Source organism: Flavobacterium xizangense, from assembly GCF_054075145.1.
Window position 1 is genome coordinate 230,687 of the sequence record NZ_JBSIPG010000004.1, and the last position, 56,915, is coordinate 287,601.

The 56,915-nt window shown below is 33.9% G+C and carries 67 protein-coding genes (2 of these 67 running past the window's edge); 51 read left to right on the top strand and 16 right to left on the bottom strand.

The window, feature by feature from the left end; genetic code table 11:
• The 10 genes from dnaB to ACWA1B_RS12735 all read left to right on the top strand — a co-directional run.
• On the top strand, window positions 1-1,141 hold the 3' portion of the coding sequence (gene dnaB, locus ACWA1B_RS12690; protein WP_456907408.1) for a replicative DNA helicase. 416 nt of this gene lie to the left of the window's left edge; only the last 1,141 of its 1,557 coding nucleotides appear in the window; its start codon lies off the left edge, out of view; it ends in the stop codon at window positions 1,139-1,141.
• 2 nt (window positions 1,142-1,143) lie between these two features.
• The gene (locus tag ACWA1B_RS12695) at window positions 1,144-1,449 is read left to right on the top strand and encodes an HNH endonuclease signature motif containing protein (RefSeq protein ID WP_456907410.1); all 306 of its coding nucleotides are present in this window, start codon (window positions 1,144-1,146) and stop codon (window positions 1,447-1,449) included.
• A 99-nt stretch (window positions 1,450-1,548) separates the two neighbouring features.
• A complete protein-coding gene (locus ACWA1B_RS12700; RefSeq protein WP_035647369.1) occupies window positions 1,549-1,992 on the top strand; it encodes a P27 family phage terminase small subunit in 444 nt (147 codons plus the stop codon).
• Between the two features lie 15 nt (window positions 1,993-2,007).
• Window positions 2,008-2,166, top strand: coding sequence for a hypothetical protein (locus ACWA1B_RS12705; RefSeq protein ID WP_193745218.1), 159 nt, complete (start codon window positions 2,008-2,010; stop codon window positions 2,164-2,166).
• Window positions 2,163-2,402 carry a hypothetical protein gene (locus ACWA1B_RS12710; RefSeq protein ID WP_456907413.1) on the top strand — a complete coding sequence of 80 codons (240 nt, stop codon included), beginning with the start codon at window positions 2,163-2,165 and terminating at the stop codon, window positions 2,400-2,402. The genes ACWA1B_RS12705 and ACWA1B_RS12710 overlap by 4 nt, the downstream gene beginning before the upstream one ends.
• Before the next feature lies 1 nt (window position 2,403).
• Complete coding sequence (locus ACWA1B_RS12715) at window positions 2,404-2,613, top strand: hypothetical protein (RefSeq protein ID WP_456907415.1); 210 nt, start codon at window positions 2,404-2,406, stop codon at window positions 2,611-2,613.
• A complete protein-coding gene (locus ACWA1B_RS12720) occupies window positions 2,610-3,128 on the top strand; it encodes a hypothetical protein (protein WP_456907417.1) in 519 nt (172 codons plus the stop codon). The genes ACWA1B_RS12715 and ACWA1B_RS12720 overlap by 4 nt, the downstream gene beginning before the upstream one ends.
• A gap of 5 nt (window positions 3,129-3,133) precedes the next feature.
• A complete protein-coding gene (locus tag ACWA1B_RS12725) occupies window positions 3,134-3,436 on the top strand; it encodes a hypothetical protein (RefSeq protein WP_456907419.1) in 303 nt (100 codons plus the stop codon).
• A 16-nt stretch (window positions 3,437-3,452) separates the two neighbouring features.
• A complete protein-coding gene (locus ACWA1B_RS12730; RefSeq protein ID WP_456907421.1) occupies window positions 3,453-3,698 on the top strand; it encodes a hypothetical protein in 246 nt (81 codons plus the stop codon).
• Window positions 3,699-3,758: 60 nt separating this feature from the next.
• Window positions 3,759-4,100 (top strand): hypothetical protein, encoded by a 342-nt coding sequence (locus tag ACWA1B_RS12735; RefSeq protein ID WP_456907423.1) that lies wholly within the window; start codon window positions 3,759-3,761, stop codon window positions 4,098-4,100.
• Here the strand turns inward: ACWA1B_RS12735 and ACWA1B_RS12740 are convergent.
• Window positions 4,093-4,350 carry a helix-turn-helix domain-containing protein gene (locus ACWA1B_RS12740; RefSeq protein WP_456907425.1) on the bottom strand — a complete coding sequence of 86 codons (258 nt, stop codon included), beginning with the start codon at window positions 4,348-4,350 and terminating at the stop codon, window positions 4,093-4,095. The genes ACWA1B_RS12735 and ACWA1B_RS12740 overlap by 8 nt on opposite strands.
• 70 nt (window positions 4,351-4,420) lie before the next feature.
• Here ACWA1B_RS12740 and ACWA1B_RS12745 point away from each other — a divergent pair, with 70 nt between their 5' ends.
• The 27 genes from ACWA1B_RS12745 (at window position 4,421) to ACWA1B_RS12875 (ending at window position 25,646) form a co-directional block, all read left to right on the top strand.
• Entirely contained in the window at window positions 4,421-6,154 is a 1,734-nt protein-coding gene (locus ACWA1B_RS12745; RefSeq protein ID WP_456907427.1) for a terminase large subunit, read from the top strand.
• Window positions 6,155-6,172: 18 nt separating this feature from the next.
• Window positions 6,173-6,424: a hypothetical protein gene (locus ACWA1B_RS12750; protein ID WP_456907429.1), complete on the top strand. Its 252-nt coding sequence runs from the start codon at window positions 6,173-6,175 to the stop codon at window positions 6,422-6,424.
• 182 nt (window positions 6,425-6,606) lie between these two features.
• Entirely contained in the window at window positions 6,607-6,759 is a 153-nt protein-coding gene (locus ACWA1B_RS12755) for a hypothetical protein (protein WP_456907430.1), read from the top strand.
• Window positions 6,760-6,867: 108 nt separating this feature from the next.
• A complete protein-coding gene (locus ACWA1B_RS12760) occupies window positions 6,868-8,100 on the top strand; it encodes a phage portal protein (RefSeq protein WP_456907432.1) in 1,233 nt (410 codons plus the stop codon).
• Entirely contained in the window at window positions 8,090-8,737 is a 648-nt protein-coding gene (locus tag ACWA1B_RS12765; protein ID WP_456907434.1) for an HK97 family phage prohead protease, read from the top strand. Before ACWA1B_RS12760 ends, ACWA1B_RS12765 begins: the two co-directional genes overlap by 11 nt.
• 2 nt (window positions 8,738-8,739) lie before the next feature.
• Window positions 8,740-10,050, top strand: coding sequence for a phage major capsid protein (locus ACWA1B_RS12770; RefSeq protein WP_456907436.1), 1,311 nt, complete (start codon window positions 8,740-8,742; stop codon window positions 10,048-10,050).
• A gap of 13 nt (window positions 10,051-10,063) precedes the next feature.
• Window positions 10,064-10,552, top strand: a complete 489-nt coding sequence (locus tag ACWA1B_RS12775; protein WP_456907438.1) for a hypothetical protein — start codon at window positions 10,064-10,066, stop codon at window positions 10,550-10,552.
• A gap of 20 nt (window positions 10,553-10,572) precedes the next feature.
• Entirely contained in the window at window positions 10,573-11,133 is a 561-nt protein-coding gene (locus ACWA1B_RS12780; protein ID WP_456907440.1) for a head-tail connector protein, read from the top strand.
• Window positions 11,134-11,137: 4 nt separating this feature from the next.
• The gene (locus ACWA1B_RS12785; RefSeq protein ID WP_152561011.1) at window positions 11,138-11,473 is read left to right on the top strand and encodes a phage head completion protein; all 336 of its coding nucleotides are present in this window, start codon (window positions 11,138-11,140) and stop codon (window positions 11,471-11,473) included.
• Entirely contained in the window at window positions 11,466-11,975 is a 510-nt protein-coding gene (locus ACWA1B_RS12790; protein ID WP_456907442.1) for an HK97-gp10 family putative phage morphogenesis protein, read from the top strand. The genes ACWA1B_RS12785 and ACWA1B_RS12790 overlap by 8 nt, the downstream gene beginning before the upstream one ends.
• A complete protein-coding gene (locus ACWA1B_RS12795; RefSeq protein ID WP_456907444.1) occupies window positions 11,975-12,343 on the top strand; it encodes a hypothetical protein in 369 nt (122 codons plus the stop codon). The genes ACWA1B_RS12790 and ACWA1B_RS12795 overlap by 1 nt, the downstream gene beginning before the upstream one ends.
• A 14-nt stretch (window positions 12,344-12,357) precedes the next feature.
• The gene (locus tag ACWA1B_RS12800; protein WP_456907446.1) at window positions 12,358-12,777 is read left to right on the top strand and encodes a hypothetical protein; all 420 of its coding nucleotides are present in this window, start codon (window positions 12,358-12,360) and stop codon (window positions 12,775-12,777) included.
• The gene (locus ACWA1B_RS12805) at window positions 12,777-13,142 is read left to right on the top strand and encodes a hypothetical protein (protein ID WP_456907448.1); all 366 of its coding nucleotides are present in this window, start codon (window positions 12,777-12,779) and stop codon (window positions 13,140-13,142) included. The genes ACWA1B_RS12800 and ACWA1B_RS12805 overlap by 1 nt, the downstream gene beginning before the upstream one ends.
• 32 nt (window positions 13,143-13,174) lie before the next feature.
• Complete coding sequence (locus ACWA1B_RS12810; protein WP_456907450.1) at window positions 13,175-13,513, top strand: hypothetical protein; 339 nt, start codon at window positions 13,175-13,177, stop codon at window positions 13,511-13,513.
• A 131-nt stretch (window positions 13,514-13,644) separates the two neighbouring features.
• The gene (locus tag ACWA1B_RS12815; protein ID WP_456907452.1) at window positions 13,645-16,269 is read left to right on the top strand and encodes a hypothetical protein; all 2,625 of its coding nucleotides are present in this window, start codon (window positions 13,645-13,647) and stop codon (window positions 16,267-16,269) included.
• Entirely contained in the window at window positions 16,269-19,049 is a 2,781-nt protein-coding gene (locus ACWA1B_RS12820) for a PKD domain-containing protein (RefSeq protein WP_456907454.1), read from the top strand. Before ACWA1B_RS12815 ends, ACWA1B_RS12820 begins: the two co-directional genes overlap by 1 nt.
• A gap of 4 nt (window positions 19,050-19,053) precedes the next feature.
• Entirely contained in the window at window positions 19,054-19,272 is a 219-nt protein-coding gene (locus ACWA1B_RS12825; protein ID WP_456907456.1) for a hypothetical protein, read from the top strand.
• Between the two features lie 7 nt (window positions 19,273-19,279).
• Entirely contained in the window at window positions 19,280-19,795 is a 516-nt protein-coding gene (locus ACWA1B_RS12830; protein ID WP_456907458.1) for a hypothetical protein, read from the top strand.
• Window positions 19,796-19,801: 6 nt separating this feature from the next.
• Window positions 19,802-21,151: a hypothetical protein gene (locus ACWA1B_RS12835; RefSeq protein WP_456907460.1), complete on the top strand. Its 1,350-nt coding sequence runs from the start codon at window positions 19,802-19,804 to the stop codon at window positions 21,149-21,151.
• Window positions 21,152-21,153: 2 nt separating this feature from the next.
• Window positions 21,154-22,074, top strand: coding sequence for a fibronectin type III domain-containing protein (locus ACWA1B_RS12840; RefSeq protein ID WP_456907462.1), 921 nt, complete (start codon window positions 21,154-21,156; stop codon window positions 22,072-22,074).
• A 30-nt stretch (window positions 22,075-22,104) separates the two neighbouring features.
• Complete coding sequence (locus ACWA1B_RS12845) at window positions 22,105-22,476, top strand: hypothetical protein (RefSeq protein ID WP_456907464.1); 372 nt, start codon at window positions 22,105-22,107, stop codon at window positions 22,474-22,476.
• The gene (locus ACWA1B_RS12850; protein WP_456907466.1) at window positions 22,461-22,793 is read left to right on the top strand and encodes a hypothetical protein; all 333 of its coding nucleotides are present in this window, start codon (window positions 22,461-22,463) and stop codon (window positions 22,791-22,793) included. The genes ACWA1B_RS12845 and ACWA1B_RS12850 overlap by 16 nt, the downstream gene beginning before the upstream one ends.
• The gene (locus ACWA1B_RS12855) at window positions 22,790-23,356 is read left to right on the top strand and encodes a hypothetical protein (RefSeq protein ID WP_456907468.1); all 567 of its coding nucleotides are present in this window, start codon (window positions 22,790-22,792) and stop codon (window positions 23,354-23,356) included. The genes ACWA1B_RS12850 and ACWA1B_RS12855 overlap by 4 nt, the downstream gene beginning before the upstream one ends.
• Before the next feature lie 5 nt (window positions 23,357-23,361).
• On the top strand, window positions 23,362-23,910 hold the full coding sequence (locus ACWA1B_RS12860) for an N-acetylmuramoyl-L-alanine amidase (protein ID WP_456907470.1): 549 nt from the start codon (window positions 23,362-23,364) through the stop codon (window positions 23,908-23,910).
• Complete coding sequence (locus tag ACWA1B_RS12865; RefSeq protein WP_456907472.1) at window positions 23,907-24,527, top strand: hypothetical protein; 621 nt, start codon at window positions 23,907-23,909, stop codon at window positions 24,525-24,527. The genes ACWA1B_RS12860 and ACWA1B_RS12865 overlap by 4 nt, the downstream gene beginning before the upstream one ends.
• A 141-nt stretch (window positions 24,528-24,668) precedes the next feature.
• Window positions 24,669-24,989: a hypothetical protein gene (locus ACWA1B_RS12870; RefSeq protein ID WP_456907474.1), complete on the top strand. Its 321-nt coding sequence runs from the start codon at window positions 24,669-24,671 to the stop codon at window positions 24,987-24,989.
• A 30-nt stretch (window positions 24,990-25,019) separates the two neighbouring features.
• Entirely contained in the window at window positions 25,020-25,646 is a 627-nt protein-coding gene (locus ACWA1B_RS12875; protein ID WP_456907476.1) for an SOS response-associated peptidase, read from the top strand.
• 3 nt (window positions 25,647-25,649) lie between these two features.
• On the opposite strand, the gene ACWA1B_RS12880 is transcribed toward ACWA1B_RS12875, so the two are convergent.
• Together ACWA1B_RS12880 and ACWA1B_RS12885 are read right to left on the bottom strand one after the other, a co-directional pair.
• Window positions 25,650-25,940, bottom strand: coding sequence for a hypothetical protein (locus ACWA1B_RS12880; RefSeq protein WP_456907478.1), 291 nt, complete (start codon window positions 25,938-25,940; stop codon window positions 25,650-25,652).
• On the bottom strand, window positions 25,937-26,269 hold the full coding sequence (locus ACWA1B_RS12885; RefSeq protein WP_456907480.1) for a hypothetical protein: 333 nt from the start codon (window positions 26,267-26,269) through the stop codon (window positions 25,937-25,939). Before ACWA1B_RS12885 ends, ACWA1B_RS12880 begins: the two co-directional genes overlap by 4 nt.
• Before the next feature lie 502 nt (window positions 26,270-26,771).
• Between ACWA1B_RS12885 and ACWA1B_RS12890 the strand changes: the two genes are divergently transcribed.
• The 7 genes from ACWA1B_RS12890 to ACWA1B_RS12920 all read left to right on the top strand — a co-directional run bounded on the left by ACWA1B_RS12890 (window position 26,772) and on the right by ACWA1B_RS12920 (window position 33,210).
• A complete protein-coding gene (locus tag ACWA1B_RS12890; RefSeq protein ID WP_456907482.1) occupies window positions 26,772-27,542 on the top strand; it encodes an alpha/beta fold hydrolase in 771 nt (256 codons plus the stop codon).
• A gap of 38 nt (window positions 27,543-27,580) precedes the next feature.
• Window positions 27,581-28,396 (top strand): alpha/beta fold hydrolase, encoded by an 816-nt coding sequence (locus tag ACWA1B_RS12895; RefSeq protein WP_456907484.1) that lies wholly within the window; start codon window positions 27,581-27,583, stop codon window positions 28,394-28,396.
• A 26-nt stretch (window positions 28,397-28,422) separates the two neighbouring features.
• A complete protein-coding gene (locus ACWA1B_RS12900; RefSeq protein WP_456907486.1) occupies window positions 28,423-29,220 on the top strand; it encodes an alpha/beta fold hydrolase in 798 nt (265 codons plus the stop codon).
• A 121-nt stretch (window positions 29,221-29,341) separates the two neighbouring features.
• A complete protein-coding gene (locus ACWA1B_RS12905) occupies window positions 29,342-30,205 on the top strand; it encodes an alpha/beta fold hydrolase (RefSeq protein ID WP_456907488.1) in 864 nt (287 codons plus the stop codon).
• 262 nt (window positions 30,206-30,467) lie between these two features.
• Window positions 30,468-30,923, top strand: a complete 456-nt coding sequence (locus ACWA1B_RS12910; RefSeq protein ID WP_456907490.1) for a helix-turn-helix transcriptional regulator — start codon at window positions 30,468-30,470, stop codon at window positions 30,921-30,923.
• Window positions 30,924-31,072: 149 nt separating this feature from the next.
• Window positions 31,073-31,654: a Crp/Fnr family transcriptional regulator gene (locus ACWA1B_RS12915; RefSeq protein WP_456907492.1), complete on the top strand. Its 582-nt coding sequence runs from the start codon at window positions 31,073-31,075 to the stop codon at window positions 31,652-31,654.
• Window positions 31,655-31,689: 35 nt separating this feature from the next.
• The gene (locus ACWA1B_RS12920; protein ID WP_456907494.1) at window positions 31,690-33,210 is read left to right on the top strand and encodes a S10 family peptidase; all 1,521 of its coding nucleotides are present in this window, start codon (window positions 31,690-31,692) and stop codon (window positions 33,208-33,210) included.
• Between the two features lie 19 nt (window positions 33,211-33,229).
• Here ACWA1B_RS12920 and ACWA1B_RS12925 read toward each other — a convergent pair whose 3' ends face one another.
• A complete protein-coding gene (locus tag ACWA1B_RS12925) occupies window positions 33,230-34,003 on the bottom strand; it encodes a ThuA domain-containing protein (RefSeq protein WP_456907496.1) in 774 nt (257 codons plus the stop codon).
• 30 nt (window positions 34,004-34,033) lie between these two features.
• Entirely contained in the window at window positions 34,034-35,794 is a 1,761-nt protein-coding gene (locus tag ACWA1B_RS12930; protein ID WP_456907498.1) for a glycoside hydrolase family 9 protein, read from the bottom strand.
• A 305-nt stretch (window positions 35,795-36,099) separates the two neighbouring features.
• On the opposite strand from ACWA1B_RS12930, the gene ACWA1B_RS12935 reads away from it, so the two are divergent.
• Window positions 36,100-37,203, top strand: a complete 1,104-nt coding sequence (locus ACWA1B_RS12935; RefSeq protein WP_456907500.1) for a fatty acid desaturase family protein — start codon at window positions 36,100-36,102, stop codon at window positions 37,201-37,203.
• 126 nt (window positions 37,204-37,329) lie between these two features.
• Here ACWA1B_RS12935 and ACWA1B_RS12940 read toward each other — a convergent pair whose 3' ends face one another.
• Window positions 37,330-37,848, bottom strand: a complete 519-nt coding sequence (locus ACWA1B_RS12940; protein ID WP_456907502.1) for a hypothetical protein — start codon at window positions 37,846-37,848, stop codon at window positions 37,330-37,332.
• A gap of 172 nt (window positions 37,849-38,020) precedes the next feature.
• Here ACWA1B_RS12940 and ACWA1B_RS12945 point away from each other — a divergent pair, with 172 nt between their 5' ends.
• The gene (locus ACWA1B_RS12945; RefSeq protein ID WP_456907504.1) at window positions 38,021-38,674 is read left to right on the top strand and encodes a M15 family metallopeptidase; all 654 of its coding nucleotides are present in this window, start codon (window positions 38,021-38,023) and stop codon (window positions 38,672-38,674) included.
• Here the strand turns inward: ACWA1B_RS12945 and ACWA1B_RS12950 are convergent, their stop codons facing one another.
• From ACWA1B_RS12950 to tsaD, 8 genes are all read right to left on the bottom strand, one after another.
• On the bottom strand, window positions 38,675-39,238 hold the full coding sequence (locus ACWA1B_RS12950) for a hypothetical protein (RefSeq protein ID WP_456907506.1): 564 nt from the start codon (window positions 39,236-39,238) through the stop codon (window positions 38,675-38,677). It lies immediately after the preceding gene.
• Between the two features lie 3 nt (window positions 39,239-39,241).
• Complete coding sequence (locus tag ACWA1B_RS12955; RefSeq protein WP_456907508.1) at window positions 39,242-40,429, bottom strand: THUMP-like domain-containing protein; 1,188 nt, start codon at window positions 40,427-40,429, stop codon at window positions 39,242-39,244.
• Between the two features lie 2 nt (window positions 40,430-40,431).
• Window positions 40,432-41,523: an AI-2E family transporter gene (locus ACWA1B_RS12960; RefSeq protein WP_035646989.1), complete on the bottom strand. Its 1,092-nt coding sequence runs from the start codon at window positions 41,521-41,523 to the stop codon at window positions 40,432-40,434.
• Between the two features lie 113 nt (window positions 41,524-41,636).
• The gene (locus ACWA1B_RS12965; protein ID WP_456907510.1) at window positions 41,637-42,596 is read right to left on the bottom strand and encodes a zinc metalloprotease; all 960 of its coding nucleotides are present in this window, start codon (window positions 42,594-42,596) and stop codon (window positions 41,637-41,639) included.
• Window positions 42,597-42,876: 280 nt separating this feature from the next.
• Window positions 42,877-43,374, bottom strand: a complete 498-nt coding sequence (locus tag ACWA1B_RS12970; RefSeq protein WP_456907512.1) for a TrmH family RNA methyltransferase — start codon at window positions 43,372-43,374, stop codon at window positions 42,877-42,879.
• Window positions 43,375-43,385: 11 nt separating this feature from the next.
• Entirely contained in the window at window positions 43,386-44,024 is a 639-nt protein-coding gene (locus ACWA1B_RS12975) for a DUF4159 domain-containing protein (protein WP_456907514.1), read from the bottom strand.
• Window positions 44,025-44,041: 17 nt separating this feature from the next.
• Window positions 44,042-44,755, bottom strand: coding sequence for a 16S rRNA (uracil(1498)-N(3))-methyltransferase (locus ACWA1B_RS12980; protein WP_456907516.1), 714 nt, complete (start codon window positions 44,753-44,755; stop codon window positions 44,042-44,044).
• 3 nt (window positions 44,756-44,758) lie between these two features.
• Window positions 44,759-45,781 (bottom strand): tRNA (adenosine(37)-N6)-threonylcarbamoyltransferase complex transferase subunit TsaD, encoded by a 1,023-nt coding sequence (gene tsaD / locus ACWA1B_RS12985; RefSeq protein ID WP_456907518.1) that lies wholly within the window; start codon window positions 45,779-45,781, stop codon window positions 44,759-44,761.
• Between the two features lie 193 nt (window positions 45,782-45,974).
• Here tsaD and ACWA1B_RS12990 point away from each other — a divergent pair, with 193 nt between their 5' ends.
• The 5 genes from ACWA1B_RS12990 (at window position 45,975) to ACWA1B_RS13010 (ending at window position 54,227) form a co-directional block, all read left to right on the top strand.
• The gene (locus tag ACWA1B_RS12990; protein WP_456907520.1) at window positions 45,975-50,474 is read left to right on the top strand and encodes a translocation/assembly module TamB domain-containing protein; all 4,500 of its coding nucleotides are present in this window, start codon (window positions 45,975-45,977) and stop codon (window positions 50,472-50,474) included.
• 297 nt (window positions 50,475-50,771) lie between these two features.
• Window positions 50,772-51,758, top strand: a complete 987-nt coding sequence (gene pfkA, locus ACWA1B_RS12995; protein ID WP_456907522.1) for a 6-phosphofructokinase — start codon at window positions 50,772-50,774, stop codon at window positions 51,756-51,758.
• A 93-nt stretch (window positions 51,759-51,851) separates the two neighbouring features.
• Window positions 51,852-52,856, top strand: a complete 1,005-nt coding sequence (gene gap / locus ACWA1B_RS13000; protein WP_026730156.1) for a type I glyceraldehyde-3-phosphate dehydrogenase — start codon at window positions 51,852-51,854, stop codon at window positions 52,854-52,856.
• Window positions 52,857-52,990: 134 nt separating this feature from the next.
• Entirely contained in the window at window positions 52,991-53,842 is an 852-nt protein-coding gene (locus tag ACWA1B_RS13005) for an N-acetylglucosamine kinase (RefSeq protein ID WP_456907525.1), read from the top strand.
• A 10-nt stretch (window positions 53,843-53,852) separates the two neighbouring features.
• Window positions 53,853-54,227, top strand: a complete 375-nt coding sequence (locus tag ACWA1B_RS13010; RefSeq protein ID WP_111379227.1) for a methylglyoxal synthase — start codon at window positions 53,853-53,855, stop codon at window positions 54,225-54,227.
• Here ACWA1B_RS13010 and ACWA1B_RS13015 read toward each other — a convergent pair.
• Both ACWA1B_RS13015 and ACWA1B_RS13020 read right to left on the bottom strand, forming a co-directional pair.
• Complete coding sequence (locus tag ACWA1B_RS13015; RefSeq protein WP_056202992.1) at window positions 54,208-54,588, bottom strand: RidA family protein; 381 nt, start codon at window positions 54,586-54,588, stop codon at window positions 54,208-54,210. The two genes, ACWA1B_RS13010 and ACWA1B_RS13015, sit on opposite strands and share 20 nt — an antisense overlap.
• 28 nt (window positions 54,589-54,616) lie before the next feature.
• Window positions 54,617-56,915, bottom strand: the 3' portion of a protein-coding gene (locus tag ACWA1B_RS13020) for a putative LPS assembly protein LptD (protein ID WP_456907527.1). 446 nt of this gene lie beyond the right edge of the window; only the last 2,299 of its 2,745 coding nucleotides appear in the window; its start codon lies beyond the right edge, outside the window; its stop codon occupies window positions 54,617-54,619.

Below are 56,915 nucleotides of genomic sequence, written 5' to 3' on the forward strand. Positions count from 1 at the left end.
GAGTACAATTATAGCTTTAGCTTACAATGACACAACTGATATTTTTGAATTGATGCAACGTTGGCAATCAGAGTTTGATAAAGTTCAGGATTTTATTTCTACCGGTCGTGAAACAATGTCATTGCCAACTGCTTTACAAAGTCTTAAGCAATCTATTGAGCTTTTAACTGCTAATAAGGAAGAGGTTAAAATGGTTGGTATTCCAACTGGTTACAGGCGAATTGATAAGTACACAGCTGGTTATCGTGAACAAGATTTAGTGATTATAGCAGCTCGTCCTGGAATGGGTAAGACGGCTTATGTTTTGAAAACGGCAATTGAAAACTGTAAGGTTGGTAATCCGGTTGGAATGATTTCTTTGGAAATGTCTATGATGCAGTTGACGGCTAGAGTTGTAGCGATTGATACTCAATTTCACATGAATCAATTATTGAAAAAAGGATTTGATAAACCTGAGTATTTTATTACTTACAACGGGCATCAAGACAGGATTAAGAACTATCCTTTTTATGCTGATGATTCAGGAAAAACTGATATAAGTGATATTGTAATTCAGGCTAAAACATGGAAGCGTAAGTACGGAATTAAGTTGCTTGTGATTGATTATTTGCAGCTTATGACTGACAGATCAATTAAGGGAAATAATCGTGAGAATGAGATTTCTTCTATATCAAGAAGATTGAAGAGGCTGGCTAAAGAATTGGATATTCCTGTCATTGCTCTTTCTCAATTGTCTAGAGCTGTAGAAACTCGTGGATCTAGCAAACGACCGATGTTATCTGACTTACGTGAGAGTGGCGCGATTGAACAAGATGCGGATATTGTACAGTTCTTATACCGTCCGGCTTATTATAAAATTGATGTTGATGCGAGTGATTATGATGATTCAATGAGAGCGGTTATTGAAGCTGGCGCAGATTCTGAAGTGATCTTTGCAAAGTATCGAGGCGGTGCGACAAACATGACAATGCTTAAATGGGTTGGTGATAAGACAAAATATGTTGATGTTGAATGTCCTGAAGATATGAAAGATGATGGAATTGATAATGAAGAACCTAAAGCATTGCCTGTTGTTTCGCCTAACGAAGCGTTTGATGTGGCTAGTGATTCGGTCTCGGATGATAAAGATACACCGTTTTAATCATGGCAAGATCTGCAAAAAAAGTAAATCGTAGCTGGGTGAAGCCTAGTGTTGCGTTTGGTAGAGAAGATAAAGACGATGAATTTTATAACTCTCGACGTTGGAGAAACTTTCGTAAGTCATACTTAGAAACGAATCCTTTATGTGTTCATTGTGAGAAAGATGGTTATGTGACTGCGGCAACTGTAGCAGATCATAAGATAAGAATGAAGGCGGGCGGTGAAGCGTTCGAAGAAAGCAATATTCAAGCATTATGCGAAAAATGTCATAATAGAAAATCTGCTGCTGAAAGCAGGGGTATGGGGTAAAATCTCTAGCGGACGTGCATAGCGTACATCGCTGTTAAGTCAAGATTTTACTCGGAGTTAAAAAAGTGAGGGGGGGTTAAAGTTTAAAATAGTTAAGTTATGGATAATCTAGAAGTTGTATCGATTGGGAAAGGAAAAGACACTTTAATGCAAGTGCCTACACCGCCAAAATATCTAACGGATTCGGCTAAAAAACATTACAAGTTTATGGGAAATGTTTTAGCTAAAAATGACCGTATGAAAGAAACATATTTAAATGCCTTAGAAATTTATGCTGAAGCAATGGCGCAATTTCAATTCGCTCTCGAGCGTATGAAAGAAAAAAATAAAAAAGAATTTGGAACGGGTTACATCCAAACTTTTAAATCCGGTGCAAGTAATATTTCGGTTGAGCTTACTTTAAAAAATGATGCAGCCGACACTTTAATGAAATGTTTCAAGCTTTTTGGTTTAGATCCAAAATCTGACAAAGAATTAAAGTTAACGGGTGATCCGGCTCAAACTGATTTGTTCGATGCTTTCTTGAAAGCAAGTCACGGATAATAAAAAATTTCGGTCATGGAAATCGATAAAAAAACCAAGGCAAAGATTATTCTAAAATGGCGTTTCAGCAAATTAAACTCGATTCCGTCTATTGCTCAGCAATTCAATTTATCTCAGCAAAAAGTAAATAAAATTATAAATGACTATTTATCACCTAAAAACAAAAATTTATGAAAACAGAGTTGAAAAATCAAATTCGGATTCATCCTGATTTTAAGAAAGCAATTTTAGCTGTAAACAATCTTAATGTTGCTTTACAAAAAGAAGGTTTATGTCAAGCATTAGAAGAGTTCAGAATCGCTTTAAGCAAACATGATAATCGTTCAATATTCGAAAAGTTTTATGATTCAGTATCAGAATTCCTTTTCGGTGGACAGTCATTTTTTACGAAAAGCATAAATAGCCTTTAATATGGGAAATACACACAACAAAGTGTCACCTTACACAGGAGTAGGTTGGCACAAAGAAACTCAAAAATGGCGTTCCAGCGTCACCGAAAAAAATATTAGATACGAGTGCGGTTATCATGATACCGACCGTGAAGCAGCAAAAGCACGTGATCTCAAAATCCTTGCTTTAGGATTAAAAAAACCTTTGCAAATTTTAAAACCAGCGGCATGATATTATCTTTTAAAACAAAAATTAATGATAAGCCAACTTTGTTTGTAGAGAAAATTTGGCAGTCTTTTTCAGATGATTTTACAATAGATCATTTCGATACATTCGATTTTGAAAGTAATTATTTATTTAACGAAGATGCAGTCGATTTTTCAGGAAAATTGCACACGATACGTGAAGATTTAAAAAACCGTTGGAAAAAAGGAAATAAAATCGACTTCTTTATAAATGCACGTCAACCTGATATGTTTCGTTTTGCTCCTGTTGTTCCGGTTATTGAAATTCAAAATATAGAATTTCTTTGGAATAAAGGTTTTGTAGATACTGTTAGTATTTATATTGATGGTGAGTGTTATGTTCAAAATTACGGTATAGAATTTAATAGCTCAAGTCAACGTCAGGAAAGAATGGAAAATTTAGCAACAAACGATGGTTTTGATTCTGTTGAAGATTTTTTAAAATATTTCAATGCAGATTTTAAGGGAAAAATTATCCACTGGACAAACTTCAAATATTAAATGTTATGGAATCAAACATTAAAACTCCTGAAGAAATTCAAAAACTTAAAGAAGGTTGGCTACATGATCCAATTTGGGATATTTACGAAACTGAAGGATTTGAGATGCATAAAAAAGAACTTAAGGAATTTCAAGTAAAGGTCGAAGCTGAATGGGCGGAGAGAAAAAATAGGAAGCTACTTGAGAGGGCTGAGAAAATGGGAATTTCTAAAAACTTAAAGCTAGCTGAATATATTTTGAAATTGGAAATGAACATTGATTTTCAAAATGAAAAAATAGAAAAGCTTATGTCTAAAATTAATCGTTAAAACAATAAAAATAACTATGGCACTAAAATCAGACAACCCAACAAACGCGAAAATAAATCAAAACTTTATCATACGAGTTTTAGAAAATCCGAAGCAAAATCATGTTAAAAACACAAAATTAACCTCTGCAAACAAACTTTCGAACTACCTAAAAGATGAAAAACTTAAAATAAAGCTTTTTAAGAAGATATTATTCGGTGAGGCAGATAAATATGTGTTCAACATAAGAAATCGCCTTAGAATTGAAATTCAGTCAAAATAACTTTTTAAACAACAAATCATGAAAGAATTTTTAAGAGAATTCCCTTTAATCGGGGTGGTATTGCTGGTAATAATTTCTTTAGTTGCTTTTGTCAGTATTGATTTAAGTTTTGGTTCAAAAACAACCTTTACTGGAATTGTAATTGATAAACGTCACCAATCCGAATCTTATAGAACCGGCACTAGTTATGTTTATACAAACAAAGGTACTGCAATGGTGACATCGAGTGAAAGAACTCCTGAAGTCTATCAATTGTTGGTTCGAACTTCTAGCGGTGAAGTTGTGAAAGTGGAATGTGATGCAACTTTATGGTATAACAAGAAACTAAACGAAAAAGTGAATTGTACAAGCTGGATCGGTTATATTTCAAAATCGTCTTGGCTAGATCGGGGTATTAATTGAACAACTCCCTAGGACTAACCTTCAAAGCACCACAAATTTTATGAAGTGTAACAATCTTAGCATTCGTTTCACCTCGTTCAATACGCCCGATTACATTTCTTGGAACGTCTGATTCCAATGAAAGATTTTCCTGAGATAAGTTTTTAGACAATCTAATCTCTCGCAATTTGTCGCCAACGGACTGAATAAATATTTTTTCGCTTTCTATCACGAGATAAAATTGCGGTAAACTTTTAAAATAAACCGACACTCGCGGGTGTCATTGGAAAGCTTTTTGATGCTATATATGACCAATTAACAATAAAACGATTTAAAAAAGAATGAAAATCACAAACCAGATGCTTGCTTCAGTTCCTTTTCAATACGCAAACGACGTGCGTACAGGGAAAATAGTAACTGGAAAAAAAATAAAACAAGCGGTTGAGCGTTTTTACAGCTGGATTGAAACAGCTGACCAGGACGGTTTCGTGTTAGATCATAACAAGGGAATGCAAATCGTTAACTTTTTTCCGGCTTTTTTAAATCATACAAAGGGAAAATTAGCAGGCAAACCGTTTGTTTTAGAGCCTTTTCAAGCATTTACAATGTACAATGTCTTCGGATGGATGGACAGCACGGGAAAACGGCGTATTTCTACAGTTTACGACAAAAGAGCTAAGAAAAACGGTAAATCAGCAGAAATGGCTGGTTTATCGCTTTTCTGCATGTCTTTTGATATGGAAATGGAAGCCGAGTGTTATGTTGGTGCAACAAAAGAAGATCAGGCAAAAATTTGCTGGAGACAAGCGGCACAATTTGTACAATCGCCTGTTGCAAACAGAAATCTCCAAAAAATGGGCTTCTTTGTCCAGCAAAAAAAGATTGGTTTCACCCGTACCGCTTCGTTTATGTCTCCTTTGGGTGGTGATTCCAGTACTCAGGACGGAGTTAATGCACATCTTTCAATCATTGATGAATACCACGCACATAAAGATGATTCTGTTAAGGAAAATTTAGAATCATCATCCGTCCAGCGTAAACAGCCTTTGCTATGGCATATCACTACAGCAGGAAGTAATAAAGGATCAGTATGTAAAAATTACGAAGATTCTGTTATTGAAGTGCTGAACGGTCAAAAAACCGACAATCACCTTTGGATAATGATTCATGATCTTGACGAAGGTGACGACTGGCAAGATCAAAGCGTTTGGATCAAGGCGAATCCATTATTAGGAAATGGCTTAGATATTGCTCAAATGCAAAGAGAGTTTATCAAAGCAGTAAATCAACCTTCTAAAATTCCAAATTTCAAAACCAAGCATTTAAATATGTGGGTTGATGGTCTTAGTGCGTGGATTCCTGCCGAAGAATGGACAAAAAACAAAGTTGAAATCGAAGATTACAAAGCATTTGTACTCGAAAAAGCGAAAGAATTTGGCTCAAACGGAGGTTTGGATTTGTCTTCCGTGGCTGATATTACCGCTTTCGTTATATTGACAAATCCTGACGATGAAGGTAATCAGTACCTTATAGTATTCTTGTTTTGTCCTGAAGATAACATCGACCGCCGTAGTAAAAATGACGGCGTACCATATCGATATTGGGTAGATGCTGGTTTTATGATTGCAACACCTGGTAATCGTGTCGACTATAATTATTTAAAACGATATATACGAGACAATTTTGAAACGTTTAATATTCAAAGGATAGATGCTGACCCGTGGAACGCCAGCAGTTTGCTTTCTGAACTTGTGGAAATGGAAATTCCAGTTTCAGAACTTTCACAAATTATGAGCCGCTTAAACCATCCAACAAAAATGCTTGAAAAATTAATCTACGACGGAAAAATCAAACATGACGGTAATCCGGTTATGGACTGGATGTTAGCGGCGTGCGTACCTATCGAAGATTCAAAAGGAAACATAATGCTTTCAAAAAAAGAAAGCCACAAAAACAAAAAACGCATCGACGGTTGGGCGGCATTAGTCAATGCTTTAGCAGCGCATTTATCACCCGACGAAGATGATGCAAACGAAAGTTACTACAATGACCCAAATCACATATTCGAATGCTAATAATTAAACCCAGTAAATATGATGACAGCCGCCGAAGAAAATGTTTTGCGACTTGAAAAAGCAAAACTTGAAAAAAAAATTGAACTAATGCAAAGTCTTTCGACACCTGCTAAATTCTACGCTTATTACTTTAGTAAGTTATCTGATTTTCGATCGAATAGTGATTGTTTCAATCATGTAAACGATTTGTATCATGAATTATTTGGAGAATTTAGGTATAGCGATTACGCTTCTTTTAGGGTACAGTTGTCAAAATTTAATAAAAAATAAAATGAAACAAATTATAATAATCGTAACCGTTTTCTTACTAGCGTTTTTAACGTCAATATTGTTTGACTGGCATTTTATTGCTGAAAATTCAGTAAGAAAAATCTTAGTAATTGTATTGATAATAGTAGAGTTAATTATAGGCTTATACTTGGTAAAAGCAGCAACCTTTAAAAACAACAGCAATGAGCGATAAATTAAAAGCAAAAAATATTAAAGCAGCAATTCAAAGATTACCTGATCCAAAAACCTACGGTGCTGATGTGGTTACCGTTGCTGTAGATAAAAATAGTTATACATTCGAGAAAAATAATAAAGAATGGTATTTTAAATTTTAAACTCCCTAACCAAAAACAATCACTTCACCACTGAAAAATAATATTGTTACCTAAGTTAACAATTACCACAAAAGGCACTATCTACTTTTGCATAGTAAATTATAAGCTATGTCAATTTTAGATACTGCCTTTTCTGCAATATTTGTGCCTGACGATAAACGTGCAGCTCCTTCTGTTTTTGACAGCATAGGGTCTCTGTTTTCGTTTGGTGGTTCTTCTTTTGCAACTTCTACTGTTAAAGTAAAAGACTCTCTAAAATTATCAGCGGTATATAATGCAGTTGAGCAGATTTCAAATGATCTTGCTAAAATTCCTTTTGCTGTTTTTCAAGACAATAATGGAAACAAGAAACGATTGAAATCACATCCGGTTGATAGACTTGTTTCGTTAGAGCCTAATTATTTAATGACTGCTTTTGTTTATAAAAAGCTTATTGGAACATCATTGCTATTAAGGGGTAATTGTTTGTTTAGACAGTATTTTAATAATGCGGGTTACCCTACATCGTCAGAATATATTCCTTGGGATGATGTGTATGATATTAAGATAGTAAAAGGCGAACTGTATTATTATATAAAAGGAATGAATCAACCGTTAATGTCGTCTGAAGTACTGCATTTTAAACAATTTTCATTAAATGGATTGGTAGGTATATCTACGATAACTTTTGCCGCCATGCAATTAGGAATGGCTTTGAAAGCGCAAGAATATTCATTAATGAATATCGAAAATAAAGGTGTTCGTCAAGGTGTTGTCGAAACTGATAAGGTGGTAAAAGACAAGACGGGTATTGTTAAGGCTTGGCGTACTGCAATGGGGGAAAGATCTGCCGATAGGGTAGTGGTTTTGGATGAAGGAATGAAATTCAATCCAATTACTATTACGCCTCAAGAACTTCAGATTATTGAACAGCAGAAATTTAGTATTGAAGATATTGCGCGCTGGTTCAATATTGCACCTCATAAAATAAAATCCCTAGAGCAATCTACAAATAATAATATCGAGCAACAATCTTTAGATCATGTTTCTGATACGATACAGCCATTAGTTACCAATATAGAACAGGAGTTTACAAAAAAACTCTTTTCAATTAGAGAAAAAGAAAACACCTATATCAAAGGAAACATGAACGTATTGCTACGTGCAGATTTAACATCACGTGCAGACTATTATTATAAAGCGGTTACGGGTGGATGGATATCCCGTGACGAAGTGAGGCAATTAGAAGAATACAATAAAGGTTCTGATTTGTTGGGTGAGTTTTTAACACCAACAAATGTGTATACTGAAAAGCAAATTGAAAAAAGTTTACTAAAAATAGATCAACCAAATGGAAAGTAAAGATTACATAAAAGATATTGAAGGTGCTGAACGTCGTTTTTTTATATCCGAGGTTCGTGCCGTAAAACCTACTGAAGAATCTGAAAACAAAACAGTAACTATCGAAGGTTATGCGGCAAAATACAATAAGCGTACAACTATCGGTGGTTGGTTTGAGGAAGAAATATTGCCGGGTGCTTTTGATGATTGTTTAGCTGATGATATACGTTGCCTGTTTAATCACAATCCAAACTTCATATTGGCTAGAACGGTTTCGGGAACTTTAAAAGTTGAAGCGGATGCCATAGGTTTTAAATATTCGTATGTTTCTCCGGATCGTTCTTATGCAAACGATTTGCGTGATTCTATCGATAAAGGTGATGTGTCAGAATCTTCTTTTGCTTTTAGAATCAAGGAAGAAAAATGGACAGCAGGCGATCCATCAAAAGGTATTTTAGATTTTCGTCAAATTGTAAAATTTGAAAAGATATACGATGTCGCGCCAGTAACTTATCCGGCTTATCCTGATACTGAAGTTGCTTCAAGAAGCTTAACAGCTGCAAAAAAAGAATTAGAATCCCGTGATAGTGTTCAGGGTGAAAATAAAGGGCTATCTGTTCTTGATGCTCAAATATTAATTAATAAAAACTTTTTGTAAAGATGAAAAAAAGTACAGAAATCAGACAAGAGCTATCAAATTTAGTAAGCTCACAACAAGATATGGCAAATGTCTTGACAACTGAAAAAAGAGCAGGTTTTAATCCTGATGAGCAAGTAAAATTCGATGCTATACAAGCTCAGGTAAATGAATTACGAACTCAGCTTGCAAATGCTGAAAATTTCGAAGAGAATCAAAGATCTTTTGGTGTGAATGGTGGAGAATCTGTTTTTGGAAAAGGAGAAAAAAATGAGCAAAGAGATGATACTCTTAGACCTGCGCCTTTGTCTATTCATGCTATTATTCGTTCTCAGATGGCTAATGGTCAACTTGAGGGGGAGGCGTTAAGAGTACATAATGAATCGAAACGTGCAGCAGAGGCTCAGGGTATCGTTGTTACAGGTGCTGTGATTCCTTTCGCAGAAAAGAGAGCAACCCAGCAAACAGTTACTGGCGATGGTGGTGATTATGGAGGGAATTTAGTACCTAGGGATCAACAGTCTTTGATTGAGTATTTGAGACCTGCACCATTAATTGAAAAAATGGGAATAGTTGTTACTACTGGTTTAAAAGGTAATTTACGATATCCTGTTAATGAGGGAGGTATTATAGCGACTTGGGAAGGTGAAACCGATAAAACTGATGGTACTGCTAACAAATATGGTTATGTTGATTCTATTCCAAAAAGAGTATCTGTGACAGTGCCAATTTCGTTATTGAATATTATGCAATCTTCTGAAGATTTAGAAAAACAAACGGTAGACGATATTCTTTTAGCGGTTGGAAATGCAATCGATGTGGCTTTTGTTAATGGATCTGGAACAGGACAACCTTTAGGTGTATTAAATCATACAGGAGTTAATACAGTTGCTACAGGAACAAATGGTTCTGCTCCAACATGGGATAATTTAGTGGATATGGAGACGGCTATTTTCGTTGAAAATGCTTCTGCGGCCAAAATGAATTATTTAGTAAATCCGAAAACTCGTGGAAAGTTGAAAAAAACAAAACATGACGCTGGAGATTTAAATTACTTGATGGATAAATCAGGAGAAGTAAATGGATATCCTTCTTTTACTTCAAATCATGTTCCGTCTAATTTAACAAAAGGTACAGGTACGAATTTATCTGCTGGTATTTTTGGTGATTTTACTCAAGGAAGAGTAAATATTTGGGGTTTTATGGATATATCAGTTGATGATAAATCACGTAAAAATGAAGGTTTAATTGAGGTTACTGCAAATGTCTTTGTTGATGTTGTTATTCGTCAACCAAAAGCTTTTGCAATTGCTAAAGGTTGGATAACTACTTAATTCAATAGATAAAATGAGTAAGAAAAACAACAACACAGCTACTGAATCGCTAGCTGTGTTAAAATCAAATTTAGAAGCTGCCGAATTAGCATTAAATGCGGTAACAACAACAATTACTTTGGCTGAAAAAGAAGAGGTTCAAGCATCTTATGATGAAGCAAAAAATATTGTTGATGCATTGACCGATGCTTGTACAGATGAAGAAAAAGAAACTGCTAGAGTTAATTTTGAAACTGCTGAAGCTGCTTTAAATGAAATTAAGGACTTGCCTACTGCTGAGGATAAAGAAGCTTTACAGCTTGCCTTTGATAAGGCAAAAACAGCTTATGATAAAGTTTTGACTCCTCCGGTAAAATCAAAAAATAAAACTTTAAAAGGTGTGTTTTTAGTTTCGCCTACAGGAAGGTTCAATTTAGGTTATAATGTTGGTGAGGAAGGTGAGTTTCCTGAATTGCAAGCAAAAGAATTAGCTGATGCTGGTTATCTAAAATTAATTGAATAAACCTCTAATTGTTTAAAAAAATGGTTACCGATAGTTATTATAAAAATCAAGCAGTTACAATATGTGTAACGCTTGCACAGGCGAAAAAACATCTAAAGCTAAGAGTTGGAGAAAGTTCAGAAGATGAATTGATTCAAGGTTATATTGATTCAGCTAAAGAAGACAGACAAAACTACATAAATCGTTCAATCGATACACGTGATTTTGTTATGGAAGTTTCGCAGTTCGAAACTGTAAATTTTGCTGTTAATTATGATAACGACGAAGTAACAAGTGTAAAATACTATAAACAGGGCGAAACCGAATTAACTACGCTTGACGCTGATAGTTACAAAGTTCGTCCTGGAATGGTAGTAGGAACAAAAACAATTACGTTTAAAAACCCGCCTTTAACAGAAAAGCGAGACGATGCAGTGATTATTACTGTAAAACAAGGTTGGGTAACGGCACAAGTTCCAGCGCCGTTAAAACAATCAATGTTGTTGCTTATTGGAGATCAATACGAACGTCGTGAAGATCGTGCAGAAATAGGTTATAACCGTGCGGCTGATGCTTTATGTAGAGCGTACAGAAAATATTAATGTTATGCCAAATAATCCTTTTATCGGTCAAATGGATCGTGAGATTGAGTTGATTGAAAAGAAGCCTATACAATCAGCCTCAGGTGCTGAAACTCTAGGTGAACAATCTCTAGGAGCAGATTTTTGGGCTAATATGCAAGAAGTCGGAGGTGGTGAAGACACTGACGGAAAAATAAAGCATTTAGTAAACCGTACATATACAATTCGTTGGGATGAAACGGTACAGCAAAAATCTAATGCTTTAATATTGGTTGATGGTGGTCAACGTTTTGAAGTTTTGCATGTTATCGAAATTGGTCGTAAAAAACATTTAGAAATTAGAGTGAAGCGTTATGAATAGTCCGTTGATGCAAGTGACAGGATTTGAAGAGCTGAAAGCTAAAATTAGAGAGCTCGGAAATGATAAGGATAAAAAACGAGAAGTTCTTATTATTCTAAGACAAGTTGCAAGTCCAACACTGCAAGCGGCAAGAAGTTTTGTTCCGGTTGCTTCAAAAAAGCATAAGGCGAGAGGTAAATTAATTGAACCTGGTAACTTAAAAAAATCATTAGGATATATCACGGGTAAACAGGAAAATCCTACAATTTATGTCGGAGCTCGAGCAAAAGGTGTTAATAATGGCTGGTACGCTCATTTTGTTGAGCATGGAGTAAATAAATACAGTAAAGGTTACAAGCGTAAACGTAAAAGAGGTGCAAACAATCATGCGGCAATTGGTAAAACAAAAGCTACTCCTTTTATGGCAACTGCTTATCAATCAACAAACGGTCAGGTGACTGCTGATGCACAAAGAAAAATGGCGGCATTTATACAACGTAGAATAGATAAATTAAGTAGATAATGTTTGAAAGTATTTCAAAAGAATTGTATAGTTTTTTTTCGGGATTACCCGATTTTAATGCGGTAATGAAAAGAAATGAAGGAGGAACAGAGAAAACGTTTCTTTTCCCGATAGTAGCTTTAGAAGGTAACACGTTGCCACTTTCGACTTATATTTTAGGAGATAGAAACCCTGAAACTAAAGATCGTTCACAAGTTGATATAATCGTTATTTTTTGGTTTGATCAAAACAGTTACGATGCATGTTGTGCTTTTACCGATGCAATGGTGCAACATATCGATGCAAGATACAATTTGCTTTCGGCATCAATTGATTACAACGAAGAAAGTTTTACTTATTCGGGAATGGTGAATTTTAACTTATTATAAAAAAAAATAAAAAAATGGCAAGCGAAATTTATAACGGGAAATTATTGCGATTCAAATTCAATGCTAAAAAGTTTTTACATGCAACGTCATGTAAGTTAGACTTTTCAACTAAGCTAGAGGAAATCGCAACAAAAGACACAAACGGAACAGTTGTGATTCCGTCAAATTACAGTTGGACGGGTTCAACGGAAGCTTTACTTTCTAATTTGCCTACTGGAGATACAGATCACGTAACCTTTGACGACATTTTAGCATTAAAGCTATCAGGTACTCAAATTGATGTGGATTTCACAACTGATGTTACAGGTGATATTATTTATACTGGTAAGGCATTTATTGAAAATGCTGGTATTACATCAACAGTTGGTGAGTCGGTAAAAGTAACTGTATCGTTTAGAGGTAACGGTGATTTAGACCGAGATACAGTAGTGTAATGGATGTTTCGGTAGAAATAAAAGGGAATACTTTTAAAATGACTTTTTCTTTAAAAGTATTCCGTATTTTAGGTAAGGTTTGGAATTTGCCATCTTTACCTGAAGTAATGAACAAAGTAGCTTTGATTGAGCAAATTGAATCCGGTAGTTTTGAGGTTTATGATATTCTCTACGATGTACTATTTCAGTCAATAGATTGTCATCCTGATAATCAGATTAAAATTTCTAAAGAAGAAATTGAAAATTTAGAAATGGATGAATTAATGTTGTTGGCGCAAGGAATGACGGAAGGAATTTCGGCAGCGTTTCCAGATGCTAAACCTGAAGAAAATTCAAAAAAAAAGACGATAGCTCCGAAGAAATAGTTTCCGAAGAAATTGATGAAACATGGGATGCTTTGGAAGAACTAGCTTTGGGGCAGTTGAGATTAAAAGTTAAATATTTTTATAGCTTGACATATAGGGAATTTGTTAATACAGTTAATGGATTTCAAAAATATGAAGACATTAAAAGTAGGGAACAATGGTCTATGACTCGAAAAATGATGTACGCTTCTGTAGCTCCGTATGCCGATGCAAATTTCAAAGAAACGGATTTCTTTAAATTCCCTGGAGAGGAAGAAATGTTGAAAAAAATTGCAGAGAAACAGTTGCTTGTTGATCTTGAAAGAGAACGTATCAGTAAAGAGTTTTTTGCAAAATATGATGCAAAAAAGGCGGCAATGGGAAAAGCGTAATTTGTTGAGTTGTTTTATATTTTCTGTGTTTTGAATGAGAAAAGCTCTGATTAATTTCAGGGCTTTTTTTGTTACCATAGTTAACAAGTTAGGGTTTTTTGTGGTGGTATTTTTACTGAAATATTACTTCAATGTTAGGTTTAGCTAGTATCAATGTAAAGTTTCAGGTCGACTTAACTCAGTTCTCAACTGGGATGCAAAACGCTATGCGTGATGTAGATAAGTTTGGTCAGAAAATGCAAAAAATGGGGCGAACAATGACAACATTTGTCACTGCTCCACTTTTAGCAGCTGCTGGCGCATCTGTGAAATTTGCTTCAGATTATCAAGAGAGCTTAAATAAAGTTGATGTAGCTTTTGATACGTCCTCGAGTGCTGTTAAAGAATTTGGAAAAACAGCTTTAGAGACATACGGTATTGCTGAAGGTACGGCTTTAGATATGGCGGCGGCTTTTGGTGATATGGGTACATCAATGGGGTTGACAACTGCACAAGCGGCTAAAATGTCAACTGAATTGGTTGGTTTAGCTGGTGATATTTCTTCTTTTAAAAATATAGGAATCGAACAAGCTAATACTGCATTGTCTTCCATTTTTACAGGTGAAACAGAATCTTTAAAAAAGCTGGGAATTGTAATGACTGAGCAAAATTTGCAGGAATTTGCTTTGTCAAAAGGTATTCGTACGCGAATGAAAGATATGGATCAGGCTTCTAAGGTGAATCTTAGATATGCTTATGTGATGCAAGCGACTTCAAATGCTCATGGTGACTTTGCGAGAACTGGAGGTGGTGCGGCTAATCAATCGAGAATTTTTAGAGAATCTCTTAAAGAGCTTGGTCAAATGTTTGGCACGGTGATTTTGCCATATTTTACTAAAATCATTACTTCTGTTAATGGCTTTATAAAAGGGCTTTTAGGAATGAGTGAAGGTGCAAAGGTGACAATTATAGTTGTAGCAGGATTAGCGGCGGCAATTGGTCCGTTGTTGATAGCTATAGGTGCTATAGCTTCAGGAATTCCGGTCGTAGTTGCTGGTTTTACTGCGTTAAGAACTGCGATAATGGCAACTTATGCTGTTGTGGCAGCTAATCCTATCGGTGTTTTGGTTTTAGTAGCACAAGCGGCAGCTTTAGCGATGCTGGTTTATTCGGTAAATACAAAAAAAGCGGCTACGGCACAAGATGATTTAAATGAAGCGGTTAGGAAAGGAAATGAAAACGCCGTTACTGAAGTTGGTGTTTTAGATAAATTATATGCATCTGCTACAAATGTAAAATTATCAACTGATGAAAGAAAAAAAGCGGTTGATGAGATGCAATCGCTTTATCCTGCTTACTTCGGAAATCTTAAAGATGAAATCATTTTAAACGGAAAAGCTAAGATTTCATATGAAGAATTGCGAGAAGCTATTTTTAATAAAAGTCGTGCTATTGCTATTGACAATGAACTGCAAAAACGAGCTAATGAACGTGTAGAAAAAGAAATCGAGATTCGAAATAAAATAGCGGCTACCGAGGCGGAAATTTTAAGATTAAGAAGAAGTACAGGTGATGTAGTGATTCAGGAAGGTAGTGCATCTGAAAGAGTGAACAGGGTGACGGAATCTAGAGCTGAGTTGATTGAAAGACAAACAAAGCTATTAGGTATTCAAAATTCAGAACTTAAAAAATTCAATGAAGATAATTTAAAAGCAGATGAAGTTTTATTTTCTGCTAAAGAAGATTATTTAAAGAAAACGGGGAAACTTGAAGAAAATGAAAAACTTAAACTTCAGGATATTAAAATTGGAACAGATGCGATAAAAGATAGTATCGATGCATTAAAGCCTGGTACTATAGCTTATTACGAAAGTCTGATAAAATTACAGCGTCAAGAGCAGGAAAATAATGTAACAAGTAATGCTGAATGGCTTAAAAAGCAAGCAATTATTGATTCTTATCAAAGAAAAATTGACGAGATAATAAAAAAACAGCAAATTAAATTACCAAGACCCGAAATGCCGGATGCATCAACTTTTGATGGTGTTGTTCCTGCTTTTTCTTTGGAGGATTTAAAAGGACAGTTGTCTTATTTTGAAAAACTCAGAGAGCAATTCTCGACTACTGCTGAAGAGTATCAAAGATTAACAAATCAGATTAATAATACTCAAATAAAAATAAATGAAATTGAAGGTGCTGATGATTTAAATAATAAAATCATAGCGATTTCTGACAGTCAAAAAAGGATGGCTGAAATTGCTCAATTAACAGGGCAAAGTGTTAGTGATGCGTTTGCGGGGTTAGCTAATAATTTGGTCGAATCTTTAGGGCTTGCTCAAAATGGATTTGGGGGTTTTATAACCGGAATGATCCAAACAGTAACAAAGTTGATTGCAATGATGTTGGCTTCCGCTATTTCGCAATCAATTGCTGGGGCTACAGCTTCGGGAACTGCTACTGGTCCAGCGGCAGTTTTTACAACTCCGGCGTTTATCGCTACTGCTGTTGGTGGAGTTTTGGCGGCTTTTGCAGCAATTCCAAAATTTGCAACGGGTGGTATTGTAGGAGGTTCGTCTTTCTATGGTGATAAAATTTTAGCGAGGTTGAATAGCGGTGAAATGATTGCGAATCAGGATCAGCAAAAAGCATTGTATGGAATGCTTTCAAATAATGGAAAAACAGTCAACATTACTTTAGGTGGTGGTTTTGTTGTTGATGGAAATAAACTAAGATTAGTTCTTGATAGAACAGATAATAAAAATTCAAGAATAGGGTAATGAGTTATTACATTGATATAATAGACCAGGAACTAAACGAAAGTAAATTTGTTTTAGAAGTAGCTTCAAAGTCAGGAATAACGCTTTCTTGGAATGGTGGAGATTCTAAAGATGATTTAGCGGTTGTAGGAAGTGCGCTTGAATTTGATATTGCGCATACAGAAAATGTAGATGCTAAATTTATAAATTTTTTCACAGGAAATGAGATTCGTTTTAAAGTTGAATTGCGTAATCAAAGTGATGATTCTTTGGTTTGGACTGGTTTTTTAATTCCTGATACCTATTCTGAGCCTTGGACAAATGGAGTTGTTTTTGTAAAGATTACCGCTTCTTGCGGATTAGGAAGGTTGAAAGGTAAATACCCTCCTGAATCGTATTATCGTGACGAAAAAAGTGTAATAGATATTATCTGTGCGTGCTTAAAATTGACAAGTTTAGGTTTGAATGTGTTTTTTAATCCTGCAATAGAGAATTCAGTTCAAAAAGACTGGAATCAAATTTATATTGATACGATTACTTTTTTTACTGATGAAAAAAGAACTAAAAAGCAGGATGCTTATTCTATATTAGAAAAATTGATGCAAGATACGTTGTGTGTTTGTTTTCAGGCAGACAGCCGATGGAATGTTGAAGGAATAAATAAGAGGAATATTCGAAGTTATGATACTGTTTTGTATAATGAAAATGGTGTTTTAATAGGTCGTTCAACTGGAAACAAGCTATTAAAAAAAGTAACCGCTTTTGCTTCTCCTAATGTGACAATGATCCCGCCGTATAATATGATTACGGTATCTCATGAAAGAAAGCCTCAGGCTTTTCCTAGTACGATTTCAAAGGAAAGCAACGAAGGTTGGGCGGTGGTTTCAGGTGTAAAAGGCGAAGTTTATGCAACTGATTGGAATGGTAACAATGCATATTACTGTAAGTCAATACAGCCGGATTATTACAACTCAGTTAAAAAAGAATATGTTAATCCTGATATTGGAGGTATTTCAGAAATTCAGCCATTTGATGAAACCAAGTTTATAAATCTTAAAAACAAAATATTCTTTTATAAAGATCAACGAGTTACTATATCTATGATCTTTAAAATTATCAAGTGGGCAAATGTAATGTCAGGTATTTTGCCTGGAGCATATTACAATCCATTGCTTTATGAAGTGCTTTTGAATGATGTTGTATTGTATACAAATAGAACTGAAGTAGTTTCAGAAAGTCAATCATTGTCTTTCGATCCGGAAGATTTAACAGCTGAATTGAATTTTGATATAATTATTCCAAATGAGGGATTGTTAGATATAAAAATTTGGCGTCCAAGTGGTGAGATTATTGGGTCAAATATTTCAGGATTTGAATTAACAAAACTTGAAATAACGCCTATTAATTTTCAGGAAATAATTCAATACGTCGATTTGATAAATGGTGAGTTTACAATCGATAAAGAAATTGAATTGAATTATGCCGATGATGACACCGCTTTTAGTAAAGCGTTTAGGTTGGCAAAGTTAAAAGAAGCTACAGATTTTTATAATGTTATTGAAGTTCCGGTGTTGTATAGATTTGAACAGAATGGACAAAAGTATTCAGTAGTTGATTTGGATGGTGCAAATCTTATAAAAGATAATATCAATACAGTTTATCATGAAGGCATCTTGCTTTCAAATTTAGAAGTTACTTACAATTTTGGAGGTGGTGAGCAAATGGTTATTCGAACAGATTTTGTTACAACCGCTTCTTTTTTCGTTCGGGTTTATAAATTCAATGATTATGATCAAAGCCGTACATCTTGGTTAGAGTGGACAGATTCGATTTATAAAATAGAAACTTCGAGATATGGTCAGATAGTGGCAAATGTGATCCGTAGAATGTTCGGAATAGCTTCCGAGAAAATCGATATGATTGCTGTAGGTGCTGTAAAATTTAATGATATAATTCAGTTTAAATACGTTTATGATAAGCAGTTTGTTCCGGTTAATTGCTCCTGGAATTTAGGACAAAATGAAACGACATTAACCTTGTCTCGAGTAATCTATAAAGATAGTGGTGATTCAGGGGAAAACCCTGAAAATATACCGCCAATTGTAAATGCTGGTCCTGATATTGTTTTAGATAATGATCAAACTTCTGTAGAAATAACAGCTGTTGCTAATGATGTTGATGGCTTTATTGTTTTTCAAAAATGGACAAAATTATTAGGTGGTTTTGGTGATGTAATTGTTTCGCCAAATGAACTTAAAACTGTGTTTGAGAACTTGACTGAAGATCAATATCAATATCAAATCGAAGTTACAGACAACGATGGTGCAACGGCTACTGATGTTGTTACTATGATTCGAAAAAAGGATTACGATGCTGCTTTAGATTTGATTTTTATTGAAGGTGCAGATGGCGGTGTTTTTCTGTTTGCTAAATATCAATTTGTAATCGACCCGAATATAGATCCTTCTTATAGTTTGTTGCTAAAAGGTGTTGTAAATGTTTTTTCATATAATCCTGGATTAGAAACTTCTTTTGCAAGATTTAGAATTGTAAAAAATGGAGTTATTGTGTACAGTGGTGAGTGGAATCATGGCGATGCAATTACAATGTTTCCTTTTACAATCAGCTATATATCAACAGATATTATATTGTTTGAAATCGATCAAAACAGAGATTTTCCTGAAGGGCATTGGGGAAGTTCTTGGATAGATTTAACTAAAGTAGAATTTATAACTGGAGCGGGAAATATAAATGGATTACCTATTTATGCTCAGCCAGTTCCTGGACCATTTACACCTTAAAATAATGGCAAAAAACGTTCAAAGAATTGGAGTAGGAAATAACAGGTTTCCTAGAATAGATGAAGAAATCGGGATTACAGAGCCTGGAACTTTCACTTTTGACAGTACAACAGTAACATTTGACAGCATGGTCGATACGTTTGATTTTGATATTGTGCCTTTGCCCCCAGTTGTAAAAAGAGATTACTCAAATATAGATTATTTAGAAACCGATTATAAGTAAAAATATTATGGCAGATATTACAGAAAGTGAATTAAGGGTGTTTATCGCTGAAATGTTGCCTGGTGCTTCTGAAATTCCGGCTGAAGATCATAGAGCGGTTGAAAATAAGATTGTTGATTTTTTGGTTCAGGAAATTGGAAAAACAGCTAAATCAAAAGTTTTGCTTTTAGAATCTTTTGTGCTTGATAGAAATTTCACCGTTAACACAGGATTTACAGTTGGAACAGAAATTACAAGCGTAGTTGCAATGTTGGTTTGTAAAACATCTAATAACGGTTTTTTTCCAAATGATGTTGTTACCGCTCCCACACCATATCCGCAAGATTCGGGTAGAACAGCAGCACAAGGAATTGGAGTGCAATATACAAACGAAAGTCCTGAATCTATTAAGGTGATGGTGAATGATCAGCTTACTATAATGACGGCTTACAATGCAACTGTAAACGCACCAGCAAACAATGTTTTGATTTCAGGTGTAGATGCTGCTAAATGGTCAATTAAACTAATTGTAGGATATAAATAAAGTACAATGCCAATACAAGATATAAATATCGGTGCAAGTCCAAATGACAAAACAGGTGATTCTGCTAGAGTAGCGGGGCAAAAGATTAATTTAAATTTTGCTTATTTAGATGCTAAAGTTAATAATTCTAATCATGTGGTGACGCTTGGAACTTCGGTTTTAGATGGTCAGGATTTGACAATTCACGCAGGCTGGGTTTGGCAAATAAACGGAATTGAATACACAAATCCGGTTGATGTTATTATTAATTTTCCGTTTTGCTCTTCAGGAAAACAAAGGCTTGATAGAATCGTTTTTAATACGTCGAATACCTTCACAAAAGTCGCTGGAACTGAAAGCGTGAGTAATCCAGTAGCAACGCCTGCGCCAGTTGATACAATCGAATTCGGAATTACATTAGTAACCGACGGTACTGTCGGTGATCCGTCAACACCAATTGAGGGTGGTAGCTACGTCAAAAAAATGGAATCTCAGGATTTTATTGCAAGTTACGGTGCAACAACAGTTGTTGAACAAATTGATCTAATCGATGACAGAAGCTCAATCCTTTTAACTGGTGCAATCACTGATGTAAAATCGATTCAAATGTCAGGTGAATTTATTCGACCTGGTAAACCTTTCTTTATAAAAAACGCTACAGGTCATGATGTTAAATTATGGCATTTAGCAGGAACTGGAAACGTAAAGATTTCTTTTCCGAATGCTTTGGATTTTACTATAAAAGACAAAGAGGTTATTCAGTTTAAACAAAATGCTAATGATTCAAGTGATGTAAGAATTGAATATGTTGGGATCGATGTTGTAAACAACTTAACTGTGGGTGGAACGAACAAAGCTCTTTCTGCTGAAATGGGCAAAACATTAGATTCAACAAAACAGCCAAATCTAACAGATGCTGTTTTTGGAGCATTTCAAAGTGTGCTGCCGACTGTAACTTCATTATCAGATACAGACAAAATGCCGTTTTTAATTGGTTCAGTGTCGCGTATGATGACCTGGTTAAATTTTAAGGCAATTTTAGTTGCAACCTTTTTTTTAGACGCTACTTCATCTATACAAACTCAGTTAAATGGAAAGCAGGCTAAAGATGATCAAATCGAAATCTCAACAAATAGTAACGTTTTAAACGCATGGCATGGGCAAACGGTTTTGTTTACTGCAAGTTGTACAATTACAGTTCCGTCAACATTGAATAATTCTTTGATGTTTCCGTTTAGAACTTTAGCCGGCGTTACAGTGACATGGCAAATTACTTCACCGTTTACGTGGGAAACTACGCCTGTGGCTACAGCTGAAAAAACCGTAGGACATTTTATGCGTAGGGGTTCTACTAATACAATATTCTTAGATGTGTAGTTATGGGAAGTTTGAAATCATATTACTTCGGAAAAAGAAAAGTATCTGCTAATACATATATAGGAGGAGTGGCGTCCGTTTTGAATTCTGCAAGTGCAGTAGCAGCGGCTTTGAGTGTTTCGGTGAGTAGAATACAAAACTTTTTGATTGTTGGTTCGAATATACAATTCAAAATGGTCGGTACGTATAGTTTGTCTTTTGTTCCTGCAACAGGAGCATTATTAAGACCCCTTCTTACATATTATCAAGACAATGATGGTTTAGTTTTAAATATTACCTCAAGCTGTTTTGCTGTTTACACTAAAATAATAAGGTTGTATTTTCCGGGAATTATTACGCAAACAGGAACTAATGTTCATCAAGATATCGCTACTGTTCATATTTTGGAATTACCTAACTGTATTTCACTTCCAGCTAATTTTTTAGGAAACTGGCAAACCCCTGTAGGTGGCGGAACAAAAGTATTAGTTGCTCCTAAATGCACAAATTGGGGAGCAACTAAATTAGATAATAATGTAGTTGGAGGAAATGCTAGAATACGAATGAAAGCATATGCTCCAATATCTGAACAAACATCAAATGCCGGAGCTCCGGAAGGTGATTTATCTGGAATTGCAGGAAGCACTTCTTCATCTGTGGTTTATGTGCCTAATTACATCAAACCAAATGCAATAATTGACTTGACAGCAGGAATAATTACGAGTACCACAATTCAGTTAAATTTTACAGTTCCAAGCAGTACAAATACCTTAGATTTTTATGAAGTGTATTTGAATAGTGTTTATAAGGGAAAAATTACAGCTAGTGGTCAGAATGTTACAGGGCTTACGACAGGGTCATTGTATAAAATTGAGGTTTATGCGGTCGATGTCTATTATAATAAATCGTTAATAAGTAACATAATTAGTGTGACAACCCTATAAAAATTTACAAATCATTAAATACCACATAAAATGATAAAAACAATAATACCAGTAAAGATAGAGGTGAGAGGAATCGCAACTTCAATAGTACAATTAGAAATAGTTTCGTATAAAGGAACTCCTGAAGGAAATTTTTACACCGTTCACGACTATGCAATTTCTGAGACAGAAAGCGGTGTAGTAAAAAGGCTTATTCAAGAAAAGACAGTTTTTTATGATTCAGGTAAAATCAACGCTTTAAATAATTTGCTGGAATCTCAAAACGATTATTCGCAATTGACAAAAATGGAGCGTGATTGGGCAAAAATAGTTGATGGTTTGCTTTATGATACTCAGACTAACCTATTTGAAGACGGAGCAACGGTTTATGAAATTCAACCTAATCAATGGGTAAAATGTTAGGTTTTATTCAATTCTTAGTGGCTTATGTTTTATATCTGCCATTAACGCTTGTGAATTTCACTTTAGTCTGGTCAAAAGGTTATTTCAGAGATTCCGCATTAACGTTAGATAGATTGGCAAACAGGGAATTTAGAACACTTTGGAATAAAGTTTTAATACTGAATGACGGTTACAAATTCGGAAAAATTGAAGAAACTATTTCCGGTGTGTTGGGAAAAAATATCCAACTCAAAAAACTATCCAAAACCGGAAAAGTATTGGTTTGGATATTATCTGAAAAGCATTGTATTGATGCAATTATAAATATTGAAAAATGAAAACAAACATATTCTATATCATTATTAAAAATACTCCTACTATGATAGTAAAACTACTTTGCGATATTGTTTTAATCGCTGATACAAGACCAACGTTTATTGAGAAATTAAAATATTTTGGATTAATCATAACGACTTTTGGTCCGATCGCGTGGTTGTTAGAAGGCTTGACGGGATGGTATTTAGTGAATAAGCAGTTTGCAGGATTTGTTTTATTGGCAGTTGTATTTAATTTGGTTATAGGGGCTTGGTATCACCATAAAATGAACTCGTTTTCATGGGAAGAGTTTTTGAAGAAAAACATTCTAATGATTACGGTTTTGTTTCTTTCTTATACAATGCTAGAGATGCTTCGCCTAACAGCTGGAGATAATTTCGCAGCCGAAAGCTTCAGGATTATAATTCAAGTTTCTTCATTGCTTTATCCGGTTAGTAAATGTTTGAAAAATCTATATATACTTTCTAATAAGCAATTTCCACCAGCATTTATAATGGAACGTCTCTACAACTTTGAAAAAACAGGAAATTTAAAAGATCTGTTTCCTGATGAACCTAAAAACTAATTATAATGACAGCATTTATATCAGCGGGTCATAACCCGAAAGGAATTAAAGTAGATCCTGGAGCTGTTGCCAATGGACTACGTGAAGCCGATTTAACGGTCGAATTTAGAAACTTGGTGGTTGATGAATTACTTAAACGCAAAGTAAAAGTCATTACAGATAAAGATGATGAACGTCTTGGCGATTATTTGAAAAGAATACAAACCGGTTCCGGTTCTGTAGTTTTGGAATTTCATTTTGATGCGGCAGTATCTCCAACGGCAACCGGAACAACTTCTTTATATGGAAGTGATGCGGATAGATTGGATATTGCATTTGCTAAAGAACTGGTCGAAACTACATCTGTAGTTCTTGGAATTAAAAACCGTGGTGCATTATCTGAAAAAGACAGCCATCGGGGCAGTTTGGGTTTAATGAGAGAACAGGGAATTGTTTCTTTGCTTGAGATCTGTTTTATTTCGAATCCAAATGACATTAAGGCTTATAATGCCAATAAAAAAGACTTAGCAGTTAAAATCGCTGGTATAGTTGAACGTTATGAAAATATGCTATGATAGATTTAAGTACAATATTAAATAATTTAAAATCAATAGCTATTGTAGTTGGAATTGTCGTAGCTGTTTGGTTCTATAAAGATTATAAATATCAAGTTGCTGAGAATATCAGGCAAACCGAAAACAACAGCCAATTAAGAAAGGCTGATAGTACAAAATATGCAAGTCAATTATTGTCTAAAGATGAAATTAAAGAATATCTGCAATATCAAAATTCAGATCTGAAAAAGAAGCTGGCTAATGCTGGAATAAAAGAGAGTCGAATAGAAAGTATTGTTTCTCAAACATTGAAATATCGTGATACTACAAAAAGAGAAACTGATATTACTGGATTAGTTGATGCGATAAAGAACAGTATTCCAAAAGAGCAGGCGTGGAGTGATACAACGAAATGTATGACAATAAAAGGAATTGCTTCTTTTGATGGTGCAAAACTTAAAGTTTCAGTAATTGATCGTCAGTTTGAAAATAAATCGGATGCTGTCGCTTATTGGGAACGTCGCCAATGGAGTTTTTTAGGTATTAAAACACGGTTTTTAGGTAAAAAGGTTTTTACGGCTGAATCATTTGATGAATGCGGCGAAAGTCGAACGATGAAAATTGAGAAAAAGAAATAGTTTATTTATATTTGGTTTGGTTAGTTGGGAAAGCGATTCAGAAATGAATCGCTTTTTTTTATTTTGTTACAATTTAGAACTGCCTATACAAATGACAAAACACTTTTACGATGTAGATTTGTATTTCTAAATTTTTGAAAAATGGCACGAGAGCGTAAACTTGATATTAATGGTCATTTATGTAAAGCAGGAGATTTTGACTTTACAAGTGAGGAATGGCGGATAGTGACTATTTTGCTACGAGTGGGTGATGCTCATGATGTAATTTATCCTGAAGTTCCTAGGCTTCCATTGTTTAATAAACTAAACTCAGTAGGACTGGAAGTTTTATATGATGGCCACAGAATGTATCTTTCCGAATCTTCTATAAATAATTACTTTGAGAATATAATGGGAGGTACATATGAAGTGGAGAAAAGTTTTGTTGAGAAATATTCCATTGGTAAAAATAAAAATTTTTAACTTTGAAAGACAAGTTGTTAAATCAAAAATATGTGTTATTATGTAGATCAGAAATCCACCAAATCTGAAGTTAAAGCAATGTTTAATATTTCGGTTGACAATGCTGACAGATTTTATCAGGGAACATTTATAAATGGTTTTGAGCATCCCAATTTGCCTATCATAACAAATGAACAGCCTGAAGTAATAACAACAGATGCTACTTGGGGATTAGTTCCATCATGGGCAAAAGATACTTCTTTTAGAGATAAAACCTTAAATGCTAGAATTGAAGGAATTGACACAACACCTTCTTATAGAAATATTAATTCAAATAGGTGTGTTATAGTTGCTACGTCGTACTATGAGTGGCGATGGTTAGATCCAAAAGGAAAAACTAAGGTGCGTTATCAAATATTTTCCCAGACTGATGAAATTTTTGTATTCGCTGGATTGTTTGATACTTGGACTAATCCTGAAAATGGTGAAGTATTAAAAAGTTTTACCATGGTAACAACAGAAGCTAACGAGCTTATGAAATATGTTCATAATAATCGCGAGCGTATGCCAGTTATGTTAAAGAGACAAGATGTCGAGTCCTGGCTTGATGCAAAAGTAAATATTAAAAAATTTGCATATCCTTATGATCCGTCGATCGTAGCATTTGAAGTTGCATAGATTTTATGATTTTGCAATATCGGTATAATCTTTAAATAATTTATCAAAAGTTGGTTTCATGAATGCACTAAATTCATCACCTTCAGCCTGACTTTTAAAGGCGATTTTGTTCTCGTTAACAATTCTGTTAATCTTAATATTAAGCAATTGCGAAAATTGTTTGTTATTGTCAAGGTGAAACATTTTTGCTGTGATGTTTTCTTGTCCAGTAAGAAGATTAATTTCTTCACGTTTAATTTTAAGAAGTGCTTCTGTTTCTTTAATAAATTGTTCCTTTATTTTATCGTAGTTCATAGGTATATATTAATGTCTTTTCCGTCAGTTGTAATGCTTGGATTCTCGCTGTGGTTTAAAATATTCAAAATTAATTCCTCTACTTCAGTTTCTGTTAATGCATCGTAGTTTATGGCGTACGGAGTTTCGAAAAATATTTCAATGTAAGTGATTTTTTTACTGACTTCCTTCATGTCATCGCTTATAAAGTCGGCATCATTGTCAATTTCTAAACCGAAGTATTCAGTTAAAGCAAGTCCTTGGTTTATCAAATGCGTAACATAATCAATTGATAATTCTACAGGGATTGTTTTTTTGTCTGTGGTTAATATGAGTGTATGATTTGCCATAAAGCAAATTTAGGAAAAAAAATGATTGCTTTAAAATGAATAATATTATTGCTTTTTGAATAAAAATGAACAGTAATTGCACATAATAAAACTTTGTTATTTCACGGATTATTCACGGAAATAAAATGTTTAAAATGTGTAAAGTGTTAATTACATTGAGTTTAGGTTGTTTATGTATTTGCCTTCTAAGCAGGCGGTCGAAGGTTCGAATCCTTCTGCGTTCACGAAAAGCCACTCAAATCGAGTGGCTTTTTTGTTTTGTGCCATATTGGGTTTCCTGGTTTTCAATCCTGAGGTCAAAGGTTCGAACCCCACCGGGGTCCACAATAAATATAAAAAAAGTGCGTAAAGCTATATTTTACAGGCTATTTTACGGTGACAATAATTATTGTTTTTTATACTAAAACAAAAACACACACACATAATTTCATTACTTGTCACAAGACAAGTGCCACAGGTTTTATTCGCTCTTTCTTTGCATAGTATTAAACAAATAAATATTATGAAAATCGAAAAAACAAACACACAGAACGAATTAAATTCATCATCAAACAGTAAAAACACAATTGTAATTGTTCATGGGGCATGGTCATCTGCTAATGACTGGCATCATGTTGCGGGTCATCTTAACTCTCCAGAAAACAATTTAATTATTGTAAATCTTCCTGGTCATGGTAGTGACCAAACACCCGTATCGAATATTAGTTTACAACTTTATGTCTATGAAGTTTTAAAAGCTATTGGCAGCGCAACAGACGTTACACTTGTAGGCCACAGTTTTGGCGGAATAGTGGTAAGCGAAGTAGCAGAACTCATTGCTCCACAAATCAAAAAACTAATTTATATTGCTGCTTTTGTTCCTAAAAATGGAGAAAGTTTATTGTCACTTGCACAAACTGATTCGGAAAGCCATGTAGGTCATAATCTTATTGTAGACGAACAAGCAGGAGTTGCTACTATAATTAAAGACGCAATTGCAGACGTTTTTTTAGCTGATGCGCCAAAACCGGTAGCTGAATATGTAACCAATAATCTTAGACCTGAGCCTCTGGCTCCACTATCTACACCTGTCACATTAACGGATGCAAATTTTGGTAAAGTCGTTAAAGTATATGTCCACTCTCAAAATGACCATACCATTGGGTATTCACTTCAGCAAAAAATGGTTGAAAATGCGGGAATCTCAAAAACCTACTCTCTTCCTTCGAGCCACACTCCATTTATAGTATTTCCTCAAATCCTCTCTTCAATTATAGCTTTAGAAGCTAAGTAAAAAACACATTTCACAAATAACATTTTAAAATTACAATCATGAAAAAATTCAAATTGATTCAATTTGTCATAGCAGCTTGCGCCCTTATTTTATCATCTTGTTCAAATGATGAAGCACAGACTGAAACTAAAAATTATGTACTCGTTCATGGTGCATGGCAAGCTCCATATGTATGGCAATCAGTTAAAACTAATCTCGAAAAACAGGGCAATAAAGTAACTGTTGTCGAGTTATCGGGCCATGGTGCTGATCAAACTACTCCTAGCCAAATAACACTAGACGTTTATAAAGAGAAAGTAATAAACGCACTTTCAACAATAGATGGGAAAGTAATTTTAGTGGGACATAGTCTTGGCGGTATGATAATTTCTTCGGTTGCAGAAGCTGTGCCTGCTAAAATTGAAAAACTGGTTTACGTTGCCGCTTATCTACCGGTTTCAGGTCAAACATTAGATGAGTTGGCACACATGGATCCTGATTCTCAGCTTGGTGTCACAGGTAACCTAATTTTCAATTATAATGATGGTACTGTAGATGTAAAGCAGGATCAAATCGTGAACTTGTTTATTCCTGATGGGACTTCAGAAATTCAGAGTCTTGTATTAAAAAACTATAGAACAGAACCTTTAACTCCATTTATCAACCCTGTAAAACTGACTGACCAAAATTTTGGATCAGTTAAAAAAGTCTACATAAAAACTTTACAGGATCGTGTTGTGTCATCGTATTTACAAAACAAAATGATTTCAGCAGGAAAAGTTGAATCAGTATACGAAATAAATACAGGACATAGTCCATTCCTTTCAAAACCCAACGATTTATCATCAATCTTAACAAAAATAGCAACAAACTAATTAGCAACAAATAACAAATATATATCATGAAAAATTCAATTTTATTAATAGCAATGCTATTGCTTACATCTATTACAGCTTCATCACAAATGAACAAAGCTAAAAACGAAAACACAATTGTAATAATCCACGGTGCATGGTCATCATCAAATGATTGGCAGCATGTTTCAGAAGATTTAACGGCTGGTGGAAATTCCGTTATTTCTATTAATCTTCCGGGACATGGAAGCGATAATACAGCAATTTCAACTATCAGCTTAAAACTTTATGTTGAAGAGGTTAAAAAAGCCATCGGAAACAAACAAAATATAGTGCTTGTTGCACATAGTTTTGGCGGAATTGTGGCAAGTCAGATTGCAGAAGACATTGCGCCTCAGATAAAAAAGGTGGTTTACATTGCTGCCTACGTACCCAAAAATGGAGAAAGCTTATTGTCTCTTGCGCAAACTGATGGAGAGAGCCATGTTGGAAAAAATCTTATTGTAGATGAGAAAGCAGGAATTGCAAGCATTAAAAAAGAAGGTATTGCTGATGTTTTCCTTGCCGATGCTCCTAAGCAAGTTGCTGATTACGTAAGTAACAATTTAAAACCAGAACCATTAGCTCCTTTAGCTACTCCGGTAACGTTGACTGAGGGTAAATTTGGAAAAATCAGTAAAGTATTTGTTTACACTTTAAATGATCATACAATAGGTTATTCGCTTCAGCAAAAAATGACTAAAGATGCGGGAATTGAAAGATTATATGCTCTTCCGTCTAGTCACACACCTTTTATCATGTTCCCACATGTTTTGGCTCAAATCATTGCTGTAGAAGCTAAGTAATTACAATTTAAATTAAATATCACAGGTAAGAATCATTGTTAGTCAGTAACAATCTTGGATAGAGTTTTCAGCGACAAATAGTGATTCTTATTTTACATCATTAAGTAATATTGAAGAACAAATGGAAATACAAGAAAATATTTTAGAGGGTGAATTTACCCATAAAACAGCGCCGACAAAATCTATAAACGTAAAGGGAGCTGATTTTACTTACCGCTCTTTTGGAAAGAAAGAAGGCATACCCGTTATTTTTTTACAACATTTTACCGGAAACATGGATAATTGGGATCCTGAAGTTACAAATGCAATTGCGAGTAATTATCCCGTAATATTATTTAACAACAGAGGCGTTGGCAGCTCAAACGGGACTACTCCAGAAAATGTAGCGGAAATGGCAAAGGATGCCGTAGATTTTATCCGTGCTTTAGGTTGCAATAAGGTTAATATTTTAGGTTTTTCTCTTGGTGGCTTTATAGGACAAGAGATAGCGGCAAATTATCCGGAATTGGTGAATAAACTTATATTGGCAGGTACAGGATCAATAGGAGGAAAAGCGATTGCACAACTGGAGTCACATTTAGAAAAAGCTTTTGTTGATGGACCAGACAGAGTATTGATTAATCTTTTTTTCAGTAAAACGCCAAGCAGTATCAAAGCGGGCGAAGCTTTCTTGGAAAGATTATCTGAAAGAAAAATAGACAGAGATTCCCCAACGAGTCAGGATACAATTGCAAGTCAGGCTAAAGCTATTATAAATTATGGTTTAGCGACAGATGAAAACAATACACAGCTTAAAGCTATTAAGCAGCCTGTGCTTATCGTTAATGGAAGTCAGGATAATATGGTCGATTCAATCAACTCTTATATTATGCTTCAGAATATTCCGAATGCAAAACTAGTACTTTGGAGTGATTCAGGTCATGGTGGGATTTTTCAATATTCCAAAGATTTTTCGCAGGAAGTAAACTCATTCTTATTGAATTAAGATCAAATTGAAGTGTATAATTTATAAAAGAAAACCGGTTGCTGGGCTATTGTTTGAGATGATGGTGGAAGAAATAGCAGTAGTAATCGGTTTTAAAAAAAAAATAAATGATTGATTTATGCAATTGCAAAAAGGACATAAATTTTGTTATTCAATACATATAATATTCCTGCTCATTTTTACGCTCCTGATCTTGATACAAAGGCAAAAAAAGCTAGCAGCGCAAAGGAGAAATCAGAAACTGGAAAAGCAAATTCATGAAATGAATAGGGAACGGGAATTACTTCATAAAGAAATTGAATTGAGAAACAGAAAACTTTCTGCCAGAGCATTATATCTTTCCGGTAGAAATCAGCTGATCAATGATTTGATTATGTCTATAGAAAATATACCAAAGCTTTCGAAAATCTCTTCTTTGGATATTCATATTAAACATTTAAAAGATTATTTAAAAAGTGATAATGAATGGGAAACATTTGTTTTTCATTTTGAAGAAGTAAATCCAGGTTTTCTGGCAAGACTTAGAAAATTACATCCTGCATTAACATCAAATGACATGCGTTATATTGCTTATACCTATATGAATTTAACGACGAAAGAGATTTCAAACCTTTTGAATATTACAATATATGCAAGTAAAAAAAGAAAAGAGAGAATCATTTCGAAGATAAAACTTCCTAATGATATAACTTTATACTCTTATCTATCAAATATTTAGAAAAAATGTCTCTCATTTGTCTCTTAATAGTCTCCTTTTTTTCAAGTGATTTGAGATTGCGTTTTATCTAACTATTAGGTAATTGATTATTTTTGACCTGCAACTGTCTTGTAAAGAAGCTGTTGCGTATAATATTAACGAAGGAACCAATGGACAAACAAGGACTAAAAAATTACATCATAAAAAATTTACCATTTCCAGACCGTATTTTAGATGAGGTTGTAGAGTTTTTTGAAGAGATTACTATTGAAAAAAATGAATTTTTTCTTAGAGAAGGAAAAATAAATGAACATTATTTCTTTTTGCAGACCGGTTTTATGAGAGCGTTTACGCATGATATTGATGGAAATGAAATCACTACAAATTTCTATCAAAAGGATAGTGTGGTATTTGAAGTTTCATCCTTTTATTTAAAAACCAAATCATCTGAGAATATACAAGCGGTTACAGATTGCAAGGGTTTTGCCATAAGTTATGATCAATTAAACGCATTGTTGCATACTGTTCCTGAGTTTAGGGCTTATGGGGTAAAAATGCTGGCTAAAGAATATATGATGTTTAAAAAACGGGCGCTGGATTTAATTAATCTTAGTGGAGAAGCCCGATATGAAAATCTTATTACGACCAATAAAGAAGTATTTCAATTTGCCCAGCTCAAACAAATCGCATCTTACCTAAATGTTACCGATACGTCATTAAGTAGAATTAGACGGGAATTTTCAAAAAAATAAATCGAATTTTGTTACTCATTTAAATCAATTATTTCATGCCAAATATTGCGAGATATTTTCTCATCACTTTTTTTTCTTTAGTGTCATTGTCCCTTTTTAGTCAGGAAAATGCGAAGGAAGAAATGACGATTAAAAAACCGCTTTTCTTTACTACAAAACATACTAGTGATATTAACAGAAAGCCTTTAAATTTTACGGCAATAGCAGATGAAATATTTCTTAAAAATGATGATAATAAAATTATAGCCAGTGTATTTAGTTTTTCCTATATAAAGCAAAATAAAAAGAATGAAGTAAGGCCTGTTGTTTTTGTATTTAATGGCGGTCCGGGATCATCATCAATTTGGCTGCATTTGAGTAGTATTGCACCGTGGAAAGTAAAATTAACTCCGGAAATTAATTCTTCTAACGCACCACCATTTGGATTAGAAGACAATTCTGATTGTTTGCTGGATGTAGCAGATTTGGTTTTTGTTGATCCTGTTGGTACTGGTTTTAGTCGTATCATTTCCCCAGGTACACCACAGGATTTTTACGGAGTAGATCAAGATGCAGAATCAATGGCGCAATTTATTGAAAAGTGGTTAAATAAAAATAACAGATGGAATTCGCCAAAGTTTCTTATTGGAGAAAGCTATGGAAGTCAACGCGTTTCAGTTCTTCCCAGAGCACTTATGGGCGGAGTTATGTATTCGGGTGTAATGAGAGGGATAACGTTAAACGGCATTATTATGCTGGGAACTACGCTGGAATCGCCTTTAAAAAAGTTAACATCGGATGCAAAATTAGAAAGAGCAGCATCATTACTTCCTACTTTAGCAAAAACAGCTTGGTATTATAATAAAATAGACAAAACATTACCTTATGAAGAGTTTCAAAAACAAGTTTCGGAATTTGCAGTAAAAGACTATTTGAATGCACTTTTACTGGATAGTCAACAAAAACTTTCGGCGACGGAAAGAAGTATGATAATTGACAAACTTTGCAAATACACAGGATTGTCAAGAGATTTTTTCTCATCAACTCTTGAAATAGCTCCAAAAGTTTTTGCTGACAGTCTTTTGTCGAAAGAAAACCTACAGATTGGATTATACGATACAAGATACAATCTTCCGCTGGAACATTCGGGTAATGATCCTGTTGCTGATGATCCAGCAATGGGAAGATACGTTCCAGGATTTACGGCTGCATTTAGAGAATTATTAGCTTCAAAATTAAACATTGATATTCAAGATCCGTATAAAACTATTGACTGGAAAAATATTTCGTTTCAATGGCAATGGTCACGAAAAGAAACGAAAGAAGGTCCTGATTTTACTGATGATTTAAATGTTGTTTTACGCAGAACGCTAAAACTAAAAGTATTTATAGCGGGAGGAAGTTATGATTTAGCTACGCCCGTGGGTTATGCTAAAAAAACAACCGAAAAAGCAAATTTTTATCCAAACAGAGTCATTTTTAAAGAATACGAATCGGGTCATATGTTGTATTTAGGAAATACAGGAAAATTATTTAGTGATGATTTACGATCGTTTATTTTGAGTTGTTCAGAATAAATTAAGATCTATAAAAACTTCAGTTTTTATTCGCTGCCCAAAAAATAGAATTCCTAAGAAGAGTAGTGTAAGCCTCATTTTTAAATAATTCGGGTGCATGTCCCATGAAAATATAGATATTTCGGGAAGCAAAATGATCATTTGTCCAAATTACCGGGTGATCGCCCATTTTTATTTTCGAATCAGGTTCGTAAGTTGATTCGTCAACTGAAGCTAAAACATGAACATTTTCGCGCGGACTTTTATCATAAATGTACCATTCTTCTTTATTTACAAAAAAATCAGATGGAATTCCTTTCATTACAGGATGAGATTTATCTTCAACATTCACTTTCGCATCAGCAAAATCCGGAATATAATTGACAAATTTTATATTTCCCATAAAATCAGAAAACCATTTCCACATTGGATATCCGTCAAATTCTCCAAGTAAAGTGGCGTGATGCAAGCCGATCCATCCAGCTTTTCCGCTCGCCATATAATTTTGAAATGCTTTCATCGATTCTTCACTCCAGGTATAAGGCGGATAGTCAAGTTGAATAAAAACCTGATATTTGCTTAAAAGTGCCTCATTTATTGTTTTGGTATTTTCGATATAATCAATTGTAAAACTGCTATCAATTGCGAGTTTATTTAGCCATGGTTTTGCTGCCTTGGTAAATTCTAGATGATGTCCGCCGTTTTCATATAAAACCAAAGCTTTGAATTTTGATTTTTTTGATTTTTGCGCGAAACAATCAGTTTGAAAGAAACATATTGTTAGCAAAGTAATTATGATAAGCGACTTTTTCATTTGATTTTTAAAATTGTTTTCAGCATTATTTTATTTGTTAACAGTGGCGGTTATCGCTTGTAGAAACCATGCCGAATGTGGAATCCATTGCTCGGTCCAGCGCCATTCGTCATTTCCGTCAACATCCATTTTAAAATCAATTCCTGATCCATCACCATTTCCTTCTTTTCCGGTAATACCGTTTGAGATTCCGCCTTTTTCTGAACCATGTCCATAATTGGAATGCATATACGGGACATTTTTTTCTCCAAATTGATATAAAAAGCATACCGAATAAGGATTACAACCTAAAATCCATGATAATTGCTGAGATGCATACAAATCAAGTGATTTTTTTGTGGTATCATTTTTTTGAAGTGATATAGCTTTTCCACCTTCAGTAGCAGCTGTTGCAAGTGATGCTAATCGTGCATTTTCGCCTTGCCACCACCAGCCAGTTTCGTTTTCATGCGGAATGAAAAAACCGTCTTTTATTTTGTCGTTAAATAGAAAACTCTGTCTGGCATAACCAAACGGATTGCTTACATTATTGGTTACCAATAAATTATAATTTAAAGCTTTTTTTATCACCTCTTTTGCTTTAATTCTTTCATTTTCATCGTTTTCTTTTTTTAAATAACGGGTTAAAGCTACAATTGGTAAACCTGCATCTGCAGCATGCCAAAATGGTCGATTGCCGTCATTGCTTCTAAACCAGCCTTGATCTGTCATTCGGTTTTCTAATTTATTAGCCCATTTTCTGGCTTCTTCTTTATAGAAATTCTGATTCGTAGCAATCCATAACTCTGTTGCGCCCATTAATGCACAATAATCATCGATGATGTTTTCTTTTCCGTCATCGTCATATTTTGTGTTGTTGATTAAAAGATGAGCATAAGCGCGTTTTGCTCCGTCGAGATATTGTTTTGAGGTAAAATCACCACTTTTTTTCCATTGCGAAATTCGGGCGAGTGATGCAATTGCCATTCCGGCGCCTTCGCGAAAAGCAGACTGATATTCATCTGTAGTTACGCTATTGGCTTTAAGCCCGACAATTCTTCTGGCTGCAGGATTTTTGTCAAAATAGCTGAAAACAATCATGTAGAAATAATCTTCGTCAGATAAGCAACGCATCATATAATCAGCGCCCCAAATGGCTTCATTGTCTAATGAATCTTTTATTTTCCATTGAACGAGTTGTTTAGAAATTTCTTCTGATGTATTGATGAGCGACCATGTTACTAGTGGTGTTTGTTGTGGCGAAACAAAATTAGCGTAAGCTAAATGCGAAAAATATTTACTTACATCACCAGATGCATCGCACCATCCGCCATGAACGTCGATTTTTTTCGTGCTTCCAAATAGCAGCATATTTTTGTCGGCTTCCAGTTCTTCGGGTGTATTGGCTCTTTGTTTGTTGTAATAATGTACAATTGATGAAATGGTTTTTTTTGCCAATATATTTTCTTCAATTGCAAAGCTAGCCGAACTATAGATTTGATCCGCAATTTTTATTGTGATTTTATAATTTCCTGGCTTTTTGAAAGACGAAAAATCGGCTTTATAATATGCTTTATCAAGCATCCATTCTTCAACATTTTCTGCTTTTCCAATTGTAGATGTGAAAACTGTCTTTTGAGTTTTCGTATCAATAATATCGAAAGTTGTATTTGAAAAATTTCCTTTAAAACCAATAATCGCCACTTTTGGACTTTCTGGGTCAAATCCAACCTGATTTACATAGATAGTTGGCTCACTGTAGGCCATAACAGAAAAAAGCAAAGTGATTATGATGTATTTTAATTTCAGCATGATTAAAAGTTTTAAAACGTATTGAAGAAGCAAAATACGAAAAACTGAAATTTAATATCGTCTTTATAAATTGAGTAATTAATAGACAATAACAGGATGACATAAGTATTTGCTGTATTTACAAGGAATTGGAAATAAAAAATGATGTGTTTTTGTTGTGCTATTTATGAGCACTTCTGTATTTTTCTCTACCTTTTTTAATGTTAAGTTTTTCTTACTTTTTTTAATCTCTAAAGCTTTGTTTTACCGTGTTTTAACTTTTTTTTATTAAATTTGGTATGACAATTTCAGCAAAATCAAATCCTATGGAAAAATTAAAACGCCCAGTTTATGTTAAAGCGGGTAATGATGATTTTTTTAAAAAGCTGCGCTCGGAAGTGAACGAAACTGTTTTACAAAATTCATCATTGTATCGTTTAAACATTGTTAAGTCTTTCGGACTTGTATTTCTTTTCTTTTTATTTTACGCTTGTATTTTGTTGTTCGGAAATAGCACTCCATTATTATTTCTTTTTTATATTTTGTGCGGTTTCACTATGATCGTGCTTTTTATAAATGCCTTTCATGATGCCGCGCACGGAGCGCTTTTCAAAAAACAAATACATAATGAGCGTTTCATGTATGTTTTGGAACTTTTTGGAAGCAATCATTGGTTGTGGACACGTCGTCACATTAACCTCCATCATGCTTATCCAAATGTTCCAGATTGGGATATTGATATCAAACAAAGCGATATCATTAGGATTTTCCCAAACAGCCCATTGTTTAATTATCACAAATACCAGCATATTTATATGTGGTTTATTTATCCACTTTATAGTTTGAATTGGATTTATATTCGTGATTTTAAAGATTTCTTCGGAACAAAAAATAATTATGTGAAGAAAGTAGTGGAGAAGATTCCAACACGTGAAATCTATCGATTATTTGCCGCAAAAATCATCAATCTGATTTACATGCTTTTCATCCCGATGTTTCTTTTAAATCAGCCTTGGTATATTGTTTTAGGAGGTTGGTTTGCTATGCATTTATGCGGAAGCGCTCTAGGGGTTGTTGCGCTTGTATCAACGCATGTTGATGAAGATGCACATTTTCCGGGAACTGACGAAGAAGGAAACCTTTCGGCGACTTGGGCCATGCACCAAATGATTGTAACCAAAGATTTTAGTACAAATAGCAAATTGGCTAATTTTTTATACGGAGGTTTTACGCACCATGTAGCACATCATCTTTTTCCTGCTGTTGCTCATACGTATTATCCTTATATCACGCCAATTATAATGCGTTATGCTGCCGAATATAATCTGCCTTATACTTCATATCCTTTTTACCACGCCGTTCGGTCACATTTTAGAATGCTGAGAGATAAAGGTATTCAGGAAAATATTCTGATGACTGGGGAGATTTAGTAGTCAAAAGTCATAAGTCCTTGCTTAAAAAGTAGTTTGAAATTATTTTTTAGCAAGGATTTTTTTTAATCCTTTATACTGTAGTTTAAACTTTTAGCTTTACGCTTTTGACTTTCGACTTTTGACTCATTCAATTTTAGAATTACTTTTCTTAATATTCAAATCATGCAATAAAGAATCTTTTAAAACAATTCTGAAATTATCTTCGGCAAAAATATTCAGTTTTGACTCACTGAATTTGTACACATTTAATTTGTTGTTCTTTATATCTATATATAAATCATACGAGTAAGTATTGCAATCGTGTTGTTTGCATCCGCTAGCATGTAAAATTTCGCCTTCTTTTGTAAATGGAGTTTCGGTATTCCAGTATTTGACCATTTGATCATAATCGCTGCCTAAAAGCGTTTTCAATCTTGGTGTTAAACTGCTTTGTGCTAATAAATGAGTGCCAATAACGCTTTTTCCAACCAAATTATTCAGTGTATCAATCGGATTAATTACTGCCGAATCTGCTTTCAAAGCTTCAGTTCTTATTGAAGTCGAGTCTGTAGTTGGAACATTTTTGATGCTTTCTTTTTTACAAGATGCTATTACAAAACAACTCAATGCAACTATAAATAAATATTTTATTTTTTTGTTCATAGTATAATTTTTAAAATAACTAATTGATTTATAATATCTTGTTTTGCTAATTTAATAAAAAAATCTCAAATTATTATTTTAAAACAAGCGCAAATGGGTTTTTAAAATTGTAAGATATTAAACCAGAGATTCCGTTTTTTTGTTTAATTTCAATTTTTAAATCATAAAGATTATGTCACAGTTTTTAAAATTCTTCTTTTTTGTCGGTTTTCTTTTTTGGAATATTTCTTCAAATGCTCAAAATGAAATGTATTCAAGTCCTGTAAAACATGAAATTTCAGATACAACTTTTGTTAATCTAAAAGATTTCAGTAAAGATTTTGTCTATGACATGAAGTATGCAACTGAGGACAATTTTTTGAAAGCTAAAGTGTACGATTGTGCAGAATGTGTTTTGCGCATGAAAACGGTTCAGGCATTAATTGCGGCTAATAATGATTTTAAGAAAAAAGGTTTCAAAATCAAACTTTACGACTGCTACAGGCCTTTATCAATTCAAAAAAGAATGTGGGAAATTGTTTCGAATCCAAAGTATGTGGCTGATCCAAAAAAAGGCTCCATCCACAATAGAGGAGGAGCCGTTGATATTTCAATAGTGGATTCTAATGGAAAAGAAATTGATATGGGAACTCCTTTTGATTTTTTTGGAATCGAAGCCAGTCATAATTATGAAAATCTTTCCAAAGAAGTAAAATCAAACCGAAAGTTTCTGAAAAAAATCATGACCAAAAATGGATTCAATTCTTTTGATTCAGAATGGTGGCATTATAATTTAAAAGCGGGTTTAAAAGACAAAGTTTCTGATCAAAATTGGAAATGCGAATAATTATTCAACACATCGAATGTTCTGAATGAAATAAGTATCAGGATTATACACTTTTTTATTCATTTCAGATGTTATTTCGCTTTTTACGATATAATCTTCCGTATCGGTCAAATATTTAATTCGCATCATGGTAACGGGCGATTTTTTTAGTTCTTCGTAATTATCTTTCATGAACATAAAAATCCCTGTATTTACACGGTTATCAAATCCGTTGTCGTGAATAAGAGTACCGCAGTTTTCCTGATTGATGTGCATTAAGGTAACGACTTTTCCGTTTTGAAGCTGTAAAAAGACACGGGAGTTTTTGTCAAAGCAGTTTGCCTTAATAAAATCCTTGCTTTTTTGAATAAGTTGTAAGTTTAGTGTTGGCAATCCATCAGTTTGTGCCAATGAAAAGAAAACATAACTAGAGCTTCCTCCAAAGTTTTTTTCACTGATAAGATATTCGTTTGTTACTTTATAAGAGCCAATAGAGTCATTGACATTTACACTGTATTCACATGGTTTTTGTGCAAATGCAGCAAAGGTTAATAAAAAAAGAGTTAGTGTAATTAGTTGTTTCATTGCTTAGATTATTTTGGTGCAAATTAAAACTATTTTGTTATCTTTTACATCAGTTGTAAAAAAACAATACAAATTGCCACCATTTTTTATTTTCCATTTTTTTCGGATGTTTTCGACTGTTTCAGGAAAATTACGCGTTGTTATGTTGGCTTGCTGATTTGCCAGCTCGGTTTTCATTTCGTTTTTGCTATACGGAATCACTTTTTGGATTTCAAAAGCTCTTCCAGGAAAATCAATTAATTCTTCCGAAGTGTATAAATGCGAATGTTTCTGAAGTTTGTTTATTTTAAAAAACGAACTAACTTCATCAAAACCACCCGATTTCATTATAGATGAATTCGGCTCGAACAAATATTTTTGAGGCAAATGATAAGACGGAAATTCAGTTTCATTGCCTAAAATGAATTCAAATGTTTCTGTTTTATCTTTCAGAATGTTGGCGGTTTTGATTGTAATATCGCCTGTATAATTTTTATGAATTTCAAAAAGCAATTCTTTTACTTCGTTTTCAAGTGCGATTATATGAATGTTTTTGACAAACTTCAATTCAGATAAGCCTGCTGAAATGTCTAGTAAAGGTGCTGTTTTTATCAGAATAGAATCTGTCTTTTCAAAATAAAAATCTAATGATTCGGGAACATTCGGCAAACAGTCTTTCAGCATAAAAACTTTGCCTTTTGCATCATTTCTTCGAGATGGATCGATATAAATCCAATCCCATTTAAATCCTGATTCTGCTTCGTTTAAAATGTTTATAGAATCATCAGCGTAACAAAAACAATTTTTCACACCTAATTGGATATAATTATGTTTTACAATTGCTGATAAATCTTGATTAATTTCGCAATGCGAAACGACTTTAAATTTTTTAGAAAAATAATAATCATCAACGCCAAAACCTCCCGTAAGATCAATTAAAGTTTTCCCTGAAATTAAAGATGCTTTATATTCAGCTGTTTTTTCAGAAGAAGTCTGTTCAACCGAAATTTTGCTCGGATAAATTATGTTTTCGGTTTTAAACCAAGTTGGGAGTTTTTCTTTAGCTTTGGTTTTGGCTTCAATTTGGTTTAAAATTAAAATCCAATCAATTTCAGGAAATGGATTTTTTTGAAGTGCCAGTTTTGAAATTGAAGCACCAATATTTTGAGATATAAAATCTTGAATATTTTGGTGCAAAATAATAGTGTTCAAAGCTAAATTCTTTCAGTTAATACAGAGACGATTTTATTGTCCGGGAAAAATTCTTTTAAAATAACTTTCAGCATAGTGTAAACCGGAATTGCGATAATCATTCCGACAATTCCGAATGTTATACCACTGATTAAAGTAATCAAGAATATTTCAAGCGGGTGCGAATTTACACTTTTTGATGAAATTATCGGTTGGCTGATGTTATTATCAATCGCCTGAACTAATAAGAATCCAATTACGACATATATTGTTGTAGGAAGAATTTCGGACTGAAAATCTTTTCCAATTAAGCTTATCATGGTTAATAACGCTGCCAAAATGGTTCCAATGATTGGTCCTATGTATGGAATAATATTTAAAATGGCACATAAAAAAGCAATGACAAAAGCATTTTTGTTTCCAAAAATAACCAAGACAATGATATATAAAATGAAAACTACAGTAAGCTGCAATAACAAACCAACAAAATAGCGCGTCAGCAAATGGTTTATTTTAGTTATTGAGTTTAAGATTTTGTCTTCATTTGTGTCTGGAAGAATTCTGCGGGCTTGGCTTTTAAAAGTTTCCTGATCTTTAATGAAGAAAAAAGTAATGAAAAATACCGAAACTAATCCCATTCCCATATCGGCCATAAAATTCATAATTGAGTTGATAAAGCTTGTAAAATAGTTAAAGTCCAATGCCGAAGTTATTTTTGAATCATTCAGCATTTTACTTAAGTCAACATGCTGAATATTGAAATACGTTTCTACACTTTTTTCTGTTTCTATAAATTGTGCTTGAAGATGATTAGTATCTAAAAGCGCTAAATTATTTGCTTGCGAAATTATTAGTGGAACGAATAAAAGAATAAAACCAACCATCAATAATATAAAAAGAATTATGGTTGTCGTAGCCGCCAATGAATTGCCAAACTTTAATTTATTTTTTAAAAACTGCACTAACGGATTTGCTATCAAACATAGAATTAGGGAAATACAGAGATAAACAATTACAGTTTGTATTTCATATAAAAAATACAAAACGGCACAAATGACAAGTATAGTTGCTAATGCTCTTAGAATTCCGTTAGAAATGATTTTTGAAGTTATCATATTTAGGTTTTAGACCATAAATATAGGAAAAAGCTTTTAAAATTTTAGAAGCAAAAAAAAGCGAGATCGTTAAATCTCGCTTTTAAAACATTGACTTGGTTTTATAATGTTTTTTATTGTGCAAAAGCGGCTCTTGGTCCGCCAGTAGCAAATATTGCCATCATTCTGCTTTTTTGACCTGTAGAGAACATGTACATTGCATTATCATCAACATAATCCATATAATTCATAGTCATTTCAACTGGAGTTCCAGAGCAAGTACTATAGTGAGGATAAGCTGGCACACCATAATTTGCAGTGTTGTGTGTTGGAGTATCAGACACTAAATCGCTTCCGCAAGTTGCATCTCCCCAAATGTGACGTAAATTCATCCAGTGACCTACTTCGTGAGTAGCTGTTCTTCCTAAATTAAAAGGAGCGTTTGCTGAACCTGATAAACCGAAATAACGAGAATCAATTACAACTCCGTCAGTTGAAGATGCTCCACCAGGAAATTGTGCATATCCTAGAATTCCGCCCCCAATAGCGCAAGACCATAAGTTAAGTTTTGTAGTTGGAGATGTTGGTGCAATACCACCCTGAGCCGTTTTTTTCATGGCATCATTTGTTCCCCAAGATGTTTTGGTAGTCGATTTGCGGATAACTTGATCCAATACAAATGTGATTCCAATGTTAGCTTTTACTCCTGCAAACAAAGCTGGAACACTATTGTAATCGGAGTTTAAAGCATTAAAATCTTTGTTTAAAACATCAATTTGCGTTTGGATTTGTGCATTCGAAATGTTTTGCGCAGTTGTTTTGTATAAAACGTTAACTACTACAGGAATTTCAATTTTGCCATTAACTAAACGGCCAGAAAAACCTTTAAGTAATTGTTCGTTTGTAAAAGCTTCAATTTGGTTCATTCTGATGGCCTGCATCGGATCTGCCTTCAATTGTGCTTCTAATACATCCTGCGATGCACAAGAACGACGTGCTGCAGCACTAGTTTCTGAATTAGCTGAATCAGTTTGGTCATTTTGACAAGCAAACAGCAATAACGCTGCAACTGCGGTAATAAAAACTTTTTTCATAATAGTTTGGATTTTTGTTATAAAAAATTACTTTTGGTTAATTATAACGCAATTTTATAACAAAAATATATTGTAGAAAAATATTACAAAGATTATTTTGTGAGAAATTTTACAACCCCTTACAAATACTGATTCCTACAAAAAATTAACAAAAAATATTAATAAGTTTTTTCTTTCTTTTGTATTTTTTAGTGCATTTCACCGTGATTATCTGTTGTTTATCGAGATAAATAAAAAAATAAAATCGAAAAAGAAAGATAAAATGGTTTAAAAGAATTTTTTATGAAGAAGTAATCTCATAAAGTGCAATACTTGCAGCTTGCACAACATTCATACTAGAGTTTTTTCCAAACATATTTATATGCACAATTTGATGCGAAATTTTTAAAAGCTCGTCTGAAATTCCGTTTATTTCACTTCCAATTATAAGCGCAATTTTTTGATTTTCAGGAATAATAACTTTTTTAAGAGGTTTGCTGTTAGATGCGATTTCTAATGAAATAATTTCAAAATTATTATCCGAAAGGAAAGAATGAAGTTCGGAAAACTCTTCAATGACAATATGCGGCACATGAAGATGTGTACTTCGTGAAGTTTTATTGATTTTACGAGGCGTCAGCGGTATATCTTTTCCAAAAAAGACAATATTTTCAACTCCAAAAGCTTCGCTTATTCTGAAAAGAGAACCAATATTCTGCTGAAAATAAATATGATCGCAGATTAATGTTATTGGAAACGTCCTTCTTTCAAATTGATTTTCTTCGTGAGTAAGCTGCACTTTATTTGTAATTAATTTGTAAAAATATAATTGATAATGTTGGCGCCCATTTTCAAAGCTTTATCGCGAACATTTGCCGGATCATTGTGAACTTCCGGATCTTCCCAACCGTCACCTAAGTCACATTCATACGTGTATAAAAGTACTAATTTGTTATCGACAAAAATTCCAAATGCTTGTGCGCGCGTACCGTCGTGTTCATGGATTTTTGGTAATCCATTCGGAAAAGGAAATGGTTTTTGAAAAATAGGATGATTAGCCGGAATTTCCAACAAATCATTATTTGGAAATATTTTTTTGATTTCTTTTCGAATATACTGATCCATTCCATAATTGTCATCAATATGCAGAAAACCACCTGAGGTAAGATAATTTCTTAGATTGGTTACATCAGCATCACTGAAAACAACATTTCCGTGTCCGGTCATGTGTACAAAAGGGTAGGACAGAAGATCAGGATTACTTGGTTCAACAGTTGAAGGTTTTGCCTTAATACGTGTGTTGATGTTTGAATTGCAAAAACGAATTAAATTAGGCAGTGAAGTTGGATTTGCATACCAGTCACCGCCGCCACTGTACTTCAACAAAGCGATTTCTTGTGAAAATGCGGAAACAGAAACCAATAAAATCAAGTAAAATATTTTCTTCATATTAAAAAAAGCTTCTGTTAGTTTGAAATTTCATTAAAAAAAACAACACTGTGACAAGCCACAACTGCTGCAGTTTCAGTTCTTAAGCGTGTATTTCCTAAAGTAACTGGCTGAAAATTGTTTTCTAAAGCTAAAACTATTTCTTTTTCAGAGAAATCACCTTCTGGGCCAATTAATAAAGTTACATTCTCATTTGGTTTAAGCGCTTCTTTGAGTGATCTTTTGTCGGTTTCTTCGCAATGCGCTATGAATTGCAAACCTTTATTTTTTTGTTTGACAAATTCTTTAAACGAAATCGCTGGATTTAATTTTGGCAAAAACGTTTCATTTGATTGTTTCATTGCCGATAGAATGATTTTTTCAAAACGCTCTGCATTTATTGCTTTTCTTTCGGAACGATCACAAAATATAGGCGTAATTTCCTGAATTCCAATTTCTGTTGCTTTTTCTAAAAACCATTCAAAACGATCATTCATCTTGGTTGGCGCAACGGCCAGATGCAAACGAAATCTTGGTTCTGGAAATTTCTGAATCGAGCGCACATCTACAATACATTTATTGTCTGAAGCCAAAGTGATTTCGGTTTCAAATAATATTCCCTGACCATTCGTAACATGCAGGATATCGGAATCTTTTTTGCGTAAAACCTTTATTATATGGCGACTTTCTTCTTTATCAAATGAAAAAGATTCAGTAGTTTCGTCTATATCGGGATTGTAAAATAACTGCATAATTTAAAATTGAATTCGGGCTTTCGAAACTACAGATGCATCTTCAAAACGTTTTGATAAATATTTTTGATAACCCACAATTCCAATCATTGCGGCATTATCGGTGGTATATTCAAATTTCGGAATAAAAGTTTTCCAGCCATATTTGCCTTCTGCTTCCTTCAATGTCGTTCTGATACCAGAATTTGCCGAAACTCCTCCACCAATTGCAATTTGTTTAATTCCTGTTTCTTTTACAGCCAATTTCAATTTGTCCATTAAAATTTCGATAATAGTATGCTGAATAGAAGCACAAATATCGTTCAGGTTTTCTTCAATGAAATTTGGATTTTCCTGTTTGTTTTTCTGAATAAAATACAAAATCGCTGTTTTTAATCCGGAGAAACTAAAATCCAATCCAGGAACTTTTGGTTTTGTAAAAGGAAAAGCTTTTGGGTTTCCTTCTTTTGCGTATTTATCGATCAAAGGGCCACCAGGATAAGGAAGTCCAAGAATTTTGGCGCTTTTATCAAAGGCTTCTCCAACGGCGTCATCAGTAGTTTCACCGATGATTTCCATATCAAAAAAGCTGTTTACTTTTACGATTTGTGTATGTCCGCCACTAATTGTCAGTGCTAAAAATGGAAATTCTGGTTTGTCAAAACCATCTTCATCAATAAAATGCGCTAAAATATGAGCATGCATATGATTCACGGCAATAAGCGGAACTTTTAATGCCAACGATAATGATTTACTGAAAGAGCCTCCAACCAATAAAGATCCCATTAAGCCTGGTCCTTGTGTAAAAGCAATGGCGCTTAGCTGTTCTTTTTGTATATTTGCTTTGCGAAGCGCTGCATCAATTACCGGAACTATGTTCTGCTGATGAGCTCTTGAAGCCAATTCAGGAACAACACCACCGTATTGGTTGTGAATTAGCTGGTTGGCAACAACATTTGAGAGTACTTTATCGTTATGTAAAACTGCAGCGGCAGTATCATCACAGGAACTTTCAATGGCAAGAATAAAAACCTCTGAATTTTGCATATAAAGGCACAAATTTTGAATTATATTTGACAAATCAAATTTTTAATTTTCTTTGACTGTAAGGAGAAGCCAAAATTAAAGAATTTTTATCAAAACAGCCGTTCTTTGTCTGTTCAAAATAAATTTAAAGTAAACTAAAATTAATACAGCTATCAAAAAAGTAAAGAAAATAGTATCCAGAACCCTAATTGGGTTGATTCTACTTTTGTTGGCAGTTGCTATCACATTGTCTTTGCCTGTCGTGCAAACAAAAATTGCAAGATACGCAACAGATTCTCTACGAGAAGATTTTAAAGCTAATATCACCGTAGGAAAGGTTGCTATCAATATTTTTGGTGGTGTAAAATTAAAAGATGTTTTAATTTTAGACCATCATAAAAAAGTAATGATCGCTTCGGATATTATTACCACTGATATTTTGAGTTTCAAAAAATTGATGGATGGTGATTTGATCTTTGGTGATCTTCGTTTAACCGGTTTGATCTTTAATTTGAAAACGTACAAAAATGAAGACGAAAACAATATCAACAAGTTTGTAAAATTGTTTGAAACCGGAAAACCTTCAAAATCAAAAAAACATTTTTTGCTTACTGCACGAAATGCATACATTTCAAATGGATTCTTTTCTGTTGTTGATGAAAATAAAAAAACACCAAAATTCCTTGAATTTACAAAGCTGAATGCCTATATCAGCGAATTCAAATTATATGGGCCAGATGTAAATACAAACATTCATAGATTTTCATTTCAGGATCATCGTGGATTGTATGTTTCTAATTTTGCCGGGAAATTTAGTTATACCAAAAAACAAATTAGAGTTGAAAATCTGGCCATTAAAACTAAAAGATCTTCTATTTATGGTTATGCTATTTTAAATTATAAAGTTGAAGATTTTCTTCATTTCACGGACAAAGTTCGATTTGATGTTGCGATTGATTCGGCTTCGATTGCGTCAAATGATATTCGTTATTTCTACGATGGATTGGGAAGAAACCAGCATTTTAAAGTCCGCACAAAACTAAACGGGCCTTTGAATAATTTAAATCTGCGCCGCTTGAGATTGAGCGATACCAATGGTTCAAGAATTGTCGGAAATATTAATTTCAAGAATCTTTTGGGTGATAAAATGCAAAAGTTTTCAATGGAAGGTAAGTTTGATAAACTGATTTCCAGCTATGATAATCTTGTTGTTTTGTTGCCAAATGTACTTGGAAAAAAACTTCCAATAGAACTTAAGCGAATAGGAAAAGTGAATATTGTTGGTAAAGCAAAAGTTTCAACGACTGATTTGGAAGCCAAATTCAAAATGGTGACGGATTTAGGAAATGGTGAAGCCGATATTCATATGAATAATATGGACTTTATTGATAAAGCATCTTATTCGGGCAATATTATTTTGGATAATTTTAATATTGGTGCATTTTTAGGCAGAAAAGATATTGGTAAAACAACTTTAAATGTAGATGTTGATGGTGTTGGCTTTACGGAGAAATATTTGAATACGATTATAAAAGGTGATATTGCAAAATTAGATTACAATAAATACACCTATAATAATATAACGGTTGATGGGAATTTCAAGTTGCCTTATTATAAAGGTGAAGTTACTGTAAATGATCCAAACTTGAATTTGACTTTTGACGGTTTAGTGGATTTAAGTAAAAGAGAAAATAGATATGATTTCCATATTAATGTAGAAAATGCCGATTTGCGAAAATTAAGATTTGTGTCGGATTCTATCTCGCATTTCAATGGAGATGCCGTTGTTCAGGTTTCTGGAAATTCAATCGAAAATCTACAGGGAAATATTTTTATTAAAGATGCCGTATATAAAAATCCAAAAAACACATATGCTTTTGATGATGTAACAATCAATTCTAGTTTTGATGCTGATAAACTACGTACTATAACAGTTAATTCAACAGATGTTGTAAACGGAAAAATTGTTGGGAAATTCCGTTTTGATCAATTGGATAAATTAGTAATGAATTCAGTGGGAAGTTTGTATACCAATTATAAACCTTATAAAGTTCGAAAAGGACAATTCCTGCGTTTCAACTTTCATGTTTATGATAAAGTTGTCGAAATGCTTTATCCGGATGTGAATATTGATTCTTCAACAGTTGTTCGTGGTAAAATTGATGCTGATTTGCAGGAATTTAAATTTAGATTTAAATCTCAGAAAATAACCGCAGCTAAAAACACATTTGACAATATCAGAATTAATATTGATAATAAAAACACACTTTATAATGCGTATGTTGAGTTAGATAGTATCAAAACGCCCTATTATAAAATACGTGATTTCAATTTGATCAACGTCACATCAAAAGATACATTATTTGTTCGTTCAGAGTTTAAAGGAGGCGATAAAGGTCAGGATTATTTCAATTTGGATTTGTTTCATACTATCGATAAAAACAAAAATAATATCGTAGGGATTAAAAAATCTGAAATGAAGTTCAAAGACTATATATGGTATTTGAATGAAGATGCAGAGAAGGATAATCAGATTATTATAGATCAATATTTTAAAAATTTCAATTTTAATAATATTGTCTTATCGCACGAAAATCAGAAAATTGATTTAAACGGAGTTATTAAAGGAATAGATTATAAAGATCTCGTCCTCAACTTTGAAGATGTCGATATAAATAAAATTACGCCATTTAATTCCAAGTTTGTCTTTAATGGAAATTTGAATGGAAGCGTAAATTATAAACAGAATAAGAATATTTATCAGCCGACAGCTTCGATCAAAATTGATCATCTTAATTTGAATAAAACCGAATTAGGAACGTTGAATTTTGATATTTCGGGAGATGAAAGTTTTAAAAAATTCACAATAAATTCTTCAATTCAGAATGGATTTACCGAATCCTTTAAAGCAAGCGGAACTTTTGCCATTGAAAATAAAGAAACATTTTTAGATTTAAATCTAAAGCTCGAAGGATTTAATCTGGCGACTTTAGGAACGGTTGGTGTTGATGTTATTTCCAATGTGCGTGGCTCGGTTTCAGGAAATGCTTCTGTTGTTGGGAATCTTAAAAAACCTGAAATTAACGGAAGGTTGTATGTTGAAAAAGCCGGAATGACAATTCCGTATTTAAATACAGATTATGAATTGAGCGATCGTACTGTAATTGATTTGACGGATGAGAAGTTCTTATTTAGAAATAATCAGTTAACCGATACGAAATACAAAACAAAAGGATTGCTGAACGGTACAATTGAGCACCATAATTTTGGTGACTGGAAACTGGATTTAACAGTTACTTCAAAAAGATTATTAGCACTTGATACTAAAGATAGTGAAGACGCGGCCTACTTTGGAACTGCATTCATTAACGGAACTGCGAGTATAAAGGGGCCAACAGAAGGTTTATTTATTAAAGTAGATGCCAAATCTGAAAAGGGAACAGAAATTAAGATTCCGATTAGTAATGCGCAAAGCGTTGCCGAAAGCAGCTGGATACATTTTGTAACGCCAAAGGAAAAATACAATTTAGCCAATGGAATTGTCGAAAAAACGAGAAATTACAACGGACTTGAATTGGAATTTGATTTTGATATTACGCCCGATGCCGAGGTTGAAGTAATCTTGGACCGAAATTCCGGACATGGTATGAAAGGTAAAGGTTATGGGTCCTTGTTGTTTAAAATCAATACGCTGGGTAAATTTAATATGTGGGGGGATTTCCAGGCATACGAAGGAACTTATAATTTCAAATATGGCGGTTTGATTGATAAAAAATTCGCTGTTAAAAAAGGAGGATCTATCATTTGGGAAGGGAACCCAATGAAAGCGCAATTGAATCTGGAAGCGGTGTATAAAACATCAGCAAATCCAGCAGTATTATTAGAGAATTCGTCTTTCAATAAAAAAGTACCTGTCGAAGTTGTTATCGGATTAAGAGGAGATTTAACGAGTCCTGACCCTAATTTCGATATTCAGTTTCCATCCGTAAGTAGTGTTTTAAAGTCGGAAATACAATACAAGCTGGACGATAAAGACGTTCGTCAGACACAGGCTTTATATTTGCTTTCGACAGGTTCGTTTATGAGTCCGGATGGATTTAATCAAAGTGACTTGTCAGGAACATTTGCAGAAACCGCAGCAAGTTTATTAGGTGGTATTATCAAATCTGATAATGATAAAGTGAATATTGATTTGAATTTTATTTCTGCAGATAAAAGAATCGGTCAAGAAGCCGATGGTCAGTTTGTGGCTAATATATCATCGCAGATTAATGAAAAAATTTCCATCAATGGAAAAGTCGGAGTTCCGGTAGGAGGAGTCAATGAATCGGCTATCGTTGGAGATATTGAAATCCTTTATCGAGTTAATGAAGATGGTTCAATGAATCTTAGGTTGTTTAACAAAGAAAACGACATTAATTATATAGGACAGGGAATTGGTTATACACAAGGTGTCGGTATTTCGTATGAAGTTGATTTTGATACATTTAGTGAACTTGTAAACAAGCTTTTTAAAAGCCATAAATTAGAACGTACAATAAAAGGTTCTTCAGATGATGTTCAGGATTCGTATTTAAATCCTGATTATATCAATTTTACCAATAAAAAGGATACTGATAAGAATAAAAAGAAACCTGAGAAAAAAGAAGAGGAGAAGAAACCTCCACCCGTGAACAATAATCAAGGATTAATTCCTGACAACGATGATTTTTAAGATACTGTTAAAAAAAGCCATTATTCTCGTAATGGTTTTTTTTATGCTTAAATTTAAAGATTTAAACATTTTTTTTTCAAATGAAGTCGCGTTGCAATTTTATAACACTTCATTTATGTATTGTTAATTTTATGGATTTAATTAAAATAAGCGCCTTTTATTATTTTAAATGAATTTTTTGCTACCAAAAAACTTATTAACGAAAACGTTTGAATTTAACATATTTTATTAATTTATGATAAACATAGCCTGAAAAGTGACTAATGTTTGCTAATTTTACAACTTAATACTTAAATAATGCCAAAAACAATAAAAAAAGTTGGTGTTCTTACTTCGGGAGGAGACTCACCAGGAATGAATGCTGCAATACGATCAGTTGTTCGAACATGCGCTTATCATAATATAGAATGCATAGGAATTTATAGAGGGTATCAAGGAATGATCGAAGGTGATTTTAAAGAAATGGGCCCTCGAAGCGTAAATAATATTGTCAACAAAGGTGGAACGATCTTGAAATCGGCTCGTTCAGTTGAGTTTAGAACCCCAGAAGGTAGAAAAAAAGCTCATGATAACCTTTTGAAAGCTGGAGTTGATGCTCTAGTGGTTATTGGAGGAGACGGAAGTTTTACCGGAGGTTTAATCTTTAATTCAGAGTACAATTTTCCTGTAATCGGAATTCCGGGTACTATTGATAATGATATCTATGGTACAAGTCATACATTAGGATATGACACAGCTTTAAATACTGTTGTTGATTCTATTGATAAAATCAGAGATACAGCAAGTTCACATAACCGTTTGTTTTTTGTGGAGGTTATGGGTAGAGATGCTGGGCATATTGCACTTAATGCCGGAATTGGAGCAGGTGCTGAAGAAATCCTTATTCCTGAAGAAGACTTAGGTTTAGACAGATTGCTAGACTCACTTCAAAAAAGTAAAGCTTCAGGAAAATCATCAAGTATAGTAGTTATTGCAGAAGGCGATAAAATTGGTAAAAATGTATTCGAATTAAAAGATTACGTTGAAGCTAATTTGCCTGAATATGACGTACGAGTTTCTGTTTTAGGACATATGCAGCGTGGTGGTTCGCCATCTTGTTTTGACCGTGTTTTGGCAAGCCGCTTAGGTGTAAAAGCTGTAGAATCTTTATTGGAAGGAAAATCAAACTATATGGTTGGACTAAAAGAGGACAAAGTTGTTTTGACCCCGCTTGAACAGGCAATTAAAGGAAAATCAGAAATTGATAGAGAATTGTTAAGAGTGTCAGACATCATGTCGACCTAATAAATAAAAGTTTAAAAAGGAAAGAAAGTTTATTGTGAGGAAATTAGACTTTTAAATTAGTGTAATAAAAACAAAAGCAAAAAATTTAGTAAAATGTCAAAAGTAAAATTAGGAATAAACGGATTTGGACGTATCGGAAGAATCGTTTTTAGAGAGTCTTTCAATAGAGATAATGTAGAAGTTGTAGCAATCAATGATTTATTAGATGTAGATCACTTGGCTTACTTATTAAAATATGATTCAGTTCACGGTCGTTTTAACGGAACTGTTGAAGTTAAAGAAGGAAAATTATATGTAAACGGAAGAAATATCCGTATTACAGCTGAGAGAAATCCAGCTGACTTAAAATGGAACGAAGTTGATGTTGATGTAGTTGCTGAATGTACTGGTATCTTCACAACTATCGAAACTGCAAGCGAGCACTTAAAAGGAGGAGCTAAAAAAGTTATCATTTCTGCTCCATCTGCTGATGCTCCGATGTTTGTAATGGGAGTAAACCACGAAACTGCTAAAGCTTCTGACTTAGTTGTTTCTAACGCTTCTTGTACTACAAACTGTTTAGCTCCATTAGCGAAAGTTATCAATGATAATTTCGGAATTGTGGAAGGTTTGATGACTACTGTTCACGCAACAACTTCAACTCAAATGACAGCTGACGGACCTTCTAGAAAAGACTGGAGAGGTGGACGTGCTGCTGCAATCAATATCATTCCTTCTTCAACAGGTGCTGCAAAAGCGGTTGGAAAAGTAATCCCATCTTTGAATGGTAAATTAACAGGTATGGCTTTCCGTGTTCCTACTGCTGACGTTTCTACAGTAGATTTAACTGTGAAATTGGCTAAAGAAACTTCTTACGAAGAAATCATGGCTGTATTGAAAAAAGCTTCTGAAAACGAATTAAAAGGTATCTTAGGATATACTGAAGATGCAGTTGTTTCTCAAGATTTCATTTCTGACAAAAGAACATCTATTGTTGATGCGACTGCAGGAATTGGTTTGAATTCAACTTTCTTCAAATTAGTATCTTGGTACGATAACGAGTACGGATACTCAAGCAAATTGATCGATTTATCTGTGCATATCGCAGGTTTAAAATAATATTATATATTTGTGCAAAATCCCGTTATCTCCAAATAACGGGATTTTCTTATTTTGTTACGTCTTTAATTAATGTAAAAAATACACTTTTTATTTAAATGAAGAAAAACTAACTCAAAAAACAAAAAAATAAAATGAAATTAATAGTTGATAGTGGATCTACTAAGGCAGATTGGATTGCAATTGATGATAATGGAAAAGTATTATTCACGACACAAACTTTAGGTTTGAACCCTGAAATTCTTGATGGTCCAGAAATTATCGAAAGATTAAACGACCGTTTTGATATTTTGCAAAACAAAAAAAACGCTTCACATTTGTTCTTCTATGGAGCAGGATGCGGAACAGACAGAATGAAAGAATGGTTGAAACAAATCTTTCAGGAGTATTTCTCTAACGCCATCGTAGATGTGCAGGAAGATACTTATGCGGCTGTGTACGCAACAACTCCTAAAGGCGAAGAAGCTATTGTTTCGATCCTTGGAACAGGATCTAATTGCAGTTATTTTGATGGAAAAGTATTGCATCAAAAAGTACAGTCGTTAGGATATATCGTAATGGATGACTGCAGTGGAAACGTTTTTGGGAAAGAATTAATCAGAAAGTATTATTTTAATAAAATGCCTAAAGAATTAGCAGTTGAACTTGAAAAAGAGTATGACGTTGATCCTGATTTTATTAAAAATAAATTATACAAGGAACCAAATCCAAATGCTTATTTAGCAACTTATGCAAAGTTTTTAATTAAACATAAAGACACTGAATTCTGTAAAAAAATTATTTTTAAAGGAATGAAATCTTTCGTTAAAAACTACATTAAGCAGTTTGATAACTGTAAAGAAGTTCCTGTACATTTCGTAGGTTCTATAGCATTTTACTTAAAAGATGAATTACAAGAAACTTTCGATAAATATGAACTTAAATTAGGAAACGTTTTAAGAAGACCTATTGACGGTTTGATTGCTTACCATGTTGCTAATCAATAGTTCTGGATTTATGGAGATTGCAATTATTGCTCATGACGGAAAAAAAGCCGATTTAATTGATTTTTTAATCAAAAATGAAGCTGTTTTGCACAATGAAAAAATAAGACTTATTGGTACTGGAACTACTGGAGGAAAAGCTGAAGCCGCCGGATTTAAGACGCAGAGAATGCTTTCTGGACCGTTAGGTGGTGATGCGCAAATTGCCGGAAGAGTTGCAGAAGGAATAACTAAGATGGTTTTCTTTTTTAAAGACCCTTTGTCAAGTCATCCGCACGAAGCTGATATTAATATGCTTATTCGCGTTTGTGATGTGCATAATGTGCCGCTGGCAACAAATGAAGCAACGGCACAACTATTATTAGATGCTATTGCACAGCAATTATAGAAATTTCTACATTAACATTTTTTGGCAAACAAGCCACTTGAACCGTTTCACGAGCTGGAGCGGTTTTTTCGTTAAAATAAGAACCGTAAATGGTGTTTATTGCACCAAAATTGTTCATGTCCATAATGAAAATAGTTGCTTTAACAACATTTTCAAAAGTCATATCTGCAGCTTCTAAAATTGCTGCAATATTCTCCATAACTTGTTTTGTTTCGTCGTTGATATTATCGGTTACAAGTTCTCCTGAAGCTGGATTAATCGCAATTTGCCCAGAAGCATAAAGTGTGTTTCCTGATAAAACAGCCTGATTATACGGACCGATTGGAGCCGGAGCTTTTTCGGTAAAGATGATTTTTTTCATAATGAAAGTATTTTGATTCGAAAATTGTTTATCGATTTGAAACGCTTCGTTTGTTCCATTTGATGTCGCTTAGCATACCAGATTTAATTCCGATAAAGAAATTCCAGTTCGAATTTGTTCCTAATGGTTGCCAGTTAAAAGCCATTCTCCAGCTTAATAAATCTCTTTCAAAACGGAATTGAGTAAAAGTAATCCCTTTTTGTACAAAGTCATATCCTGTAGAAACCCCGCCTTTCCATTTGGGCGTAATATCGGTATTGATAGAAATCATTATGGAGTTTCCGCTTATTTTGTTTTCTCTGTTTACATTTGAGTATGTTAATGAATAAGCCATTGTCATATCCCACGGAATTTTTGCATTGAAAAATTCTGATATAACATCTTTGTCATCATCTTTTTCATTGGCAAACTGACTGTTTCTGCTATCGGTTAAGTCGGTATTGGTTCCAAATAAATCATCATTACGACCTCCGTTCCGCTGGCTCTGTGTATTCGTTTTTTCTTTGTCTCCGCCTTTATTAGAAAACGAATAGTTTAGAGTAACATTGGCACTTGTCATCCTAAATAAACTTCCTCCGTTATCAATATTATATTTGTCAATTCTTGTTCCTGAATTGTCAATTGCGTAAGGATCTAAAGTAGCACCAAAATTCATGTTCAATTTATTGTCAAAAAACTGTGTCCCACCTGATACAAGTACAGGCTGCCAGGCAAGAACTTGTTTTCCGTCGGCATTAAAATTGTAACTTGTGCTGAAGTTTAAGTTGTTTAACAACATTATTTTTTTCGGCTCCGTTTTTGTGCTGTCACGGTCTCTTACTTTTGCTTCAAAGGTATTGCTTAAAGCAAAGCCTACAATATTTGAGTTTTCTTTTCCTGGAGCGCCATAAACGCCGTTTTCAAAACGTGTATATTCAGTTGTAATTCGGCCAGAAGCATCTACAGCATAAGTATCGTAGTATTTTTCAAAACTTGGCGTGTATGCGTATGTAATAGACGGACGCATAACGTGACGAATCGATTGAATCTTTTTGTCTGAACCAAAATTGAATGTTCCGTAAATTGTTGTTCCTAAATTTGAACTGAAATTGTAAGTTCTAAAAGCATCAAAACCATTTACTTGTGTGTCTACAACTTTGCTTTGCTCTGCGTCGTAGCTTCGGCTGATGGTCTTAGTTACCCATGTTTCCTGATAATTGGTTGACATTCCGGCACTAAAATATTTGAATAATTTAAAGTTAGTGCTTAATGGAATTGTATGTTGCATTCCAATTTGAGCATCTCTAAACATTTGCGGTTTAAAGAATAAGGAATCAGTAGTTACAAAGCTGTTTTTTCCACTTAAGTTGTATTGTAAATTGATGTTTTTTATAAAACCTTTTTTCACTCCGTCTTTTCCAACAAAAGGATAAATACGGTCAATACTTGCCTGAAGTGATGGCAAAGTCATGTTAATGACTTCGGTTTGTGTATTTTGTGAGTGTGTAGCTGTTAAGGCTATTCTGGCTTGTGGAATAGTATTAAAAGTTTTATTCCATGAAATAGATGAACTTAATGTATTATTCAGATTGGAGCCAATATTTGCCTGATTGATCGATTGCTTAAAATACTTACTACTACCCATGTTCACCGATGCAGAAAAGGTTGAATTTGGATTGGATTTAGTATCTTTTGAGTGCGACCACTGAATGTTGTAGATTTTTTGCTTCGAATAATCCGGATAGCCCCGTTCGCTGCTGATTAAATTCTCAAAACGCACATTGATATTTCCTCTGTATTTATACCTCGTGGCATACGCCGATTCAAAACGTAAGGCATAACTTCCATTGGTGTAATAATCTCCTAAAACAGTCAAGTCATAATTATCGCTTAAAGCAAAATAATACCCCCCGTTTTGAAGGGAGAAACCTCTTGTGTTTGAGTCGTTATAACTTGGTAATATAATTCCTGAAACACTTTTTTCTTGGCTCATTGGGAAATAAGCAAACGGCAAAGCTAGTGGAGTAGGAACATCTGCGATAACCATATTAGTTAAGCCGGTTACTACCTTTTTTCCGGGAACAAATTTAACTTTATTGGTTTGGAAGTAATATTCTGGATTGTCTACATCTGTTGATGTGGTGAAACGTGCGCCTCTTAAAAAGTAAACCGAATCGTTTTCTTTTTTAGTAACCGCAGCTTTAATTTTAAATTCACCTTGCTCTGTTCTCGAATTAAAAATTAAGGCTTTTTTAGTTTTGAAATTAAAACGGATCGAATCTGGTTGCACTTCATTTGATCCTTGTTTGAAGTTTGGATACTGAATTAAAACTCCGGCTGAATCTTTT

Coding starts and splice junctions, on each gene's coding strand:
- ACWA1B_RS12695 (WP_456907410.1), top strand. CDS start 1,144: ATGGCAAGATCTGCAAAAAAAGTAAATCGTAGCTGGGTGAAGCCTAGT.
- ACWA1B_RS12700 (WP_035647369.1), top strand. CDS start 1,549: ATGGATAATCTAGAAGTTGTATCGATTGGGAAAGGAAAAGACACTTTA.
- ACWA1B_RS12705 (WP_193745218.1), top strand. CDS start 2,008: ATGGAAATCGATAAAAAAACCAAGGCAAAGATTATTCTAAAATGGCGT.
- ACWA1B_RS12710 (WP_456907413.1), top strand. CDS start 2,163: ATGAAAACAGAGTTGAAAAATCAAATTCGGATTCATCCTGATTTTAAG.
- ACWA1B_RS12715 (WP_456907415.1), top strand. CDS start 2,404: ATGGGAAATACACACAACAAAGTGTCACCTTACACAGGAGTAGGTTGG.
- ACWA1B_RS12720 (WP_456907417.1), top strand. CDS start 2,610: ATGATATTATCTTTTAAAACAAAAATTAATGATAAGCCAACTTTGTTT.
- ACWA1B_RS12725 (WP_456907419.1), top strand. CDS start 3,134: ATGGAATCAAACATTAAAACTCCTGAAGAAATTCAAAAACTTAAAGAA.
- ACWA1B_RS12730 (WP_456907421.1), top strand. CDS start 3,453: ATGGCACTAAAATCAGACAACCCAACAAACGCGAAAATAAATCAAAAC.
- ACWA1B_RS12745 (WP_456907427.1), top strand. CDS start 4,421: ATGAAAATCACAAACCAGATGCTTGCTTCAGTTCCTTTTCAATACGCA.
- ACWA1B_RS12750 (WP_456907429.1), top strand. CDS start 6,173: ATGATGACAGCCGCCGAAGAAAATGTTTTGCGACTTGAAAAAGCAAAA.
- ACWA1B_RS12755 (WP_456907430.1), top strand. CDS start 6,607: ATGAGCGATAAATTAAAAGCAAAAAATATTAAAGCAGCAATTCAAAGA.
- ACWA1B_RS12760 (WP_456907432.1), top strand. CDS start 6,868: ATGTCAATTTTAGATACTGCCTTTTCTGCAATATTTGTGCCTGACGAT.
- ACWA1B_RS12765 (WP_456907434.1), top strand. CDS start 8,090: ATGGAAAGTAAAGATTACATAAAAGATATTGAAGGTGCTGAACGTCGT.
- ACWA1B_RS12770 (WP_456907436.1), top strand. CDS start 8,740: ATGAAAAAAAGTACAGAAATCAGACAAGAGCTATCAAATTTAGTAAGC.
- ACWA1B_RS12775 (WP_456907438.1), top strand. CDS start 10,064: ATGAGTAAGAAAAACAACAACACAGCTACTGAATCGCTAGCTGTGTTA.
- ACWA1B_RS12780 (WP_456907440.1), top strand. CDS start 10,573: ATGGTTACCGATAGTTATTATAAAAATCAAGCAGTTACAATATGTGTA.
- ACWA1B_RS12785 (WP_152561011.1), top strand. CDS start 11,138: ATGCCAAATAATCCTTTTATCGGTCAAATGGATCGTGAGATTGAGTTG.
- ACWA1B_RS12790 (WP_456907442.1), top strand. CDS start 11,466: ATGAATAGTCCGTTGATGCAAGTGACAGGATTTGAAGAGCTGAAAGCT.
- ACWA1B_RS12795 (WP_456907444.1), top strand. CDS start 11,975: ATGTTTGAAAGTATTTCAAAAGAATTGTATAGTTTTTTTTCGGGATTA.
- ACWA1B_RS12800 (WP_456907446.1), top strand. CDS start 12,358: ATGGCAAGCGAAATTTATAACGGGAAATTATTGCGATTCAAATTCAAT.
- ACWA1B_RS12805 (WP_456907448.1), top strand. CDS start 12,777: ATGGATGTTTCGGTAGAAATAAAAGGGAATACTTTTAAAATGACTTTT.
- ACWA1B_RS12815 (WP_456907452.1), top strand. CDS start 13,645: ATGTTAGGTTTAGCTAGTATCAATGTAAAGTTTCAGGTCGACTTAACT.
- ACWA1B_RS12820 (WP_456907454.1), top strand. CDS start 16,269: ATGAGTTATTACATTGATATAATAGACCAGGAACTAAACGAAAGTAAA.
- ACWA1B_RS12825 (WP_456907456.1), top strand. CDS start 19,054: ATGGCAAAAAACGTTCAAAGAATTGGAGTAGGAAATAACAGGTTTCCT.
- ACWA1B_RS12830 (WP_456907458.1), top strand. CDS start 19,280: ATGGCAGATATTACAGAAAGTGAATTAAGGGTGTTTATCGCTGAAATG.
- ACWA1B_RS12835 (WP_456907460.1), top strand. CDS start 19,802: ATGCCAATACAAGATATAAATATCGGTGCAAGTCCAAATGACAAAACA.
- ACWA1B_RS12840 (WP_456907462.1), top strand. CDS start 21,154: ATGGGAAGTTTGAAATCATATTACTTCGGAAAAAGAAAAGTATCTGCT.
- ACWA1B_RS12845 (WP_456907464.1), top strand. CDS start 22,105: ATGATAAAAACAATAATACCAGTAAAGATAGAGGTGAGAGGAATCGCA.
- ACWA1B_RS12850 (WP_456907466.1), top strand. CDS start 22,461: ATGGGTAAAATGTTAGGTTTTATTCAATTCTTAGTGGCTTATGTTTTA.
- ACWA1B_RS12855 (WP_456907468.1), top strand. CDS start 22,790: ATGAAAACAAACATATTCTATATCATTATTAAAAATACTCCTACTATG.
- ACWA1B_RS12860 (WP_456907470.1), top strand. CDS start 23,362: ATGACAGCATTTATATCAGCGGGTCATAACCCGAAAGGAATTAAAGTA.
- ACWA1B_RS12865 (WP_456907472.1), top strand. CDS start 23,907: ATGATAGATTTAAGTACAATATTAAATAATTTAAAATCAATAGCTATT.
- ACWA1B_RS12870 (WP_456907474.1), top strand. CDS start 24,669: ATGGCACGAGAGCGTAAACTTGATATTAATGGTCATTTATGTAAAGCA.
- ACWA1B_RS12875 (WP_456907476.1), top strand. CDS start 25,020: ATGTGTTATTATGTAGATCAGAAATCCACCAAATCTGAAGTTAAAGCA.
- ACWA1B_RS12880 (WP_456907478.1), bottom strand. CDS start 25,940: ATGAACTACGATAAAATAAAGGAACAATTTATTAAAGAAACAGAAGCA.
- ACWA1B_RS12885 (WP_456907480.1), bottom strand. CDS start 26,269: ATGGCAAATCATACACTCATATTAACCACAGACAAAAAAACAATCCCT.
- ACWA1B_RS12890 (WP_456907482.1), top strand. CDS start 26,772: ATGAAAATCGAAAAAACAAACACACAGAACGAATTAAATTCATCATCA.
- ACWA1B_RS12895 (WP_456907484.1), top strand. CDS start 27,581: ATGAAAAAATTCAAATTGATTCAATTTGTCATAGCAGCTTGCGCCCTT.
- ACWA1B_RS12900 (WP_456907486.1), top strand. CDS start 28,423: ATGAAAAATTCAATTTTATTAATAGCAATGCTATTGCTTACATCTATT.
- ACWA1B_RS12905 (WP_456907488.1), top strand. CDS start 29,342: ATGGAAATACAAGAAAATATTTTAGAGGGTGAATTTACCCATAAAACA.
- ACWA1B_RS12910 (WP_456907490.1), top strand. CDS start 30,468: ATGAATAGGGAACGGGAATTACTTCATAAAGAAATTGAATTGAGAAAC.
- ACWA1B_RS12915 (WP_456907492.1), top strand. CDS start 31,073: ATGGACAAACAAGGACTAAAAAATTACATCATAAAAAATTTACCATTT.
- ACWA1B_RS12920 (WP_456907494.1), top strand. CDS start 31,690: ATGCCAAATATTGCGAGATATTTTCTCATCACTTTTTTTTCTTTAGTG.
- ACWA1B_RS12925 (WP_456907496.1), bottom strand. CDS start 34,003: ATGAAAAAGTCGCTTATCATAATTACTTTGCTAACAATATGTTTCTTT.
- ACWA1B_RS12930 (WP_456907498.1), bottom strand. CDS start 35,794: ATGCTGAAATTAAAATACATCATAATCACTTTGCTTTTTTCTGTTATG.
- ACWA1B_RS12935 (WP_456907500.1), top strand. CDS start 36,100: ATGGAAAAATTAAAACGCCCAGTTTATGTTAAAGCGGGTAATGATGAT.
- ACWA1B_RS12940 (WP_456907502.1), bottom strand. CDS start 37,848: ATGAACAAAAAAATAAAATATTTATTTATAGTTGCATTGAGTTGTTTT.
- ACWA1B_RS12945 (WP_456907504.1), top strand. CDS start 38,021: ATGTCACAGTTTTTAAAATTCTTCTTTTTTGTCGGTTTTCTTTTTTGG.
- ACWA1B_RS12950 (WP_456907506.1), bottom strand. CDS start 39,238: ATGAAACAACTAATTACACTAACTCTTTTTTTATTAACCTTTGCTGCA.
- ACWA1B_RS12960 (WP_035646989.1), bottom strand. CDS start 41,523: ATGATAACTTCAAAAATCATTTCTAACGGAATTCTAAGAGCATTAGCA.
- ACWA1B_RS12965 (WP_456907510.1), bottom strand. CDS start 42,596: ATGAAAAAAGTTTTTATTACCGCAGTTGCAGCGTTATTGCTGTTTGCT.
- ACWA1B_RS12975 (WP_456907514.1), bottom strand. CDS start 44,024: ATGAAGAAAATATTTTACTTGATTTTATTGGTTTCTGTTTCCGCATTT.
- ACWA1B_RS12980 (WP_456907516.1), bottom strand. CDS start 44,755: ATGCAGTTATTTTACAATCCCGATATAGACGAAACTACTGAATCTTTT.
- tsaD (WP_456907518.1), bottom strand. CDS start 45,781: ATGCAAAATTCAGAGGTTTTTATTCTTGCCATTGAAAGTTCCTGTGAT.
- pfkA (WP_456907522.1), top strand. CDS start 50,772: ATGCCAAAAACAATAAAAAAAGTTGGTGTTCTTACTTCGGGAGGAGAC.
- gap (WP_026730156.1), top strand. CDS start 51,852: ATGTCAAAAGTAAAATTAGGAATAAACGGATTTGGACGTATCGGAAGA.
- ACWA1B_RS13005 (WP_456907525.1), top strand. CDS start 52,991: ATGAAATTAATAGTTGATAGTGGATCTACTAAGGCAGATTGGATTGCA.
- ACWA1B_RS13010 (WP_111379227.1), top strand. CDS start 53,853: ATGGAGATTGCAATTATTGCTCATGACGGAAAAAAAGCCGATTTAATT.
- ACWA1B_RS13015 (WP_056202992.1), bottom strand. CDS start 54,588: ATGAAAAAAATCATCTTTACCGAAAAAGCTCCGGCTCCAATCGGTCCG.